The 57,671-nt window shown below is 55.0% G+C and carries 48 protein-coding genes (2 of these 48 only partly in view); 14 read left to right on the top strand and 34 right to left on the bottom strand.

The window, feature by feature from the left end; genetic code table 11:
- The 3 genes from hslR to pckA all read left to right on the top strand — a co-directional run.
- On the top strand, positions 1-66 hold the final stretch of the coding sequence (gene hslR / locus C7433_RS19225; protein ID WP_006121008.1) for a ribosome-associated heat shock protein Hsp15. 336 nt of this gene lie to the left of the window's left edge; the window shows 66 of its 402 coding nt (coding positions 337-402); the start codon falls outside the window, past its left edge; the stop codon is at positions 64-66.
- A 46-nt stretch (positions 67-112) separates the two neighbouring features.
- Positions 113-979: an Hsp33 family molecular chaperone HslO gene (gene hslO, locus C7433_RS19220; protein ID WP_006121009.1), complete on the top strand. Its 867-nt coding sequence runs from the start codon at positions 113-115 to the stop codon at positions 977-979.
- A 281-nt stretch (positions 980-1,260) separates the two neighbouring features.
- Positions 1,261-2,880, top strand: coding sequence for a phosphoenolpyruvate carboxykinase (ATP) (pckA, locus tag C7433_RS19215; RefSeq protein ID WP_054686900.1), 1,620 nt, complete (start codon positions 1,261-1,263; stop codon positions 2,878-2,880).
- 36 nt (positions 2,881-2,916) lie between these two features.
- On the opposite strand, the gene envZ is transcribed toward pckA, so the two are convergent.
- Positions 2,917-4,281, bottom strand: coding sequence for a two-component system sensor histidine kinase EnvZ (gene envZ / locus C7433_RS19210; protein ID WP_006121011.1), 1,365 nt, complete (start codon positions 4,279-4,281; stop codon positions 2,917-2,919).
- Positions 4,278-4,997: a two-component system response regulator OmpR gene (gene ompR, locus C7433_RS19205; RefSeq protein WP_001157751.1), complete on the bottom strand. Its 720-nt coding sequence runs from the start codon at positions 4,995-4,997 to the stop codon at positions 4,278-4,280. Before ompR ends, envZ begins: the two co-directional genes overlap by 4 nt.
- Before the next feature lie 533 nt (positions 4,998-5,530).
- On the opposite strand from ompR, the gene yjbE reads away from it, so the two are divergent.
- The 4 genes from yjbE (at position 5,531) to C7433_RS19185 (ending at position 10,738) form a co-directional block, all read left to right on the top strand.
- Complete coding sequence (gene yjbE, locus C7433_RS19200) at positions 5,531-5,779, top strand: exopolysaccharide production protein YjbE (protein ID WP_006121012.1); 249 nt, start codon at positions 5,531-5,533, stop codon at positions 5,777-5,779.
- Positions 5,780-5,927: 148 nt separating this feature from the next.
- The gene (gene greB / locus C7433_RS19195; protein WP_033741594.1) at positions 5,928-6,404 is read left to right on the top strand and encodes a transcription elongation factor GreB; all 477 of its coding nucleotides are present in this window, start codon (positions 5,928-5,930) and stop codon (positions 6,402-6,404) included.
- Between the two features lie 99 nt (positions 6,405-6,503).
- On the top strand, positions 6,504-8,828 hold the full coding sequence (locus C7433_RS19190) for a Tex family protein (protein WP_110268734.1): 2,325 nt from the start codon (positions 6,504-6,506) through the stop codon (positions 8,826-8,828).
- A gap of 224 nt (positions 8,829-9,052) precedes the next feature.
- Positions 9,053-10,738, top strand: coding sequence for a sugar phosphorylase (locus C7433_RS19185; RefSeq protein ID WP_110268733.1), 1,686 nt, complete (start codon positions 9,053-9,055; stop codon positions 10,736-10,738).
- On the opposite strand, the gene C7433_RS19180 is transcribed toward C7433_RS19185, so the two are convergent.
- Together C7433_RS19180 and bioH are read right to left on the bottom strand one after the other, a co-directional pair.
- Positions 10,739-11,008 (bottom strand): YdgH/BhsA/McbA-like domain containing protein, encoded by a 270-nt coding sequence (locus tag C7433_RS19180; protein WP_006121016.1) that lies wholly within the window; start codon positions 11,006-11,008, stop codon positions 10,739-10,741.
- Between the two features lie 169 nt (positions 11,009-11,177).
- Complete coding sequence (gene bioH / locus C7433_RS19175) at positions 11,178-11,954, bottom strand: pimeloyl-ACP methyl ester esterase BioH (RefSeq protein ID WP_110268732.1); 777 nt, start codon at positions 11,952-11,954, stop codon at positions 11,178-11,180.
- A 38-nt stretch (positions 11,955-11,992) separates the two neighbouring features.
- Here bioH and gntX point away from each other — a divergent pair, with 38 nt between their 5' ends.
- Both gntX and nfuA read left to right on the top strand, forming a co-directional pair.
- Positions 11,993-12,673 (top strand): DNA utilization protein GntX, encoded by a 681-nt coding sequence (gene gntX, locus C7433_RS19170; protein ID WP_110268731.1) that lies wholly within the window; start codon positions 11,993-11,995, stop codon positions 12,671-12,673.
- Positions 12,674-12,731: 58 nt separating this feature from the next.
- Positions 12,732-13,307, top strand: a complete 576-nt coding sequence (gene nfuA, locus C7433_RS19165) for a Fe-S biogenesis protein NfuA (RefSeq protein WP_033741605.1) — start codon at positions 12,732-12,734, stop codon at positions 13,305-13,307.
- Between the two features lie 37 nt (positions 13,308-13,344).
- On the opposite strand, the gene malQ is transcribed toward nfuA, so the two are convergent.
- The 5 genes from malQ to glpE form a co-directional block, all read right to left on the bottom strand.
- Positions 13,345-15,417: a 4-alpha-glucanotransferase gene (malQ, locus tag C7433_RS19160; RefSeq protein WP_110268730.1), complete on the bottom strand. Its 2,073-nt coding sequence runs from the start codon at positions 15,415-15,417 to the stop codon at positions 13,345-13,347.
- Positions 15,418-15,426: 9 nt separating this feature from the next.
- The gene (gene malP / locus C7433_RS19155; RefSeq protein WP_110268729.1) at positions 15,427-17,832 is read right to left on the bottom strand and encodes a maltodextrin phosphorylase; all 2,406 of its coding nucleotides are present in this window, start codon (positions 17,830-17,832) and stop codon (positions 15,427-15,429) included.
- A gap of 152 nt (positions 17,833-17,984) precedes the next feature.
- Positions 17,985-18,743 carry a DeoR/GlpR family transcriptional regulator gene (locus tag C7433_RS19150; RefSeq protein WP_006121023.1) on the bottom strand — a complete coding sequence of 253 codons (759 nt, stop codon included), beginning with the start codon at positions 18,741-18,743 and terminating at the stop codon, positions 17,985-17,987.
- 39 nt (positions 18,744-18,782) lie between these two features.
- Complete coding sequence (glpG, locus tag C7433_RS19145) at positions 18,783-19,601, bottom strand: rhomboid family intramembrane serine protease GlpG (RefSeq protein ID WP_039342694.1); 819 nt, start codon at positions 19,599-19,601, stop codon at positions 18,783-18,785.
- A gap of 29 nt (positions 19,602-19,630) precedes the next feature.
- Positions 19,631-19,957 (bottom strand): thiosulfate sulfurtransferase GlpE, encoded by a 327-nt coding sequence (gene glpE / locus C7433_RS19140; protein WP_006121025.1) that lies wholly within the window; start codon positions 19,955-19,957, stop codon positions 19,631-19,633.
- 231 nt (positions 19,958-20,188) lie between these two features.
- On the opposite strand from glpE, the gene glpD reads away from it, so the two are divergent.
- Positions 20,189-21,694: a glycerol-3-phosphate dehydrogenase gene (gene glpD, locus C7433_RS19135; protein WP_039342698.1), complete on the top strand. Its 1,506-nt coding sequence runs from the start codon at positions 20,189-20,191 to the stop codon at positions 21,692-21,694.
- Positions 21,695-23,354: 1,660 nt separating this feature from the next.
- Here glpD and glgP read toward each other — a convergent pair.
- The 6 genes from glgP to asd form a co-directional block, all read right to left on the bottom strand.
- A complete protein-coding gene (glgP, locus tag C7433_RS19125) occupies positions 23,355-25,802 on the bottom strand; it encodes a glycogen phosphorylase (protein WP_033738164.1) in 2,448 nt (815 codons plus the stop codon).
- Positions 25,803-25,820: 18 nt separating this feature from the next.
- Positions 25,821-27,254, bottom strand: a complete 1,434-nt coding sequence (glgA, locus tag C7433_RS19120) for a glycogen synthase GlgA (protein ID WP_033738165.1) — start codon at positions 27,252-27,254, stop codon at positions 25,821-25,823.
- 63 nt (positions 27,255-27,317) lie between these two features.
- Complete coding sequence (gene glgC / locus C7433_RS19115) at positions 27,318-28,610, bottom strand: glucose-1-phosphate adenylyltransferase (RefSeq protein WP_033738167.1); 1,293 nt, start codon at positions 28,608-28,610, stop codon at positions 27,318-27,320.
- Positions 28,611-28,623: 13 nt separating this feature from the next.
- Positions 28,624-30,603 (bottom strand): glycogen debranching protein GlgX, encoded by a 1,980-nt coding sequence (glgX, locus tag C7433_RS19110; protein WP_199227869.1) that lies wholly within the window; start codon positions 30,601-30,603, stop codon positions 28,624-28,626.
- Entirely contained in the window at positions 30,600-32,783 is a 2,184-nt protein-coding gene (glgB, locus tag C7433_RS19105) for a 1,4-alpha-glucan branching enzyme (RefSeq protein ID WP_033738170.1), read from the bottom strand. The genes glgX and glgB overlap by 4 nt, the downstream gene beginning before the upstream one ends.
- Before the next feature lie 897 nt (positions 32,784-33,680).
- On the bottom strand, positions 33,681-34,790 hold the full coding sequence (gene asd / locus C7433_RS19100; RefSeq protein WP_033738171.1) for an aspartate-semialdehyde dehydrogenase: 1,110 nt from the start codon (positions 34,788-34,790) through the stop codon (positions 33,681-33,683).
- Positions 34,791-35,009: 219 nt separating this feature from the next.
- Between asd and C7433_RS19095 the strand changes: the two genes are divergently transcribed.
- The gene (locus tag C7433_RS19095) at positions 35,010-35,603 is read left to right on the top strand and encodes a YhgN family NAAT transporter (protein ID WP_006121032.1); all 594 of its coding nucleotides are present in this window, start codon (positions 35,010-35,012) and stop codon (positions 35,601-35,603) included.
- Positions 35,604-35,645: 42 nt separating this feature from the next.
- On the opposite strand, the gene gntU is transcribed toward C7433_RS19095, so the two are convergent.
- The 4 genes from gntU to C7433_RS19075 all read right to left on the bottom strand — a co-directional run bounded on the left by gntU (position 35,646) and on the right by C7433_RS19075 (position 39,454).
- Positions 35,646-36,986 carry a gluconate transporter gene (gntU, locus tag C7433_RS19090; RefSeq protein WP_110268727.1) on the bottom strand — a complete coding sequence of 447 codons (1,341 nt, stop codon included), beginning with the start codon at positions 36,984-36,986 and terminating at the stop codon, positions 35,646-35,648.
- Positions 36,987-36,989: 3 nt separating this feature from the next.
- A complete protein-coding gene (gene gntK, locus C7433_RS19085) occupies positions 36,990-37,526 on the bottom strand; it encodes a gluconokinase (RefSeq protein WP_006121033.1) in 537 nt (178 codons plus the stop codon).
- A 136-nt stretch (positions 37,527-37,662) separates the two neighbouring features.
- Positions 37,663-38,658: a gluconate operon transcriptional repressor GntR gene (gene gntR, locus C7433_RS19080; RefSeq protein ID WP_110268726.1), complete on the bottom strand. Its 996-nt coding sequence runs from the start codon at positions 38,656-38,658 to the stop codon at positions 37,663-37,665.
- A gap of 100 nt (positions 38,659-38,758) precedes the next feature.
- Positions 38,759-39,454 carry a pirin family protein gene (locus C7433_RS19075; protein ID WP_033738177.1) on the bottom strand — a complete coding sequence of 232 codons (696 nt, stop codon included), beginning with the start codon at positions 39,452-39,454 and terminating at the stop codon, positions 38,759-38,761.
- Positions 39,455-39,813: 359 nt separating this feature from the next.
- Between C7433_RS19075 and C7433_RS19070 the strand changes: the two genes are divergently transcribed.
- Positions 39,814-40,308 (top strand): GNAT family N-acetyltransferase, encoded by a 495-nt coding sequence (locus C7433_RS19070; protein WP_033738179.1) that lies wholly within the window; start codon positions 39,814-39,816, stop codon positions 40,306-40,308.
- A 33-nt stretch (positions 40,309-40,341) separates the two neighbouring features.
- Here C7433_RS19070 and ggt read toward each other — a convergent pair whose 3' ends face one another.
- Positions 40,342-42,087 carry a gamma-glutamyltransferase gene (ggt, locus tag C7433_RS19065; RefSeq protein WP_369974390.1) on the bottom strand — a complete coding sequence of 582 codons (1,746 nt, stop codon included), beginning with the start codon at positions 42,085-42,087 and terminating at the stop codon, positions 40,342-40,344.
- A 207-nt stretch (positions 42,088-42,294) separates the two neighbouring features.
- Between ggt and C7433_RS19060 the strand changes: the two genes are divergently transcribed.
- Entirely contained in the window at positions 42,295-42,582 is a 288-nt protein-coding gene (locus C7433_RS19060; protein WP_033738183.1) for a DUF2756 domain-containing protein, read from the top strand.
- On the opposite strand, the gene ugpQ is transcribed toward C7433_RS19060, so the two are convergent.
- From ugpQ to C7433_RS19010, 10 genes are all read right to left on the bottom strand, one after another.
- Positions 42,579-43,322, bottom strand: coding sequence for a glycerophosphodiester phosphodiesterase (gene ugpQ, locus C7433_RS19055; protein ID WP_110268725.1), 744 nt, complete (start codon positions 43,320-43,322; stop codon positions 42,579-42,581). The two genes, C7433_RS19060 and ugpQ, sit on opposite strands and share 4 nt — an antisense overlap.
- Positions 43,319-44,392, bottom strand: coding sequence for a sn-glycerol-3-phosphate import ATP-binding protein UgpC (locus C7433_RS19050; RefSeq protein ID WP_033738186.1), 1,074 nt, complete (start codon positions 44,390-44,392; stop codon positions 43,319-43,321). Before C7433_RS19050 ends, ugpQ begins: the two co-directional genes overlap by 4 nt.
- Positions 44,393-44,394: 2 nt before the next feature.
- Positions 44,395-45,240 (bottom strand): sn-glycerol-3-phosphate ABC transporter permease UgpE, encoded by an 846-nt coding sequence (gene ugpE, locus C7433_RS19045; protein WP_006121040.1) that lies wholly within the window; start codon positions 45,238-45,240, stop codon positions 44,395-44,397.
- The gene (gene ugpA, locus C7433_RS19040; protein ID WP_006121041.1) at positions 45,237-46,124 is read right to left on the bottom strand and encodes a sn-glycerol-3-phosphate ABC transporter permease UgpA; all 888 of its coding nucleotides are present in this window, start codon (positions 46,122-46,124) and stop codon (positions 45,237-45,239) included. The genes ugpE and ugpA overlap by 4 nt, the downstream gene beginning before the upstream one ends.
- A gap of 55 nt (positions 46,125-46,179) precedes the next feature.
- Positions 46,180-47,496, bottom strand: a complete 1,317-nt coding sequence (gene ugpB, locus C7433_RS19035; RefSeq protein ID WP_033738192.1) for a sn-glycerol-3-phosphate ABC transporter substrate-binding protein UgpB — start codon at positions 47,494-47,496, stop codon at positions 46,180-46,182.
- Positions 47,497-47,780: 284 nt separating this feature from the next.
- Entirely contained in the window at positions 47,781-48,488 is a 708-nt protein-coding gene (gene livF, locus C7433_RS19030; RefSeq protein ID WP_058701434.1) for a high-affinity branched-chain amino acid ABC transporter ATP-binding protein LivF, read from the bottom strand.
- A gap of 1 nt (position 48,489) precedes the next feature.
- Positions 48,490-49,257, bottom strand: coding sequence for a high-affinity branched-chain amino acid ABC transporter ATP-binding protein LivG (livG, locus tag C7433_RS19025; RefSeq protein WP_006121046.1), 768 nt, complete (start codon positions 49,255-49,257; stop codon positions 48,490-48,492).
- Complete coding sequence (locus C7433_RS19020) at positions 49,254-50,525, bottom strand: high-affinity branched-chain amino acid ABC transporter permease LivM (RefSeq protein WP_110268724.1); 1,272 nt, start codon at positions 50,523-50,525, stop codon at positions 49,254-49,256. Before C7433_RS19020 ends, livG begins: the two co-directional genes overlap by 4 nt.
- Positions 50,522-51,448, bottom strand: coding sequence for a high-affinity branched-chain amino acid ABC transporter permease LivH (livH, locus tag C7433_RS19015; protein ID WP_033738195.1), 927 nt, complete (start codon positions 51,446-51,448; stop codon positions 50,522-50,524). The genes C7433_RS19020 and livH overlap by 4 nt, the downstream gene beginning before the upstream one ends.
- A 128-nt stretch (positions 51,449-51,576) precedes the next feature.
- Positions 51,577-52,701 (bottom strand): branched-chain amino acid ABC transporter substrate-binding protein, encoded by a 1,125-nt coding sequence (locus C7433_RS19010; protein ID WP_006121049.1) that lies wholly within the window; start codon positions 52,699-52,701, stop codon positions 51,577-51,579.
- A gap of 401 nt (positions 52,702-53,102) precedes the next feature.
- Between C7433_RS19010 and panM the strand changes: the two genes are divergently transcribed.
- A complete protein-coding gene (gene panM, locus C7433_RS19000; RefSeq protein ID WP_110268723.1) occupies positions 53,103-53,489 on the top strand; it encodes an aspartate 1-decarboxylase autocleavage activator PanM in 387 nt (128 codons plus the stop codon).
- A gap of 43 nt (positions 53,490-53,532) precedes the next feature.
- Here the strand turns inward: panM and rpoH are convergent, their stop codons facing one another.
- The 4 genes from rpoH to ftsY all read right to left on the bottom strand — a co-directional run.
- Positions 53,533-54,390, bottom strand: a complete 858-nt coding sequence (gene rpoH / locus C7433_RS18995; RefSeq protein WP_006121051.1) for an RNA polymerase sigma factor RpoH — start codon at positions 54,388-54,390, stop codon at positions 53,533-53,535.
- 230 nt (positions 54,391-54,620) lie between these two features.
- A complete protein-coding gene (gene ftsX / locus C7433_RS18990) occupies positions 54,621-55,604 on the bottom strand; it encodes a permease-like cell division protein FtsX (protein WP_110268722.1) in 984 nt (327 codons plus the stop codon).
- On the bottom strand, positions 55,594-56,262 hold the full coding sequence (ftsE, locus tag C7433_RS18985; protein WP_110268721.1) for a cell division ATP-binding protein FtsE: 669 nt from the start codon (positions 56,260-56,262) through the stop codon (positions 55,594-55,596). Before ftsE ends, ftsX begins: the two co-directional genes overlap by 11 nt.
- A 5-nt stretch (positions 56,263-56,267) precedes the next feature.
- Positions 56,268-57,671: the 3' portion of a signal recognition particle-docking protein FtsY gene (ftsY, locus tag C7433_RS18980; RefSeq protein ID WP_110268720.1), read on the bottom strand. It continues 306 nt past the right edge of the window; only the last 1,404 of its 1,710 coding nucleotides appear in the window; its start codon lies off the right edge, out of view — the gene reads right to left on this strand; its stop codon occupies positions 56,268-56,270.

Here is a 57,671-nt window from a genome sequence, read left to right as displayed (position 1 = left end):
GATCGCCGGCCTGACAAAAAAGAGCGCCGCGATTTGATGAAATTTAAGTTATCGGGTGATGAGTAAGACAGGCCTTGATGCCGCTCACCGCCCGCCCAAAGAGAGAAAAATTATGTCTGTAAACGATCAACTGCGCCGTTATCTGTTTGAAAATGCTGCTGTTCGCGGCGAACTGGTCAACGTTTCAAACACCTGGCGTGAAACCATTAAAAACCACGATTATCCACCCGCTGTGCAAACCCTGCTGGGTGAGTTACTGGTGGCAACCAGCCTGCTTACCGCGACGCTGAAATTTGATGGTGAGATCACCGTGCAGTTGCAGGGCGATGGTCCGCTGACGCTGGCCGTGATCAATGGGAATAATCAGCAGGAATTACGCGGTGTCGCGCGAATGAAAGGCGAGATCCCTGACGACAGCACGCTTAAGAGCATGGTGGGCAACGGCTATCTGGTGATTACGATTACGCCAGAAAAAGGTGAGCGCTATCAGGGCGTGGTCGGTCTGGAAGGTGACACGCTGAGCGAATGCCTGGAAGATTACTTCATGCGTTCAGAACAGCTGCCAACCCGACTGTTTATCCGCACCAGCGATGCAGGCGCCGCCGGGATTCTGTTACAGGTTCTGCCCGCGCAGGACACGGATAAAGAGGATTTCGACCATCTCGCTACGTTGACAGAGACGATTAAAACAGAAGAATTGATCGACCTGCCGGCAACTGATGTGCTCTGGCGACTGTACCATCAGGAAGAAGTGACCGTTTACGATCCCCAGCCGGTGATCTACAAATGTACCTGCTCGCGCGAACGTTGCGGCGAGGTCCTGAAAACGCTGCCGCAGGAAGAAGTCGATGAGATTATTGCCGAAGACGGCAAAATCGATATGCATTGCGACTATTGCGGATCGCATTATGTTTTCGATGCTGTCGATATTGCCGGTATCCGCAGCAACTCCGTGGAAAACAGCAACCGTCTTCACTGATCCGACCAGGGCGGTTCTGCCGCCCTCACCTCTGCTTTGCTATGCCCTTAATTTACTTGATAAATTATCTTTTTTTACTTTCTTAACATCTTAAAAACGTTCGAAACACGACCTTAACGCGCCCTGAGTCGCATTTTTAAAAGAACATACCTTCCCCCTCAGACTCAGTAGAGTACACTGCGCGCGATCTGTCTCCTCGCCTGACCGGGCGGCCTTTGACCGACACGATCCCAAACTCTTTTTGCCCGTACAGAACAGACACCGATTTAAGGAGCAGTAAAATGCGCGTTAACGGCCTGACCTCGAAAGCCCTTGCCGATCTGGGCATCACCGATACCACTGAGGTGGTTCACAACCCTGATTACGACACGTTATTTCAGGAAGAGATGCGCCCGGAGCTCGAAGGTTTTGAGCGTGGCACCCTGACGCAAAGCGGCGCAATCGCAGTCGATACCGGGGTGTTTACCGGGCGCTCGCCTAAGGATAAGTACATCGTCCGCGATGACACCACGCGCGATACGCTGTGGTGGAACGATCAAGGCACCGGAAAAAACGATAACCAGCCTCTGTCGCAGGAAACCTGGCAAGCGCTGAAAAAATGCGTGACGCAGCAGCTTTCAGGTAAGCGTCTGTTTATTGTAGACGCCTTCTGCGGTGCCAATCCTGACTCACGCCTGAGCGTACGCTTTATTACCGAAGTGGCCTGGCAGGCACACTTTGTGAAAAACATGTTTATCCAGCCCAGCGCTGCCGAACTGGATAACTTCACGCCGGATTTTGTGGTCATGAACGGCGCAAAATGCACCAATCCGGACTGGCAGGCGCAGGGACTGCATTCTGAGAACTTCGTGGCCTTTAACCTGACGGAAAGGATGCAGCTGATTGGCGGCACCTGGTATGGCGGGGAGATGAAAAAAGGGCTGTTCGCAATCATGAACTACCTGCTCCCACTGAAAGGCATTGCGTCAATGCACTGCTCGGCCAACGTGGGTAAAGCCGGTGACGTGGCGGTGTTCTTTGGTCTGTCCGGCACGGGTAAAACCACATTGTCTACCGATCCGGATCGCCAGCTTATTGGCGATGATGAACACGGCTGGGACGATGACGGCGTGTTTAACTTTGAAGGCGGCTGCTACGCCAAAACGATTAATCTTTCTGAGCAGGCCGAGCCCGAAATCTACCGCGCCATTCGCCGCAATGCGCTGCTGGAAAACGTGGTGGTGCGTGAAGACGGCAGTATCGATTTTGCGGATGACAGCAAAACCGAAAACACCCGCGTCTCCTATCCGATTCATCACATCGATAATATCGTGCAGCCGGTTTCCAAAGCAGGTCATGCGAAGAAGGTAATTTTCCTGACCGCCGATGCCTTTGGCGTACTGCCTCCGGTCTCCCGTTTAACGCCAGAGCAGACGCAGTACCATTTCCTGTCGGGATTCACCGCCAAGCTTGCCGGCACGGAACGCGGTGTGACCGCCCCCACGCCAACATTCTCAGCCTGCTTTGGTGCCGCCTTCCTGACACTGCACCCCACGCAGTATGCAGAAGTGCTGGTGAAACGCATGGAAGCGGCCGGTGCGCAGGCTTATCTGGTTAACACCGGCTGGAACGGCAGTGGAAAACGCATTTCGCTGAAAAATACCCGCGCCATTATCAACGCGATTCTGGCCGGTGAGCTGGATGATGCGCCAACGGAAACGCTGCCGGTATTCAACCTTCAGGTCCCTAAAACCCTGGGCGATCTGGATGAAGACACCCTGGATCCACGTCGTAGCTGGGAAAGTGAAGCGAAGTGGCACGCTGCGGCGGATGATTTGGCCCAGCGTTTTATCACTAATTTTGAGAAGTATACCGATAATGCGGCAGGTGCCGCGTTGGTTAAAGCCGGTCCACAGCGCTAATCGCCACGGCGCGGCCTGAACCGCCGCGCCGTTGTTTTAGCTCAGCGAAAGATTGCCGCTGTTTTGAACCGCTTCCGGGGTTTCTGCTAACGGCAGCCAGGCACGGATGCGTAATCCTCCCCGCTCACTGTCGCCAATTTCCAGCGAACCCTGATGTGCATCGATAATACGCTGCACGATAGCCAGTCCCAGACCGGTACCGCTGGTGCTACGCGCACTGTCACCGCGCACAAAGGGCTGGAACAGATGGGCCAGTTGATCGGGTTTAATACCCGGGCCATCGTCTTCAACCTGGAACCAGGCGCGATGCAGTTCCCGACCGCTGCTGACCTTGATCCAGCCATTTCCATAACGTGCTGCGTTCACCACCAGGTTAGCCAGCGCACGTTTAATGGAAAGGGGATTAATCTCCAGCATCAACTCTTCCGCCATCACCGCATTTTCGATTTCACGCTCATAACCGCTTTCTGCGGCCACCACTTCACCCAAAACGCTGTTCAGGTCGGCCAGTTCGGTCTGCATTTCCTGACCGGTGCGCAGGTAGTCAATGAACTGCTCGATGATGGCATTGCACTCTTCGATGTCTTTATTGATCGATTCGGCCAGATAGCCATCCTGCTCGTTCATCATCTCTGTGGCGAGGCGAATACGGGTCAACGGCGTACGTAAATCGTGGCTGACGCCCGCCATGAGCAACGTTCTGTCGTCAGCGAGCTGTTTAACCCCTGCCGCCATCTGGTTGAACGCGCGCGTGACCGAGCGCACTTCTGACGCGCCATACTCACGCAGTGGCGGCGGGATAATGCCTTTGCCGACCTGCAGTGCGGCGTGTTCCAGGTCCACCAGCGGGCGGTTTTGTATGCGGATAAATAGCCAGGCTCCGCCGATCGCCAGCAACATTATCGCCAGGGTATAGCGGAACAGCGGTGAGAAATCACCCTGGTGAATTTCAGTCAGCGGCACGCGCACCCAGATATCGGGCGACAGCCAGGTCTTTAACCAGACAACCGGGGAATTTTTATTAACCTCGACGCGCACATCGGTCGGGCCACCAAGCTGCTGCCCCATCTGATCGCTGAGGAACTTATAGTGCTGTGCCCAGCGCAGTCCGCTCTCCTCTGCCGCCGCATTGGTATAGAGCGAAATACCCAGTTCACGATAGATTTCGCGGCGAAACGCGGGTGGCACTTCCAGCTGCGTGCCATCTTCCAGTTGTAAACGGTCCGTCATCAGCATACGGACTTCATACGCCAGAACCTTATTAAACTGTTGCAGGCTGGGAAGAATGGCGAAGTTCAGCACCACCAGGTAGGTCGTTACCAGGCTGACAAACAGCAAGGTAACGATCAACAACAAGGTGCGGGCAAACGAACTTCGTGGCGAGAAGCGCAACCGCCTCATGCTTTACTGCCGTCCGGTACAAAGACGTAACCCAGGCCCCAAACGGTCTGGATGTAGCGTGGATGAGCCGGATCTTCTTCCACCATGCGACGCAGACGAGAAATCTGAACGTCAATGGAACGCTCCATGGCGCTGTACTCGCGACCGCGGGCCAGGTTCATCAGTTTATCGCGCGACAGCGGCTCACGTGGGTGACTCACCAGCGCCTTAAGCACGGCGAATTCGCCGCTGGTTAACGGCATAGGTTCATCTTCACGGAACATTTCCCGCGTGCCCAGGTTGAGCTTGAACTTACCAAACGCGATGACCGCTTCTTCCTGCGAAGGCGCACCGGGCAGCTCATTGGCCTGACGACGCAGCACGGCACGAATGCGCGCCAGCAGCTCACGCGGGTTGAATGGTTTAGGAATATAGTCGTCCGCACCGATTTCCAGCCCTACGATACGGTCCACTTCTTCACCCTTAGCCGTGACCATGATGATAGGCATGGGATTGCTCTGGCTACGCAGACGGCGGCAAATCGACAGCCCATCTTCGCCAGGCAGCATCAGATCCAGCACCATCAAATGGAAGGATTCGCGGGTTAACAGACGATCCATCTGCTCGGCGTTGGCGACACTGCGCACCTGAAAGCCTTGTTCGGTAAGGTAGCGTTCAAGCAGAGCGCGTAAACGCATATCGTCATCGACGACCAGGATCTTGTAGTTTTCTTGCATTTTTAACTCCCAAAGGCGCGATTGCCTGAGCCAATATTGTTAAAAAAACATGTGGCACAGCGACAGTGTTTAATGGTTTATATTCTAGTCAAAATTGTTACAAAGCATATTAAACAGCAGCTTATATTTAAATTCACGTTCTGCTGACGGAGAAGCCGTTCCGTTTCGTCCTCCGTGGGACAGAATACGGCAAATCTGAAATATTGGCTAAAATTCCGCTATTTACTGGTTTTAACACCGTACCAGTGATAATCGCGCTAACAAAAACAACGGGTTGCTAGAAAATTTGACTTAAATCGAATCTGTTATTGCCCGCTTCTCCGGCAAGCTGCGGTTTATGACTCTGATAACAGCATATTCTTCCGCAAAAAAACAGGATAATACGCGACCGTTCTCGGATTAGTATGAGATCCGCTTTTAATGAGTCCACTTGCAGCTAAAGTCCAATAAATCAATCAGTAAAGCTCACTTTGCGTACTGCCTGATATCACCCAGACTAAAGCAACGCCAATCTGTCGCTTTACGGGGAAAACATGAAAAAAACGATCTTACTGCTGAGCGTACTGGCCTTGTCCAGCATCAGCCAAAGTTATGCCGCCCCTGCAGCCGGTGAAGCCGCCGGTGCACAGGCCACCACAACCGCTCAGGGCAACTCCAATGCCATCGGTATTGGTGCCATTGGCGCGCTGTTGGGCGTAGCGCTGGCGACCGCAGGCGGTGGCGGCGGTGATGGTAACAGCAGCAGCACCTCAACCACGACGTCGACCAAAGCGGGTAAATAAGTCAGCCTCCTCGCCTCATTGTGCTTCCCTGAGCGTGAAGCGCAGTAAAAGGGTTTTTAGCCTGTTAAAAACCCTTTTCTCGCCCCCTTTTTCGCCACACCGGATTTGCTTTACACTGAAGCTCTTTTGATTTGACCGGCTGCAGTACATGAGAACGCGACTGATTACCCGTGAAGGTTTTAACACCTTAAAAGCTGAACTTGATTATCTGTGGCGGGAAGAGCGACCCGAGGTCACCAAAAAAGTGACCTGGGCTGCCAGCCTGGGCGATCGGAGTGAAAATGCCGATTACCAGTACAATAAGAAGCGTTTGCGCGAGATTGACCGCCGCGTCCGCTATCTCAGCAAAAGTCTTGAGCAACTGCGTATTGTGGATTATTCGCCCCAACAGGACGGCAAAGTATTTTTTGGTGCCTGGGTGGAAGTCGAGAATGACGACGGTGAAGTGAAACGCTTTCGTATCGTGGGTTACGATGAAATTTTTGGCCGTAAGGATTACATCTCGATTGACTCGCCGATGGCCCGCGCGCTGTTAAAAAAAGCGGTCGGTGATATGGCCATTGTCGAGACGCCAGCCGGGCCGGCCGCCTGGTATGTTAATGAAATTAGCTATATTGAAGCCTGATTCAGAATATCGCTGAAAGCAGGCCCATTCTCTGGCATTTTCGCCCATCAATCCGTATAACTATCGGCTATTTCTCAACCCAGAAAGCATAATAGTCCGATGATGAATGTTCTTAGCCAGCTAATTGCAAGTGAGCTCCAGGCGCGCCCCGAGCAAGTTGACGCCGCCGTCCGCCTGTTGGATGAAGGGAATACCGTGCCATTCATTGCACGTTATCGTAAAGAGGTGACGGGCGGTCTGGATGATACGCAACTCCGCCAGCTGGAAACCCGCCTCGGCTACCTGCGTGAACTCGCTGAACGCAGGCAGGCCATCCTGAAATCCATTGAGGAACAAGGAAAACTCACCGACGACCTGGCTCAGGCCATCAATAGAACGCTCAGCAAAACAGAACTCGAAGATCTTTACCTGCCCTACAAACCCAAACGCCGCACCCGTGGGCAAATCGCCATCGAAGCCGGTCTGGAGCCGTTGGCCGAGACATTGTGGCAGGATCCCTCGCACGATCCGGAGCAACTGGCTGCCGGTTATGTGAATGCCGATAACGGTGTCGCCGATGTGCGCGCAGCCCTTGATGGCGCGCGCTATATTCTGATGGAGCGCTTTGCTGAAGATGCCGCGCTGCTGGCTAAAGTACGCCACTATTTGTGGAAGAATGCCCATCTGGTATCGAAAGTGGTGGAAGGTAAAGAGGAAGAGGGCGCGAAATTCCGCGACTATTTCGACCACCATGAGCCGCTGCATACCGTACCGTCTCACCGTGCACTGGCGATGCTGCGCGGACGTAACGAAGGCGTGCTGCAGCTGTCACTGAATGCCGATCCGCAATTTGATGAGCCACCGCGCGAAAGTCATGGCGAAACCCTGATTGCCGAACACCTGAACCTGAGACTGAATAACGCGCCCGCCGACAGCTGGCGCAAGGCTGTGGTCAGCTGGACCTGGCGCATCAAGGTGATGCTGCATCTGGAAACCGAGCTGATGGGCACGGTTCGCGAGCGGGCCGAAGATGAGGCCATCAACGTCTTTGCACGCAACCTGCACGATCTGTTGATGGCGGCACCTGCGGGCATGCGTGCCACTATGGGCCTGGATCCAGGCCTGCGTACCGGCGTGAAAGTTGCCGTCGTTGACGCCACCGGCAAGCTGGTCGCCACCGATACCGTTTATCCCCATACTGGCCAGGCCGCGAAAGCGGCGGCGGCCGTGGCGGCGCTGTGCGTGAAGCACCAGGTCGAACTGGTGGCGATCGGAAACGGTACCGGCTCACGTGAAACCGAACGTTTCTTCCTTGATCTGCAAAAGCAGTTCCCGCAGGTCACGGCGCAAAAAGTGATCGTCAGCGAAGCGGGCGCATCGGTCTACTCCGCGTCAGAGTTAGCGGCGCAGGAGTTCCCGGATCTGGATGTCTCCCTGCGCGGGGCGGTTTCTATTGCCCGCCGCTTACAGGATCCGCTTGCCGAGCTGGTGAAAATCGACCCGAAATCCATCGGTGTAGGCCAGTATCAGCATGACGTCAGCCAGAGTCAGCTGGCGAAAAAGCTGGATGCGGTCGTGGAAGACTGCGTGAATGCCGTCGGCGTTGATCTGAACACCGCTTCCGTACCGCTGCTGACGCGCGTAGCAGGTCTGACGCGCATGATGGCGCAAAATATCGTCGGCTGGCGTGACGAAAACGGGCGTTTTCAGAATCGTCAGCAGTTACTCAAGGTGAGCCGCCTGGGGCCGAAAGCCTTTGAGCAATGCGCAGGCTTCCTGCGTATCAATCACGGCGATAACCCGCTGGATGCGTCTACGGTTCACCCCGAAGCCTATCCGGTCGTCGAGCGCATTCTGGCGGCCACGGAACAGGCCCTGACCGATTTGATGGGCAATCCGGCCAGCCTGCGGAATCTGAACGCTGTGGACTTTACCGATGCGCGTTTCGGCTTGCCGACCGTGACTGACATCATGAAAGAGCTGGAAAAACCTGGCCGCGATCCCCGTCCTGAGTTTAAAACCGCGCAGTTCGCGGAAGGCGTGGAAACCCTGAACGACCTGATGCCGGGCATGGTGCTGGAAGGTGCGGTCACTAACGTCACTAACTTCGGTGCTTTCGTGGATATTGGCGTTCATCAGGACGGGCTGGTCCATATCTCTTCCCTGTCCGATAAGTTTGTGGACGATCCGCATCAGGTCGTGAAGGCGGGCGACATCGTCAAAGTCAAAGTCATGGAAGTGGATCTGCAGCGTAAACGTATCGCGCTTACTATGCGTCTTGACGAGCAGCCGGGTGAAGGCCATGCCCGCAGTGGTAAGAGCAGCACGGCACGTGAGGAAAGACGTCCCGCAGCGAACAAAGGCCGGGCGCGTCCCGCCAGTCAGCCAGCAGGTAACAGCGCCATGGGTGATGCCCTGGCTGCGGCCTTCGGTAAGAAGCGCTAGTTAACGGCGGTTACGTCGCCTCTTTCCCGGTGCGGAAGGAGGCGACGCTTCACGCTCTCTTCCCCTTTACGCTGTTCTTAGCCCTCCGCCAGGCTTTGCCTGCCAGCAAGCCATTGCGCCCTTTCGCTGGCTGCGCGTGCGATTAAGTTGAAAATCCTCACCCTGACGCTACGCTAAAAAGACGCCCGTGATAATAACGACACCCGCTGTGGCAGCCCCTTAAAATGGAAAAAATCACTGCTTTACTCGATGCGATTTATGCCGATGCCTTTCCACAGGCTTTACGTGAACGCCTGCTCGCCCTGATTGCAGACGCTCGCGATACCACAAAATTGCCACGTAAAGCGCACTGGGACGAACAGGATGTCGTACTGATTACCTATGCCGATCAGTTTCGCGAACCGAATACGCCTACGCTCCGCACTTTCTCACGCTTTTATCAGCAGCATTTGCAGTCGACCTTTCCACTGGTGCACCTTCTGCCGTTCTATCCTTATTCGTCCGACGACGGTTTTTCCGTCATCGATTACCATCAGGTCAATCCGTTATGTGGCGACTGGCATGACATTGCCCTGCTGCATCAGGAAACACGACTGATGTTCGATTTTGTCTGTAACCATATGTCGGCGCACAGCGCATGGTTTAAGCATTATCTTGCACAGGATCCGGGCTGGGATGATTTTTTTATAAGCCTGCCGCCCACTACCGATCTGAGTGCGGTAACGCGGCCACGGACGTCGCCCTTGCTCACCCCGTTCACGCTGGCAAACGGTGACATTCGTTTTGTCTGGACCACCTTCAGCGCCGATCAAATTGACCTGAACTTTGCCAGCCCTGACGTGCTGCTGCGCATGGTTGAGGTCCTGCTCGACTACCTGAAACGTGGAGCCGATTACGTACGGCTGGATGCAGTGGGCTATATGTGGAAAACACCCGGCACCACGTGCATTCACCTCGAAAAAACGCATCTGCTGGTCAAACTGTTTCGTGCCATCGCCGACGAGGTTGCACCGGGCACCGTGATCATCACTGAAACCAATGTGCCGCATAAAGACAACATCAGCTATTTCGGCAAGGGTTATGATGAAGCCCAGATGGTGTATCAGTTCTCGCTGCCGCCGCTGGTGCTGCACGCCATCCACACCGGCTCGGCGCGTGCGTTACGCCAATGGGCCAGTACCCTTACGACAGGCAATGGCAATACCACTTTTTTCAATTTCCTGGCATCGCACGATGGTATTGGCCTGAATCCGGCACGCGGTATTTTATCTGAAGTGGAAATTACCGCCCTGGTGCGCGATCTGGCGCTGGAAGGTGCGCTGATCTCGTACAAAAATAATCCTGATGGCACAACCAGCCCCTATGAAATCAACGTGACCTATTTCGACGCGCTCAACCGTGAAGGCGATGACGATGAAACGCGGCTCAAACGCTTTATGTTAGCGCACGCTATCTTACTGGCGTTTCCGGGCGTACCCGCCATTTATATCCAGAGCATACTGGGTGCACGTAACGATTATGAGGGCGTACGCGAAGCCGGCCATAACCGGGCGATCAACCGGCAAAAATATGCGATGCCGGAGATTGAAGACGCGCTGGCGAACAGGAACGGTTTACGCCATCAGGTTTATACGCATTTGAGTAAACTGATTCAGCAGCGTCGCCGTCTGGCCGCTTTCCATCCCGATAATCCGATGCAGCTCTTTCAGAGTGATAATGCGCTGTTAATAATGAAGCGTGATGAGCCCGTCCGCGGCGATGCGTTACTGTGTGTATTTAATCTCAGTGGCAGACAGGTTACAGCGCTGTTACCCGAAGCGCGCCTTTTTCAGGATGTGATCAGAGGTGAGAAGGTGGATGGCACCCAGCCCGTGGTGCTGGATGCCTGGCAATTCATGTGGCTACGCTAATTACTTGTACACTTCCGCAGTTGCACTGAACTTACCGTGCTCACGGCCCGCGATCACCAGGAAGTACTTGCCGCCCTTCTCATCCGCTGCTTTTGACAGCTTCTTCTTGGCATCCATTGGCGAGGTGGTTTCTGCCGTGGTGTTTACGGTACCAATTTTGGTCAGATTCATCTTCTGCACTTCTTCTTTGGTGACTTCTTTCGCCGCCAGTGCAGAAAATGACACTGCGCCCATCATCACTGATGCAACTACCCATTTCATAACCTTCATTTGTCTACCCTCATTCATGATCCATTGTTGAGATGTAAGCAGCCGCAAATCGCTTAAGGCTATATCGAACGGCATAGTCATTTCCCTGACTAATCGCATAGAAGTGCAGCGGCCTTGCTCACTCATCAAGTATTGCCGCTACACAGAAATTTGCCAGTTACGGTCTGGGTTAACTGTCTAATCCGCTGATAAATGAAATAATATGCTGGCAGAAGGCGTCAGGATGAGAAATAAACGGCGCATGTGCGGCTTTGTCTGTCACAACAGAAGGCGATGCCGGTAACTGTTGGTCAAGCTGTTGCGCAATGCGACGTGGTACCAGACCATCCAGCGCGCCATAGATGCGCAAAAAAGGCAGCGAAAGCGTGGCAAGCCTGTCACGTAAATCGCATTCGCTCAGAATCTGCAGGCCACCATTCAGCACCGCTACGTCGGGCATCGGCTGTGACAGCACAATGTCTTTCAGCTGGCGTGCATCGGCGCGGGCGCTTTCCGAGCCCATGGTTTGCAGAGCCAGAAAACGCTCAACGGTTCGCTGAAAGTCCTGACTCAACTGCTGCTGAAAGTTATGTAAGGTTAAAGGGGCAATCCCAGGCCAGTCATCGCGGGCGGTAAAGCAAGGTGACGAGGCGACGGTAATCAGGGCACGTAATCGTTCGGGGACGCTCAACGCCAGCTGCGTGGCAACCAGCCCGCCCAGAGACCAGCCCAGTACAGTGGCGCGCGAGGGCAGATGCGGCTCAAGCACCTGTGCCATCGCTTCCAGCGACATTGCCGGAAATCCCTGGCTGCGGCCATAACCGGGTAAATCCACTAAGTGCAGACGGAAATGCGCGCTGAGTCGCGGCACGATGTTTTGCCACACTTCCGCATTCAGTCCCCAACCGTGCAGCAGCACAAGATCGTTATCTCCTTCGCCGCAGGTATGCCAGTAAAGTGAGCTCATCCGTTATGCTTCCATCATTCATTAATAAGGAGGCCACTATGCTACCAATGCCCGCCCTGTGTTGGCTATGCCAGTTGCCGCTACGTCTTGCCCGGCACGGCATTTGCTGTGTCTGTCTGCGCCAGTTGCCCCGCCTGCCCCCGTTATGCCCGGTATGCGGTCTGCCTGCCGCTTCTGGCAATCTGACCTGCGGGCGCTGCCTGCGTCACCCGCCGCCCTGGCAGACGTTAGTCTGCGTCAGCGCCTGGCAGCCCCCGCTCAGCACATGGGTAAACCAGTTAAAATTCTCCGGGACGACCGCACTAAGGGTGATGCTGGCGCGTTTGCTTTTGTTAAGCTGGTTGAATGCGTACCGTAGCAAACGGACGAGCCGTCCCGATCTGCTGATGTGTGTTCCGCTGCATTCACGACGCTGCTGGTGGCGCGGCTACAATCAAACGGCCCTGCTGGCCGCACCCCTGGCTCACTGGCTGGGCTGTGCATTCAGTCCGGCGTTATACCGACGGCGCGCAGGTGCCGTTCAGCATCACTTAAGCGCCCGCCAGCGTCGTCGCAACTTGCGAGGAGCGTTTCATCTTGAAGCCGATGTCACCGGACGCCATATCGCCCTGATCGATGATGTGGTCACCACCGGCAGTACGGTCAAAGAAATCAGCCGGCTGCTCCGGGCGAAAGGCGCAGCCAGCGTGCACATCTGGTGCCTGTGCCGTACCTTGTAGAGCCCGAATGATGGGCGTATTATAACCAACTAAATTAGTCAACTATTGAGCAACTGACATGATCCGAATTACTGATTCTGCCCAAGAGCATTTTTCAAAACTGCTGTCTAAACAAGAAGATGGCACCCAGATTCGCGTATTCGTGATTAACCCGGGTACGCCAACGGCCGAATGCGGCGTGTCATACTGCCCACCCGATGCGGTTGAAGCCACGGATACTGAACTTAAGTTTGAAAAACTGTCCGCGTATGTTGATGAACTGAGCGCGCCCTATCTGGAAGACGCTGAAATTGACTTCGTCACCGATAATCTGGGCTCGCAGCTGACGCTGAAGGCGCCTAACGCTAAGATGCGCAAGGTTTCTGACGATGCGCCACTGGTTGAGCGCGTTGAGTACCTGTTACAGGCGCAGATTAACCCACAGCTGGCCGGACACGGCGGACGCGTTTCGCTGATGGAAATCACCGACGACGGTTTTGCTATCCTGCAGTTTGGTGGCGGCTGTAACGGCTGTTCGATGATCGACGTTACCCTGAAGGATGGCATTGAGAAAGAGTTGCTGGCAGCCTTCCCGCAGTTGAAAGGCGTGCGCGATATTACTGAGCACCAGCGTGGCGAGCACTCGTTCTACTGATGTTCACGCGCGACAGCACCGCTGTCGCGCGTTCCCGTTATCCCGCCTTTCGCCGTTTAGTCACGGTTTTCAGTAGCTTATTGACGTCATCATCGGCAAAGATGCTTTCCAGTGGCTGCACCAGCTTGCGGCGCCAATTGGGATATTGATCGACGGTGCCCGGCACGTTAACCGGCGTGGTCATGCCCAGCCAGTCCTCAGGCTGCAACCCAAGCAGTGCACTGTTAGTATCCGCCAGAAAGCGGTGCACAGACTGATTCAGACCGGGCGTCATCGCGAGCGACGCCGCCTGTTTTGCGCTCCGTGCCGGCACAGCGCCCGCTTTATGTAGTGCATCGAGCAGCGCCTGCTTTTGCCTCAGTCGCTGCTGCTGCAGGTTGAGGACAGTTTTTTTATCGGGATAAAGCCCAAGCTCCTCGCCAAGCTGCAAATCGCCGCCACTCCAGAACCCTGTCAATGTAGGCAGATCGTGCGTGCTGGCGCTGGCGATTGACTGCCGTGGATAGGCCCGGGGCGCGCGATACTGGCCCTGCCTGCCCTGTTCAAACCACAACACTTTCCACGAAAAGACGCCACTGTCGCGCAGCAGACTGACAATCTCTTCAGGCACGGTACCTAAATCCTCGCCGATCACCATACAGCCCTGTCGGTGGCTTTCCAGCGCCAGAATACCTAACAGATCGTGAACCGGATAAGCCACATATGCCCCTTTATCCGCCGTTTCACCCGCCGGTACCCACCAGAGGCGCAGAAGCGCCATTACGTGGTCGATACGTAGCGCGCCGCAGTCACGCATATTCGCACGCAGGATGTCGATAAAGGGCTGATAACCTCTGGCCTGCAGAACATGGGGATCCATCGGCGGCAGCCCCCAGTTTTGGCCCAGCGGACCAAGCCGATCGGGCGGCGCGCCGATGGACGCTTTCAGCCGGTAGAGCTCTGGATCGTGCCAGGTTTCAGCGCTGCCTTCTGCTACGCCGACGGCCAGATCGCGGTACAGGCCGACACTCATACCCAGCGCCTGACTGCGCGCCCAGCACTGCGAAAACTGCTGCTGCGCCAGCCACTGCAACCACTGCCAGAAAGCAATCTCCTCGCCGTGCTGTTCGCACCAGTTCTGCACCTCCGCGGAGCGGCAGTCACGCCAGCTTTCGGACCAGGCAGGCCAGCCTGTCAGTGCGGAGCCTTCACGCTGCATGTCTGCCTGCAGACCGTCATAAACGGCCTGATAGCGCAAACTGTCGCCCCCTTGCTGGATAAATTCGGCAAAGCCTTGTTTCTGCTCATCTTCCGCACGCCGGGCCTGGAACTGAGTCCAGCTATGGCGCAACGCCGTCAGCTTCAGCGCCATCACTGCATCGTAATCCACCCACTCACTTTCCCGGGCCTTGCTGAGTGCTTTTTGGGTTTTCGCGCTTTTCCACCACTTTTGCGCCGCGCGGCTCTGCTGGAAATCCTCTACCTGTGCCACATCGATATAGATAATATTTAACCAGCGACGGGACGACGGACTGTAAGGGCTGGCAAAAGCGGGGCTGGCCGGATAGAGCGCGTGCAGGGGATTCAGGCCGACAAAATCACCACCGCGCGCGGCAAGCTGCTCCAGCAAATATTCCAGATCGCCAAAATCACCAATGCCCCAGTTTGTTGCTGAACGCACGGTATAAAGCTGAACCAGCGCGCCCCAGCGTTTCTCTCCGGCACGCAAGGCCGGGGGCAGATAACAGCGGCGCGGCGCGACGATCACTCTCGTCTGCCACGTCCGCTTGCCCTTGCTCAGGGTAAGCTGGTGATAACCCTGTCCCAGAGGAGAAGGCAGCGTAAAGGGCGCACCACCTTCGAGTGTTCCGCTAAAAGTTTTGCCTTTCTCTGTCTGCAACTGCCAGCTTATGCGACCGTCAATCTGTGGCGCCAGCACGCGTTGGCGATTACCGCTGAAGACCACAACAGGCGGCAGCGGTGATTTGCTGGCTTTCTGCGGGTTTTCCATCACGGCGAGCAAGGCACGCTTTGTCTCATCGCTGATCGCTTCCGGTTCACCGTTCGCATTGAAGTACGTCAGCGCTATTCCTGCCGCCAGTGCGGCTTTATCAAGTGAAGAGGATGTCATCGCAATTCCTTAGCGTTGCGCCTGCCAGATGCGCTGTTGGTAGTCCCGAATTGAACGATCCGAACTAAAAAACCCGGCTCGTGCCGTATTGAGAATGGCGGCGCGCGTCCAGGCTTCCTGATCGCGCCATAACGCCTCAACGCGTTTTTGCGCATCGACGTAAGCCTGATAATCCGCCAGCACCAGCCAGGGATCGCCATTTTTTGTCAGACTCTCCAACATTAGGTCGAATGCATGCTTATCGCCATTACTGAACTTCCCTTTTTTCAGAGACGTCAGTAATTCATCCAGCTCTTTGTTATGCTTGCGGATCTTTTGCGGCTTGTAACCTGCCGCTTTAAGCGCCTTAACCTCATCCACGGTATGGCCGAAAATAAAGATGTTTTCTTCGCCGACCTGTTCGGCGATTTCTACATTCGCCCCATCCAGCGTGCCAATAGTGAGTGCGCCATTTAATGCCAGCTTCATGTTGCCTGTGCCTGAGGCTTCGTAGCCCGCTGTGGAGATCTGCTCCGACAGATCGGCAGCAGGGATCAGGTATTCGGCTGCCGTAATGCGGTAATCCGGCATAAAGACGACTTTGAGTTTGTCGCCAACAAGCGGGTCGTTATTCACCACGTCTGCCACCTTGTTGATGGCATAGATAATGTTTTTTGCCAGGTAATAACCCGGTGCGGCTTTGGCACCAAAGAGAAACACGCGGGGAATCATGCTGGCATCATCGGGATTATCGCGAACGCGTTTATAGCAGTGCAAAATATGCAACAGGCCTAAATGCTGACGCTTATACTCATGCAGCCGCTTGATCTGCACATCAAAGATCGCTTCTGGATTAACAAGGATGCCGGTGCGCTGCGCAATGTAGGTAGCCAGACGCGCTTTGTTATGGCGCTTAACCGCACGGAAGCGCTCACGGAAGGCAGGATCATCCGCACAGGGCTCCAGCCTCTGCAAGGCCGTCAGATTACTGACCCATTCGCATTGAAGCGTATCGTCAATCAGGCTCGACAGGGCGGGATTACACTGCTTAATCCAGCGGCGCGGCGTGATGCCGTTCGTGACATTGTGGAATTTTTGCGGCCAAAGCTGATGGTACTCGGGGAAAAGATCGGTCACGACCAGGCCGGAATGCAGGGCCGCCACGCCATTCACTGCAAAACCGCTCACCACGCACAGGTTTGCCATGCGCACCTGACCATCGGCCACCACTGCCAGCTTCTTCCATATCGCTTTATCACCTGGCCAGCGCTGTTTAACCTGCTGTTTCAGGCGGCGATTGATCTCTTTGATAATGACCATATGACGCGGCAGCACACTGCGCATCAGCTTTTCATCCCAGCGTTCCAGCGCTTCAGGCATTAAGGTGTGATTGGTATAGGCAAACACGCGGCTGGTGATATGCCACGCCTCATCCCAACTCAGCTGATGCGCATCCAGCAATACACGCAGCATTTCCGGTATAGCGATAGTGGGATGCGTATCGTTTAGCTGGATCACTTCATGATCTGGCAGGGCATGGATACTGCGCCCTGCCTGATGATGACGTCGCAAAATATCCGCCACTGCGCAGGCACACTGAAAATATTGCTGCATCAGGCGCAGGCGTTTTCCCTGTGGGTGATTATCGTTGGAATAAAGCACTTTGGTCAGGCTGGCGGCATCAATCCCCTGCTGTTCAGCCTGTAAAAACTTACCATCGTTAAACAGCGTCAGGTCAAAAGGATGTTCGCTGGTGGCTTTCCACAGCCGTAACGGCAGCGTCACCCCGTTACGGTATCCCGTAATCGGCAGATCCCAGGCTTCCCCGCGAAGATAAAGGGCAGGTACCCATTCCAGGCGACCTTCATCGCGCTTGATCACTTTTCCACCCAGCCCGACACGCACATCCAGCGCTGCGTTATGGCGAAACCAGGGATAGGTGTCGCGCTCCCAGTCATCCGGTTCTTCAACCTGTTTGCCCTCTGCGAAGCGCTGGCGGAACAGGCCATATTGATAATTCAGCCCATGTCCGGTTGCAGGCTGGCCTGCCGTCGCCATGGCGTCCATGTAACAGGCCGCCAGCCTTCCCAGGCCGCCGTTACCTAAGGCTGGATCGACCTCTTCTTCCAGCAGTTCGCTCAGCTCAACCTGATGTTCAGCCAGCAGGGCTTTTACCTCATCAAACCAGCCCAGATTAAGCAGGTTATTGCCCGTAAGACGTCCCAGCAGAAATTCCATCGACAGATAGTTCACATGACGTTGTGGCGAGAGGGATCGGGCGGTGGGCTGCACACTGATCACATCATTCATTGCGGCACTGAGTGCCTGCCACCACTGATGCGGCGTCATTTGCCTGGCGGAGGTGTAGCCAAGATGTTGCCATTGGCGGGTTAATGCAGCCTGAAAGCGGGATTTATTGAATTTCTGCTGTGGCATATCACTCCCTTTGTATCCATATGGGTAAGGTAAACATGGCATGCGCATGGGCCGGCAACATGGCCAGCGACCGTTTTAATTAAATACGTGAGTGCGGGAAAAAGCGACAGACTGAGGTAAAAAACGCCAGTTTACTCACTGGCGGGCAGGAATTAGCAAAGTTCGAGGTGAACGTCGTGCTGTTCAATCACCTTCATGACGCTGGCGGGCGGCATTTTATCGGTATAAAGATAATCAAGCTGGCTCATATTGCCCAGGTTGACCATGGCATTACGTCCAAATTTCGAGTGATCCACAACCAGCATGACACAGCGTGAGTTCTCGATGATGGCGCGCTTGGTGCGCACCTCGTGGTAGTCGAACTCCAGCAGTGATCCGTCCATATCAATGCCGCTAATCCCGAGGATGCCGTAATCAAGGCGAAACTGTGAAATAAAGTCCAGCGTCGCTTCGCCCATGACCGCGCCGTCACGGGTACGTACTTCGCCACCCGCAATAATGACTCTGAAGTCCGGTTTGCCCATCAACAGCATGGCTACGTTCAGGTTGTTCGTCACCACGCGCAGATCGCTGTGGCCCAGCAGCGCATGCGCCACCGCTTCCGGCGTGGTGCCGATATCAATAAACAGCGTTGCGCCGTCGGGAATCTGGCTGGCAACGCGCTGGGCAATGCGCGCTTTTTCGGCCGACCACATCATTTTACGGTCCTGCCAGGCGGTGTTCTCCGAGCTGGAGGGCAAAGCCGCCCCACCGTGGTGCCGTTGAATTTTATTTTGATCGGCAAGGTCGTTTAAATCACGACGAATCGTTTGTGGGCTGACTTCAAAATGGTCGACCAGCTCCTCAGTACTGACATATCCCTGACGCCGAACCAGATCAATAATGGCGTCATGACGTTGCGTCTGCTTCACATTCCTCTCCTGTTTCGGGCTTATTCTTCTTCGTTGTGACTAGCGTTTTTTCTTGCGCGTATCAACAAATGCCATCGCCAGGCCAACCAGTAGCCCACCCACGTGCGCGGCATTGGCGATGGCCAGACCAAAGGCCCCAAACCAGCCGACCACCAGCCAGACGAGGGCAAATCCGATTAACCCGCGCTCCAGACAGATACCACTCTCAGGATCGCGTTCGCCACGCAGCCAGCAATATCCCATTAATGCATAGACCACGCCGGACAGACCACCAAACCAGATGCCGCTGAACTTTGCCTGCAGCCAGCCACTGAGCAGGGCGGAGATCAGTAAAATGACAAAAAGTTTGCCGCTGCCTAACCGTTTTTCTACCGCTCCGCCGAGATACCACCACCACATCAGGTTAAACAAGATATGCAGCAGCGAAAAATGCAGCAACGCATGACTAAACCAGCGCCAGACCTCAAAGTGCTGATCGGCATCGGGCCAGGCTAACCAGTACATTACGGTGCGATCGCCCAGCACCTGCATCAGAATAAAGACGGCGATACAGGCCAGCACCACGACGGTCGTCAATGGTCCGGCCCGCTCACGTATGTTTGCCCAAATGTTGCTGCGCTCATAGCGCAGGCCGCTGTCGGTTTTACCACTTTGCCAGCTCGCTGCCTGGTAGCGCGGATGGTTGGGATCGCGCACGAACGCCTGAAGTTCGTTTTCGACCATTGACAGCTGACTTTCATCATCCAGCACAATGACATAGTGACTTTCATGCTCAATACGCAATTTCACGCCACGCGTCGCCATGTAGTCAACAAAAGCCTGCGCCATGCGCGGCTGATTAAATTGGGTAATGCGCATTACTCACTCTCCGTGTTACGCCCGCTTATTTATTCAGCGCCGCTGGCAACCTGTTGAGGAAAGGCGGCGCGCCAGGCGTCAAATCCGCCATCTATACTGTAAGCCGTGGCAAATCCCTGACCATGCAGATAGTCCGCCGCGCCCTTACTGCTGTTGCCGTGATAGCACATCACCAGTACAGGCAGGCTCATGTCAGTGGTGCTGATGAAATCATTGAGGTTGCTGTTCGACAAATGCAAGGCGCCGCGAGCATGGCCGAGTGCAAAACTTTGCGCATCGCGAATATCCACCAGCACTGCGCCCTGCTCAAGATGCGCCTGCGCCTGGTGAACATCGATACATTGGTAGGTTTCCATGGTGTCTCTCATCATGTTTCATCATCAAAATGACAGCTAGTGTAACCCGATAATCCTCGGCAATAACCTGACAATAATTGTGGCTACTCACCTTTCCGCACACATAATGTTATCCATATCACGCAAAATTGTTTTTAAGCGGTTAAATACTGGCATCAATGTTGGTTTGCGATTATGATTATGCTCGAAAACGAACATAAGTGAACTATTCCGAACATCGGAGGAGACAACGTGGAAACCAAAGACCTGATCGTTATCGGCGGCGGCATCAACGGTGCTGGCATCGCAGCAGACGCTGCAGGACGCGGACTGTCGGTGTTAATGCTAGAGGCGCGGGACCTGGCTTGCGCGACCTCTTCCGCCAGTTCAAAACTGATTCATGGTGGCCTGCGCTACCTTGAACATTATGAGTTTCGTCTGGTAAGTGAAGCGCTGGCTGAGCGCGAAGTGCTGCTAAAAATGGCACCGCATATCGCGTTCCCGATGCGTTTCCGCCTGCCGCACCGTCCGCATCTGCGCCCGGCCTGGATGATTCGCACCGGTCTGTTCATGTATGACCACCTGGGCAAACGCACCAGCCTGCCGGGCAGTAAAAGCCTGACCTTTGGGCCGGATTCGGCGCTGAAGCCTGAAATTAAACGTGGTTTCGAGTATTCCGACTGCTGGGTCGATGATGCCCGTATGGTCGTCCTCAATGCGCAGGAAGTGGTTAAACATGGCGGTGAAGTGCGCACCCGTACCCGCGTTACCCGCGCGTGGCGTGAAAATGGCCTGTGGATGGTCGAAGCAGAAGACATTGACAGCGGCAAAACCTTGACCTGGCAGGCTAAAGGTCTGGTCAACGCAGCCGGCCCCTGGGTTAAGCAATTCTTTGACGACGGGCTGGCGCTGAAGTCGCCTTACGGTATCCGCCTGATTAAAGGCAGCCATATCGTGGTGCCACGCGTTCACAACGAAAAGCAGGCTTATATCCTGCAAAACGAAGATAACCGCATTGTGTTTGTCATTCCGTGGATGGACGAGTTTTCCATCATCGGCACAACCGACGTGGAATACAAAGGCGATCCGAAAAATGTCGCTATTGACGACAACGAAATCGACTACATCCTGAAAGTGTACAACGGCCACTTTAAAAAGCAGTTAACGCCAGACGATATCGTCTGGACCTATTCCGGCGTGCGCCCGCTGTGTGATGATGAATCGGATTCGCCGCAGGCCATCACCCGTGACTACACGCTGGACGTCCGTGATGAAAACGGTAAAACGCCATTACTGTCGGTCTTTGGCGGTAAATTAACGACCTATCGCAAGCTGGCTGAGCATGCGATGGAGAAACTGGCGAAGTATTATCCCAAGGCTGGCCCGGCCTGGACGAAGAACTGCGTATTGCCCGGCGGTAATATCTCTGGCACCAGTGATGACTACGCTGCCAGCCTGCGCCGCCGTTATCCGTTTATTACTGAAAACATGGCGCGCCACTATTCCCGCACTTACGGCAGCAACACGGAACTGCTGCTCAACGATGCAACGTCGCTGGAAGATCTGGGTGAGAACTTTGGCCACGAGTTTTATGAGGCCGAACTGCGTTACCTTGTTCAGCATGAATGGGTGCGTGAAGTCGACGACGCTATCTGGCGCCGTACCAAGCAAGGTATGTGGCTCAACGAAGCCCAGCAGGCACGTATCGCTGAGTGGCTGGCGGAGAAGGCCAAGCCGACGCTGTCGCTGGCCTCGTAACAGCGCGTCAGCGCTGAGCGTGCGGCACAACAGGTTACGGCCTGTTGTGCCGTTTTTTTTTGCCTGCGCGGCTGGGCGGTGGTGGGAAAGCGGCTGATAAAACGCTGAGAGGGTTTCGCTCGCCAGACGGCCTGGAGTTTCAGCCAGGCCGGTGCGGGCGACCGACAAGGGGCCGCCAGCCTCCGCGGCCCCTTGACCCCGGGCTCCCGTCCTGCCCACCCGCCGCTGCGCGGTGCCTTCGCTCCTTCAGGATTTCTACGGACCGCCAGGACGCGCCATCCATGGCGCGGCCCGGCTCTCGCCGACGTCCTGTCGGCTCATCCGGAAATCCCTCATCCGCTCAGCGGGTGGGAAGGCCGCCCCAAACCCCCGCTTCACTGTCTCTGTGTTAAAGCCACTTCCGGTGTCGCTGTAGGTGACCGGAAAGTCCTACAGTCTGCTGGTTTTGAATCAATGCCTGTTTATAAAAACTTTTTTGAATCCCACTGTACACATTCACTACAGACAACACCCGCTTTTAAAAGAAACCAGGACTGGCAGGCGGGGGTTTTTCTGCCGGCATCCGCCGCGCTGAGGAGGGAACGGAGGCCAGGACGGCGCGGCAGGGATACCGCGCAGAGGACGGCTGCGCCAGGGACGGCGCATCCGGACGGCCCGTGAGGCCGGAGTGAGAGACGAAGGAACAGCGACGGCTGCCGGCCGCCGGGATTGTTAAGGGGCTGGCGCAAGCCCCTTAACCCGGCCGCCTGCACGGACTGGCTGAAACTGCCATCGCCTGGCGGGCGGAAAATTCCCCGATGCAGGACCGTAATCTTCCCGCCCCGCGGCCAAACAGACCAATCCTCAGACAACACCACACCACATCAGTAACACGATCCCACAGGCAGGGGTTTCCTGCCGGCATCCGGCGCGCTGAGGAGGGAACGGAGGCCAGGACGGCGCGGCAGGATGCCGCGCAGAGGACGGCTGCGCCAGGGACGGCGCATCCGGACGGTCCGTCAGGCCGGAATGAGTGACGAAGGCACAGCGACGGCTGCCGGCCGCCGGGATTGTTAAGGGGCTGGCGCAAGCCCCTTAACCCGGCCGCCTGCACGGACTGGCTGAAACTGCCATCGCCTAGCGGGCGGAAAATTCCCCGATGCAGGACCGTAATCTTCCCGCCCCGCGGCCAAACAGACCAATCCTCAGACAACACCACACCACATCAGTAACACGATCCCACAGGCAGGGGTTTCCTGCCGGCATCCGGCGCGCTGAGGAGGGAACGGAGGCCAGGACGGAGCGGCAGGGATGCCGCGCAGAGGACGGCTGCGCCAGGGACGGCGCATCCGGACGGTCCGTCAGGCCGCAGTGAGTGACGAAGGCACAGCGACGGCTGACGGCCGCCGGGATTGTTAAGGGGCTGGCGCAAGCCCCTTAACCCGGCCGCCTGCACGGACTGGCTGAAACTGCCATCGCCTGGCGGGCGGAAAACTCCCGGTGTACGACCGTAATCTCCCCCGGCCCGCGGGCAAAATATTCCCGACACACAACCGTAATCTCCCCCGCCCCGCGGGCAAAATATTCCCGGCGCACAACCGTAAACCCTCACCCCACGAACAACGCCCCAATAAAAAAGGGGCTGTCACCAGCCCCCCTCAATCTCAACTTTACCGCCAGACTACAACCTCACCGGCGAAATGTTCCAGATCTCATCCGCATACTCCTGAATCGTGCGGTCAGACGAGAAATAGCCCATGCCGGCGATGTTCATGGCGGCGCGGCGCTGCCATTCGTCTGGCTGACGATACAGTTCATCAACCTTATCCTGCGTATCCACATAGCTGCGGTAATCCGCCAGCAACTGGTAGTGATCGCCAAAGTTCACCAGCAAATCGAACAGGTTACGGTAGCGGCCCGGATCCTGCGGGCTAAAGACGCCCGAGGCGAGCTGGGTCAGCACCTGGTGCAGTTCGGCATCTTCTTCATAGTACTTACGCGGGTTGTAGCCTGCCTGACGCAAGGCTTCAACCTGCGGAGTGGTGTTACCAAAAATAAAGAAGTTTTCTTTGCCCACATGCTCCAGCATTTCGACGTTGGCACCGTCCAGCGTGCCAATGGTCAGCGCACCGTTGAGGGCAAATTTCATGTTACTGGTGCCCGAGGCTTCGGTACCTGCCGTCGAGATTTGCTCAGAGAGATCGGCCGCCGGAATAATAATCTGCGCCAGACTCACGCTGTAGTTAGGGATAAAGACGACCTTCAGCTTATTTTTAACCTGAGGATCATTGTTAATCACCTTCGCCACATCGTTAATCAAATGGATAATGTGCTTGGCAACGTAGTACGCCGAAGCCGCTTTACCCGCAAAAATATTCACGCGCGGCACCCACTCGGCATCGGGATCGGCCTTGATGCGGTTGTAACGGGTAATCACGTGCAGGACGTTAAGTAACTGGCGCTTATACTCATGAATACGCTTGATCTGAACGTCGAACAACGCGTTAGGATCGATCACCACATCGAGGTTTTTCGCCACCCAGACGGCGAGCCGTTTTTTGTTTTCCAGCTTGGCATCCGCCACTTTCTCAATAAAGGCCGGGTAATCGATACAGGCTTTCAGCTCGCTGAGCTGGCTTAAATCTGTCCGCCAGTTACGGCCAATCTGCTCATCCAGTAATTCAGACAGAGGTGGGTTTGCCAGCGCCAGCCAGCGGCGCGGCGTAACGCCATTGGTTTTGTTGCAGAAACGGCCGGGGAACAGGCGGGAGAAATCGGCAAACAGGGACTGAACCATCAGGTTCGAGTGCAGCTCTGAAACGCCATTGACCTTGTGACTGACGACCACGGCCAGCCAGGCCATGCGCACCCGGCGCCCGTCGTTCTCATCAATGATAGAAATGCGCGACAGCAGATCCCAGTCGTCAGGATAATATTCCTGAATCGTTTTAAGGAAAAAGTCGTTGATTTCAAAAATGATGCTGAGGTGGCGCGGCAGGATCTTGCCAATCATATCTACCGGCCAGGTTTCCAGCGCTTCGCTCATCAAGGTGTGGTTGGTATACGAAAACACCTGGCAGCACACATCGAACGCATCATCCCAGGTAAATTTATGCTCATCAATCAACAACCGCATCAGCTCGGGAATCGCCAGCACCGGATGGGTGTCATTGAGGTGAATGGCAATTTTGTCCGCCAGGTTGCCCCAGGTCCGGTGCATCGTCCAGTGACGATTCAGAATGTCCTGCACGGTAGCCGACACGAGGAAATATTCCTGGCGCAAACGCAGTTCCCGACCGGAATAGGTTGAGTCGTCGGGGTAAAGCACGCGGGACACGTTTTCTGAGTGGTTCTTGTCTTCCACAGCCGCAAAATAGTCACCCTGATTGAATTTACCCAGGTTGATTTCGTTACTGGCCTGCGCGCCCCACAAACGTAACGTGTTAGTAGAATCCGTATCGTAGCCCGGGATGATTTGATCGTAGGCCATAGCCAGAATCTCTTCGGTTTCCAGCCAGCGAACCTTGGCCCCTTCGTGCTGAACACGGCCACCGAAGCGAACTTTATAACGGGTGTTGAAACGCTGGAACTCCCACGGGTTGCCGTATTCAAGCCAGTAATCCGGTGACTCTTTCTGCTCGCCATCCACAATATTCTGTTTGAACATGCCGTAATCGTAGCGAATGCCGTAGCCGCGGCCCGGCATACCGAGCGTTGCCAGCGAGTCCAGGAAGCAGGCCGCGAGGCGACCCAGGCCACCGTTACCCAGACCGGGATCGTTCTCTTCTTCCATCAACTCGGCCAGATCGAGGCCCATTTCGTCGAGCGCCAGATTGAGATCGTCGTAGATCCCCATCGCCAGCAGAGCATTACCCAACGTGCGCCCCATCAGAAATTCCATCGACAGGTAATAAACCTGCCGCACATCCTGAGAAAGTTGCGCGCGGTTAGAACGCAGCCAGCGCTCAACCATACGATCGCGCACGGCCAGCAGTGCGGCGTTCAGCCATTCGTGTTTATTCGCAATGGAAGGGTCTTTACCAATGGTGAACATCAGTTTGTATGCAATTGAGTGCTTTAAAGCATCAACCGTCAACGTAGGTGAAGCGTAAGTGAATGGTGTATTCATTTTCAGTTTCCCAATCCGTTACAACAAACGTTGATAAAGATCGCGGTAGGCTTGAGCGGCGACCTGCCAGCTAAAATCCATCCCCATCGCCTGACGCTGCACATAACGCCACAGTGAAGGGCGAGACCACAACACAAACGCGCGACGAATGGCCCTTAATAAAGACCAGGCATTACTGTCTTCAAAACTGAATCCACTGGCAATACCATCCGCAAGGTTTTCCAGCGAACTGTCGTTTACCGTATCGGCCAGGCCGCCCGTGCGACGCACTAATGGCAGGGTGCCATATTTCAGTCCGTAGAGCTGTGTCAGACCACAAGGCTCGAAGCGGCTTGGCACCATGATGACATCCGCGCCGCCAACAATGCGATGCGAAAACGCTTCGTGGTAGCCAATCTGTACGCCAACACTGCCAGGATGTTCCGCCGCAGCGGCCAGAAAACCCTGTTGCAGTTCGGCATCACCCTGCCCTAACAGCACCAGTTGTCCGCCCTGAGCCAGCAAACCGGGCAGCGCTTCCAGTACCAGATCCAGCCCTTTCTGCCGGGTCAGGCGGCTGATCACGGCAAAGACGGGGGCTTTGTCGTCCACCTTCAGTCCCATCGCCACCTGCAGCTGACGCTTGTTTTCCGCTTTGGCTTCCAGCGTATCGCGGTTATAGCGTGAGCTCAGCAGCAGATCATGGGAGGGATCCCAGATTGCCGGATCGACACCATTTAACACACCGCTTAAACGCCCTTCGCGCATCCGTTGGGCCAGCAGGGTTTCCATGCCGTAACCGTATTCGGGCGTGGTGATTTCATGCGCATAGGTTGGGCTTACGGCCGTCACATGATCTGCGTAAAACAGGCCCGCTTTCAGATACGAGATCTGTCCAAAAAACTCCAGGCCGTACATATTAAAAAAGGATTGTGGCAGTTGAATCTGATCCAGATGATGCGCGGAAAACAGTCCCTGATAGGCCAGGTTATGCACGGTGAAAACGGATTTTGCAGGCCGTCCACGCGCTTCAAGATAGGCACAGGTCAGCCCTGCATGCCAGTCGTGTGCGTGGACGATATCGGGCCGCCAGTAGCTGTCCAGACCGCAGCCTAACTCACAGCCCATCCACCCCAGTAAAGCAAAGCGTAAATAGTTGTCGACGTAGGCAAACTGCGATTCATCATGATAAGGACTACCCGGACGATCATAGAGATCAGGGGCATCAATAAGGTAAATGCCTACCCCATCAAACTGCCCAAACAGTAAGCGAACGGGCCCGGCAAACGTCTGCAACTCCGCCACCAACTGCGTATCCGGTATTCCTTTACGTAATGCAGGAAACGCGGGAAGTAACACTCGCGTATCTGTTCCACCCGCAATTTGTGCCTGAGGTAATGCCCCGACTACATCAGCCAGCCCGCCCGTTTTCAACAGCGGGAAAAGTTCTGAACAGACATGTAAAACCTGCATCCTCGACCTCATTAAGTTACCAGGCACGATCCTCGTGCCGATGGGTTGTGTGCCGCTTGTCGTTTATTGTCCCGCACTACTGAGTTTGGCCAGCATGGCGCGGGTCACCAGTACAATGCCTTCTTCTGAACGGAAAAAGCGGCGGCTGTCTTCATCAGGGTTTTCACCAATCACCATCCCTTCTGGCAACACACAGGCGCGGTCAATGACGCAGCGGCGCAGACGACAGGATCGGCCAACCACCACATCAGGCAGCAGTACCGTTGAATCAATGTTGCAAAATGAGTTCACCCGCACGCGGGAAAACATAACCGAATTCACGACCACCGAGCCCGAAATAATGCAGCCGCCAGAGACCAGGGAATTCATTGTCATACCATGGCTACCGGAACGGTCCTGGACAAACTTCGCCGGGGGTAAGGGTTCCATATGGGTACGAATCGGCCAGCTGCTGTCGTACATATCCAGTTCCGGTGTGACCGAGGCCAAATCGAGGTTCGCACGCCAGTAAGCCTCCAGCGTACCGACATCCCGCCAGTAAGGCGGAGCCTCGTGATCGTTTTGCACACAAGAGATCGCAAATGAATGGGCGTAGCCCTCGCCACTTTCTACGACCTTCGGCAAAATATCTTTGCCGAAATCGTGGCTTGAACCGGCCTGATGCAGATCGTCCTCCAGCAAACCATAGAGATACTCGGCGTCGAAAACGTAAATCCCCATGCTGGCGAGCGATTTTGTGTCATCGCCCGGCATGGTTGGCGGCTTCGGCGGCTTCTCCACGAAATCGATTACTTTATTGTTTTCGTCAACCGCCATCACACCAAACGCGGTCGCCTCTGCGACGGGCACCGGCAGACACGCGATCGTGCAGCGGGCATCGTTCAGCACGTGATCCAGCAGCATTCTGGAGTAATCCATTTTGTAGATGTGATCGCCTGCCAGGATAACCACATACTGCGCGTTGTAACGCCGGATAACGTCGAGGTTCTGGGTCACCGCATCCGCTGTGCCGCGATACCAGTGCTCGGTGGAAAACCGCTGCTGAGCCGGAAGCAGATCAACAAATTCATTCATCTCTTCGTTGAAGATAGACCAACCACGCTGAATATGTTGGGTTAACGTATGAGATTGATACTGCGTAATGACGCCGATACGGCGAATGCCGGAGTTAACACAGTTGGAGAGCGCAAAATCAATAATGCGGAATTTGCCGCCAAAATGAACGGCGGGCTTGGCGCGTTTGGCGGTCAGATCCACCAGGCGCGTCCCGCGTCCTCCAGCGAGTACAAGGGCGATGGTTTGTGTAGGGAGCTGGCGCGCCAGCATAAGATGTTCTGCTCTTTCTAATTTAACCATGTCTGACTCCTTATCATTGCTTTTGGAACACACACACAGCGTGTGCGGGACCATGCCAGACAGTTAATCGGATGGGGTTACATTCCCCGGTAAAAGGAGGAAGGACGTGCCATTCTCCGTCTGGTAAGGCGATATCACATTGCGTATCTGTCGCATTTATTGTTATTAACCAGCAACCAGAGAGCAGAATTTGCAACCTGCGCATGCCCTGCTTCCAGCCGCCTTCATCCACAGGTTTACCCTGGTCATCCAGCCACTCGACATTGCCGTCCTCGTTCTGCCACCAGCTATCCGCAGTGAGTGCCGGAATGCGCTTACGCAGGTGAATCAGCGATGCGGTAAAGTCGACAAGGCCTTTTTCTTCATCGTCCCACTTGAGCCAGGTCAGTGGGTTGTCCTGGCAGTAGGCATTATTGTTGCCGTGCTGGGTTTGACCACGCTCGTCCCCGGCCAGCAGCATCGGTGTGCCCTGAGCAAGCAACAACGTCGTCAGCAGCGCTTCCGTGCTGCGCCTGCGGCGCTGGGCCACATCCGCACTGACCACCAATCCTTCTGTACCATGGTTATGGCTGTAATTGTTACCGTGTCCGTCACGGTTTTGTTCGCCGTTGGCTTCATTATGTTTTTGACTGAAGCTCACCAGATCGCGCAGCGTGAAACCATCATGCGCGGTGATCATATTCAGGCTGGCATGGGGCTTGCGGCCATTGTGCTGAAAAAGGTCGCTTGAGGCGGCAAACCGGCGGACAAAATCCCCCATCGTCACATCCCCATGCAGCCACGTCCGGCGGGCCGTATCACGAAACTGATCGTTCCATTCAGCAAACTGTGCGGGGAAATTCCCTACCTGATAACCATTGGGGCCAATATCCCAGGGCTCGGCAATCAGTTTGACCGTTGACAGGATCGGGCAGGCGCGCATGGCCTCGAACAGCGCGGCGTCGCGATGGTAGTCAGGCTCACGCCCCAGAACCGGTGCCAGATCAAAGCGAAAGCCATCCACGTGGCAGACGCGCACCCAGTAGCGCAACGCCTCCAGTATCCAGTTCATGACCTGAGGATGGCTCAGATTGAGTGTGTTACCGCAGCCAGTCCAGTTGTGATAACCGCCCTGGTCGTCGAGCCAGTAATAGCTGGCATTGTCGATGCCGCGAAAGGATATTGTCGGCCCGGTCTCATCCAGTTCTGCCGTATGGTTAAACACCACGTCCAGGAGCACTTCAATGCCCGCAGCATGCAGGCGCTTCACCGTCTGCTGAAACTCCTGCAGCGGAGACAGCCCATCCTGGCCGGAAGCATAACGAGGATCGACCGCCCAGAGGGCAAAAGGGTTATAGCCCCAGTAGTTGGTTAAGCCCAGACGCAACAGGCGCGGCTCGCTGGCAAAGTGGGCCACAGGCAGTAACTCGATAGCCGTAATGCCCAGTTGGAGCAGGTAATCGATCATCACAGGATGCGCCAGTGCGGCATAAGTGCCACGCAGTGCCTCAGGAATACCGGGATGCAGTTGGGTCAAACCGCGAACATGGGCTTCATAAATCACGCTGCTGCCCCATGGCGTGCGCGGAGCCTGATCTCCCTGCCAGTCGAAATCCTCCATCACCACGACAGATTTGGGTGCCAGCGCCGCGTTATCGCGTGTGTCGGGTTCCGTGTAGCCACAGTGGAAACGCGGATCGTCGGGGATGTCGCCCAGCACCGCTTTGGCACAGGGATCGACCAGCAGCCTGGCGGGATTGAAAACATGCCCCGCCTGCGGTGCCCAGGGGCCATAAACCCGGTAACCATAGCGCTGTCCGGGCTGGACGCCCGGGAGATAACCGTGCCAGATATCGCCGCTACGCGCAGGGAGTTCAACGCGCTGCTCAAGGCCGTTCTCGTCGAAGAGGCAGAGTTCAACGCGCTCAGCATGATGGGAAAACAGCGTAAAGTTTACGCCCTTCCCGTCATAGCTGGCACCCAGCGGGTGGGGATGTCCGGCACGCACAATCATTCTCCCTCCCGCACCAACCATACCGTCGCCAGCGGCGGTAAGTTCAGGCTCAGTGACTGGGGACGACCGTGGCTTTCCTGCTGATCGGTATGGACACGATGATTACGTACGTCGCTGCCGTGATAGTCATGCTGATCGGTATTGATGACTTCGCGCCAGCTGCCCGCCTGATTGACGCCAAAGCGATAGCCCGGCCGCGGTACAGGCGTAAAGTTGCTGACGACAATGATTTCATTGCCTTCACGATCGCGACGCACAAAGGCAAAAACTGAATGTTCGGCGTCATCCACCACCAGCCACTCGAATCCGGCCGGATCGAAATCAAGCTGATGAAGCGGGGTGTAATATTGGTAGGTATGGTTCAAATCGCGCACCAGACGCTGCACACCGTGGTGCCAGTTGTCTTCCCCTTCCAGCAAATGCCAGTCCAGGCTGACATCATGGTTCCACTCTTTGCCCTGTGCGAATTCGTTGCCCATAAACAGCAGTTTTTTACCCGGGAACGCCCACATCCAGCCGTAGTAGGCGCGGAGGTTGGCAAATTTTTGCCAGGCGTCGCCGGGCATGCGATCCAGGATAGAGCGTTTACCGTGCACCACCTCGTCGTGGGACAACGGCAGGACAAAGTTTTCGCTGTAGTTGTACATGATGCCGAAGCTCATCAGGTTGTGATGGTAACGGCGATGAACGGGATCGAGCTTCATGTAGTCGAGCGTGTCATGCATCCAGCCCAGATTCCATTTGTACCAGAATCCCAGGCCGCCGCTTTCAGGAGGACGTGAAACGCCGGGATAATCGGTAGACTCTTCGGCCATCGTCACCGTACCGGGCGCAACATGCCCCAGCGTGCGGTTGGTGTAGCGCAGGAAGTTAATCGCTTCGAGATTTTCCCGACCGCCATATTGATTGGGGATCCATTCGCCCTCGGCGCGGCTGTAATCGCGATAGATCATTGAAGCAACGGCATCCACGCGCAGACCATCAATACCAAAACGTTCCAGCCAGTAAAGCGCATTGCCTGACAGGTAGTTACTGACTTCGCGGCGACCAAAGTTGTAAATCAGTGTGTTCCAGTCCTGATGGTAGCCTTCACGCGGATCGCTGTGTTCGTACAGTTCTGTGCCATCGTATTTCGCCAGGCCAAAGTCATCGCTGGGGAAATGGCCTGGCACCCAGTCCAGCAGAACGTTGAGTCCCGCTGCATGGGCCGTCTCGATAAAGTGACGGAAATCATCCCGGGTGCCAAAACGGCGCGTGGGCGCATACATGCCCAGCGGCTGATAGCCCCAACTGCCGTCAAAAGGATGCTCATTGATGGGCAGCAATTCGATATGGGTAAACCCCATCTCTTTCACGTAAGGCACCAGCTGTTCAGCCAGCTCTTTGTAGCTGAGCCAGAAGTTGTTGTCGGTATGGCGACGCCACGATCCCAGGTGAACTTCGTAAATCGAAACAGGCTTGTCGAAGCCATTGGCCGCTTTACGGGCCTCTGACATCTCGACTTTTTCTGGCAGGCCACAAATCATCGAGGCCGTTTGTGGCCGCATTTGCGCCTCAAAGGCATAGGGATCGGCTTTGATTCGCAACTGACCCTGCGCATCGATGATTTCAAATTTATAGAGCTGCCCGTTAATGGCCCCAGGAACAAACAGCTCCCAGACCCCCATTTCCTGGCGCAAACGCATCGGATGGCGACGGCCATCCCAAAAGTTGAAATCACCGACAACGGAGACACGACGCGCATTAGGAGCCCAGACGCAGAAACGCGTGCCGATGACGCCATCAATCACATCACCGTGCGCGCCCAGGGTTTCATAAGGCCGAAGGTGAGTTCCTTCCGCCAGCAGCCACAAATCCATCTCCTGCAACAGAGGACCAAAGCGGTAAGCATCATCGATGAGGTTTTGCTGACCATGCCAGTTCACAGCCAGTTGATAGCGAAAGGGATTTTTACGACGAGGAATAACGCCGCTGAAAAACCCGCGCGCGTCATCGCATTTCAGTTGAGCAAGCTTACGTCCTGTGGAGGTTTCGATAACCCAGACTTCAAGGGCCTCGGGGAGCAACGCCCGCACTTCAAGACCGTTTTCCGTTTTATGCATCCCCAGCAGCGAAAAGGGGTCGGAATAGTTACCCGCAAAAAGGGCATTGATCGCCTGGCGATCGGGTAGCTCTGACATGACTTTCTTCCTGTGATAGTTGGCAGGCTAAAAGACCACGATGCACGCGCTATCGCATATCTCTTGCGCTGCTCTTCATTGAGCCATGAGTACAGCGGCGTGGGCGCCAGCAAAAAACGCTTGTCACCACGCGCCTCCTTAAATCACAACCAGTAAGCATTAAGCCTGTCTGCTTGATGCTAATCCCGCAGTATCACCAGACGACTATCCGGCACTCCGAGACATTAGATAATTTTGACTTTTCCCTGCCGTCCGGTTCCTGATGCAATCCTGCGTCATTCGGACGATTTACCTGTATACCGTCGACTTCAACCGCGGAGCCGGTATGTGAGCGCCCTTGCACAATGATGAAAAACAGTAAAATATATTAATACATAACGGATTTATGTCTCATAATCTTCACTCAAATGCAGTATCTTTTTTTGGCGCGATCATCATGCCTGCGTGCCGTATGGACGAAAGGCGGTCAACGGCCTGCCGGACTCGCCACCTGTCTTACGCGCCGTGAGCCGTGAGCCACGGCGACATTTCCCTGGCCGCTTTAACATGACATAAAACGGACAACTGCCGAGTGTGCGTTAACAGTGTGACAGGATGCTGCTCACACGCCGGAACCATGCGCCTTTTGAAAAAAAACGCGGCCAGCTTGCACCGAAAAAAGTCTGTCTTTACCAGCCACAACAACCAGTTAGTGAATACATTAAAACAGCCCGTCTGTTACACGCCCTTGTTAAATCATAGCTTGGCGGCGAGCGTTGACAGAGCAGATCAGCAAAAATTTATTTCTGGACAGGCAAAAAGGGGAAGCGGATCACTTAGTGATCGTAACGGTAGAACAGTTTGCAGGGATTTGTAGAAAAAAGACCGGAAAAACCCGGTCTTTTTCGTCTTTCAGATTTAGTCGATCAACAGACGTAACATGCGGCGCAACGGCTCAGCCGCACCCCACAGTAGCTGATCGCCCACGGTAAAGGCCGAGAGGTATTCTGGCCCCATATTCAGTTTGCGCAGACGGCCGACCGGCGTGTTCAGCGTCCCCGTTACCGCCGCAGGCGTCAGTTCACGCATAGTGATTTCACGATCGTTAGGCACGACTTTTACCCATTCATTATGGGACGCCAGCAGTTGCTCAATCTCGGCCAGCGGCAGATCTTTTTTAAGTTTCAGCGTGAAAGCCTGACTGTGACAGCGCAGCGCACCGACACGGACGCAAAGTCCATCGACAGGAATGACGCGCGGGGTCGCCAGAATCTTGTTAGTCTCAGCCTGTCCTTTCCACTCTTCGCGGCTTTGGCCATTATCAAGCTGCTTGTCGATCCACGGAATCAGGCTGCCCGCTAACGGCACGCCGAAATTATCCGTCGGCAACGTGCCAGAGCGCGTGAAATCCGTCACGCTACGTTCGATATCCAGAATGGCAGAGGCAGGATTTTGCAACGAGGTCGCCACGTGATCGTGCAGCATGCCCATCTGTGTGAGCAGCTCGCGCATGTGACGGGCACCGCCCCCGGACGCAGCCTGATACGTAGCCACGGAGACCCATTCAACCAAATCATGTGCGAACAGGCCGCCCAGTGACATCAACATCAGACTCACCGTACAGTTGCCGCCAACAAAAGTTTTGATGCCGCTGTCGATGCCCTGACGAATAACCTGATGGTTAACCGGATCCAGGATAATAATGGCATCGTCTTTCATGCGCAGCGTGGACGCCGCATCAATCCAGTAGCCATTCCAGCCACTGGCACGCAATTTCGGATACACCTCAGAGGTATAGTCGCCGCCTTGGCAAGTAATGATGATATCCAGCGCCTTCAACGCGTCAATATCAAAGGCGTCCTGCAATGTTCCCTGCTGTTTGCCCGCAAACGTCGGGGCCGCTTCACCATGTTGTGAAGTGGAGAAGAAGACCGGATTGATTACATCAAAATCACGTTCTTCACTCATGCGGGACATCAGCACTGAACCCACCATACCGCGCCAACCCACTAAACCTACATTCTTCATGTCATATCCGTTTCAGGGTGATAAACACCTGACTTTCTCATCGAAGGGAAAAGTGTCGTGGTACTTTCACGCCACTCTGCGTAATAATCAACGTTGCCTGTGATGATTAACTCTACAAAATGCAGATTTTCTGGCAAGTGAATTAATGTAATCGGGCCAACTTTTTCAGCAGCCCTGCTAATAACCCGGCTTTATCTATAACGAGAAGATGTTAAACGAATGACTGAAATGATCTCAGCAACAATATTATTGTTGTTAATAATGGATCCGTTGGGCAATTTGCCGATTTTTATGTCGGTTTTAAAGCATCTGGAACCCAAACGTCGGCGCGTCGTGCTTATTCGCGAAATGCTGATTGCCCTTATCATCATGTTATTGTTTTTATTCACGGGCGAACGCATTCTGGCCTTCCTTAATCTGCGTACCGAAACCGTCTCCATTTCCGGTGGCGTTATCCTGTTTTTAATCGCTATTAAGATGATTTTCCCCTCGCCGGAAAGCAGCAGTACCGGGTTACCGGCGGGCGAAGAACCCTTTCTGGTGCCGCTGGCCATCCCCCTGGTGGCGGGGCCTTCACTGCTGGCGACACTGATGCTGTTATCCCACCAGTATCCGAACCAGATGTCGCATCTGGTTGGAGCCTTACTCATCGCCTGGGGCGTAACGGTGATGATCCTGCTGTTATCGGGCCTGTTTCTGCGTCTGCTGGGGGACAAAGGCGTTAACGCACTGGAGCGCCTGATGGGATTGATCCTGATTATGCTGGCGACGCAGATGTTTTTAGACGGGATTCGTGTGTATCTGAAGCTATAGCTGTCGGCGTTAACCCGGGCAGCGTTGCCCGGGTTAAATCGCTCAGGTGAGCAGGGTAAAAGCGATCATCCCGACCACCGCGCCCACGGTACCTAAAATGGTTTCCATCAGCGTCCATGTCTTGAGCGTTTCACCTTCGGTCGCGCCGGTGAAGCGGCCAAACAACCAGAAGCCCGCATCATTAACATGGCTGATAATAATGGAACCGCCGCCGATACAGATGGACAAGGCTGCCAGCTGTGCGCCGGAGTAATGCAACGGTTCTATCACCGGCATGATCAAGCCCACCGTCGTCAGGCAGGCCACCGTCGCCGACCCCTGAATCACCCGGACCGCACCGGACAGAATAAAACAGGCCAGGGCAACCGGCAGCCCGGCACCGGTTAAGGCATTGCCCAGTACCGGCCCTACGCCAGAATCGACCAGCACCTGTTTAAAGACGCCGCCCGCTCCTATTACCAGCAAAATAATCCCCGCAGGCTGCAGCGCACTGCCACAAATCTGCATCACTTTTTCTTTATCCATGCCCTGACGGTACGCCAGGCCATAGATAGCGACCAGACAGGCCAGCAGAATCGCGATGAAGGGATGCCCGATGAATTCCAGCCACTCGTAAAGTGTAGAACCCTCAGCGGTAAAGCGTGCACCAATGGTTTTCAGTCCCACCAGCACAAGTGGAAACAGGATAAGCGCCAGGCTAAAGCCAAAAGAGGGCAGCTTGCCGGCATCAACGTCGGGCTGATGATCTTCCGGTGGTGCGCTGAACGTTACGCGCTTCGCGATAAAATTGCCAAACAACGGCCCGGCAATCAGCATGCCCGGCAGAGCGGCAGACAGCCCAAGCAAAATCATCCAGCCGAAATCCGCATGCATTTGCGAAGCTAACAGCATGGGCGCAGGGCCCGGCAGCAAAAAGGCCGCCGCCGCCGCCACACCGGCAAACAAGGGAATAACCAGCCTGACCAGGTTATCCCCTGTCCGCCTGGCGACAGCGAATGCGATGCTAATCAGCAGCACTACGGCCACCTCAAAGAACAGCGGCAACGCGCAGATTAAGCCGGCAATGCCCATGGCAAAATGCGCCCGGCTCTCGCCAAAGGTTTTCAGCATGCGAATCGCAATCTGATCCACCGCCCCGGTTTCATGCAGGATCTTGCCAAACATGGCACCCAGCGCCACGACGATGGCTAAGAAACCGAGCGTGCCGCCCATGCCTTTCTGCATCGTTTCCGCGATTTTATCCAGCGGCATGCCCGACAACAGACCCGCGCCTACAGAAACCAACATCAGGGCAAGAAAAGCATGCATCCGGGCTTTCATCACCAGAAAAAGCAGCAGCAGGACAGAGCCTGCTGCAGTCAAAATAAGTGTTGCGGTATTCATGGTCTAGCCTTGATTGATTGCATCCTTAATGGTTGCAACCGTTGCCGCTACAACCTCGTCCAGGGAGTGCGTGATATCGACAGCCAGCACATCCGTTTCATCCGCACCCGGCTCTTCCAGCGTCGCAAATTGTGTTACCAGCATTTGCGGCTTAAAGAAGTGCCCTTTGCGCGCTTTCAGACGCGATTCGATGGTGTCGAAATCCCCTTTCAGGTAGACAAAACGCAGGTTGTCGTTGCCCTGTCGAAGCATATCGCGGTAATGCTTTTTCAACGCTGAGCAGACGATGATGGAGATCGCCTGCGTACGTTGCATAGCGAACGCCGCGTCGTTCAATGCCTGTAACCATGGCAAACGGTCGTTATCGTCCAGCGGATGGCCTTCTGCCATCTTTAAGATATTGGCGCGGGGATGAAGAAAATCGCCATCGAGAAAAGCGGTGTTCAACTGGTGGGAGACCCGGTTTGCCACAACGGATTTGCCGCTGCCTGAAACACCCATCAAAATAAAAACGTGATGTGGCGTGGATTGCGTCGTCATTTTCTACTCCGGCAAGTCAATGTGCCATGTTACCGATAACAATGATGCTTATCATTCTCCTGGTGACATTACACTCTGGCAACCTTTTTACTGACTGAAGCCTTAAAGTGTGAGCTGACTCATAAATTTGCGCGAATCAGATACTGCCGCCTTCCACAATAGCAAATCCCATATCCAGCGGCTGGCTGACCCGGTTTTCGCCGGCAATGCGCGCCAGCAACAACGCGGCCGATTCACGACCTATTTGGTCACGCGGCGTCAGAACCGTCGCCAGCGCAGGCGTCACCACCTGACTGATATCATGACCGTGAAAACCGGCAATAGCCATTTGGGAAGGCACCTGAAGTCCCTGGCGCTGGCACTCAAACATCGCGCCCACCGCCAAATCGTCGTTGGTACAGAACAGGCTGTCCGTCTGAGGATAGCGTCGCTGCGCTTCGCGGAGCAATTCGCCACCGGCACTGAAAGAGGAGGCTTCTTCCATCATGACACTGCGCGGCGTTAATCCGGCTTCGCGCATGGCACTTTCATAACCCCGCTGCTTTTGCAGCGTGCGTTCATCCAGGCGCGCCCCCAGATAAACGGTATGACGGTGCCCTTTTTTCAGAATCGCCAGCGTCATTTGCCGGGCGGCTTCGACGTTGTCAAAGCCTACCGCCATATCCAGACAGGGCGTAACGCTGTCCATCATTTCAATCACCGGAATACCGGCCACCTCCAGCATGCGTAACGTCCCTGCTGTATGTGTGCGTTCGGTCAGAATCACGCCATCGATGTTCCAGCCAAGCAGCGACCGCAGCTGGCGCTCCTCTTTTTCCGGGTTATAACCAAAGTGTGCCACCAGCGTCTGGTAACCGGCTTCATCCGTCACCGCTTCGATTCCCCGCAGAACATCGGCGAACACCTGATTGGTCAGCGAGGGCAGCAACACGCCGATAGCGCGGCTGGTCGCGTTAGACAGCATATCGGGGGCGCGATTGGGGATGTAACCCAACTCATCCAGCGCAACGGCGATCTTCTCCCCCAGCGCAACCGACACCTGCTCAGGATTGCGCAGATAACGACTGACAGTCATTTTGGTGATACCGATACGATCGGCAACGTCCTGTAAAACCGGTCTTTTCTTCTTCATCGTAAGCGCCTGGATCTCGCTGAAAGCACATGACGACGAGTCTACCACTTTTTTAAAGGCAGATTGCTAATGGGGCGAGACAGGCTCGCCCCCTTCAGGCTCAGACCGGCGGCAGGTCGAACAACAACACTTCGGCCGCGCTGTCGGCTTCAAGCGTCAGGCCAGTTTCGTCCCAAACGGCAAAGGCATCACTGTTTGACGCGGATTGCCCGTTCACCTTCACGTCGCCTTTGACAACCTGAATCCAGATACGGCGTCCCGGCTCAATGGTCACGCTGTCGCTTTCGCCTGCCGCAAATACCCAGCGCGATAGCGTCATGTCCTGCCAGACTTTGAGCGAACCGTCACGGGCATCCGGGGTGAGGATAAACTGGCGACCCTGCACATCCGGAAAGCGACGCTGATCGTAACGCGGCTCAATCCCCGTGCGCTCTGGAATGATCCAGATTTGGTAAAGATGCAGCGGTTCTGTTTTGCTGGCGTTGTATTCTGAATGACGTACGCCGGTACCTGCACTCATGATCTGGAACTCACCCGCGGGAATCTGTTCCTTGTTGCCCATGCTGTCCTGGTGTTCCACGGTACCCGACAGGACATAGGTCAAAATTTCCATGTCTTTATGCGGATGCGTACCAAATCCCTGGCCGGGATCGATCACATCTTCATTAATCACCCGCAGGGCTGAGAAGCCCATAAAATTTGCATCGTAATAGTTGGCAAACGAGAAGGTGTGCCAGCTGTCCAGCCAGCCATGATTAGCGTGGCCACGTTCTTCAGCTTTACGTAAATAGATCATGTTCAAATCTCCTCACTGTTTTTTATAGTTTGGTATCAGGTGAGAAAGATTGATAGCTGAAAAACTTCACCTCTCTGTTCAAAAATTATGAACCTCTGGCAAAGGGTTGTTGAACGGAACTGAAGGAAAGCAGGACGGGCGCGCAAAAAAAAAGCCAGCACCCGGCTGGCTAAATAATACTGGAAGCAATGTGAGCAATGTCGTGCTTTCTGACGTCTCGACAACATCCAGAAGGCATGACAATAATAATCATTATCATTCTCGTCTGTAAAGCGCTTTTGTGTATTATTTCTGTTGACGCCTGACGTAAATCCCCTGATGTTTAAAGGGCTTACCACGTGCTCATAAGGATAACCGCCATGCCTTCAGTGATGATTCGCCATGCTGTCCCGGCTGATGCCCCCGCGTTAACTCGTCTTTACAGCCAGCCTGAAACCCAGGCCGCAACCCTGCACCTGCCCTATCCCTCGCCCTCACTATGGGAGCAAAAACTGGCCAGTCCACGCGCCGGTGTGCATATGTTGGTAGCCTGTATTGATGAGCAGGTGGTCGGGCAACTCACGCTTGAAGGCGTTACGACAGCACGGCGGCGACACTGCGCCAGCATAGGGATGGGCGTTGATCCGGCGTTTCATCGACGCGGGGTGGGCAAAGCTTTGATGGCGGCAATGGTCGATCTTTGCGACAACTGGCTTCAGGTGACGCGCATTGAACTGACGGTCTTTGCTGATAATCACAAAGCAATCGCGCTGTACCAGCAGTTCGGTTTCCGAATTGAAGGCACCGCGCAGCGCTATGCGATACGCGAGGGGAACATGACAGATGCGCATTTTATGGCGCGTATCAGAGCATAACGAAACGGGCAGCCAGAAGGCTGCCCACCGATATCAATAACCGGCACTCAGATCGCCCACCGTGCGGGGATCAGACGCACCGTACAGCGTACCGTCAGGACCAATCATAATACTTTGTGTACTGCCCATGGCCGGTTGCACTTTAACGTGTTGCCCTTTCGCTTCGAGTAAGCGCAACGTATCCGGGCTGAAGCCCTTCTCAACCCGTAACTGATCGGGCAGCCACTGGTGATGGAAACGCGGCGCATTGGTCGCCTCTGCCACGTTCATGCCGTAATCAATGCTGTTCACGACCATTTGTAATACCGTGGTGATAATGCGACTGCCGCCCGGGCTACCGGTAACCAGCCAGGTTTTTCCGTCCTTCGCAACGATAGTCGGTGACATTGAGGATAACGGACGTTTGCCAGCCTGCACCGCGTTGGCTTCCCCGCCCACCAGCCCATATACATTCGGCGTGCCCGGTTTGGCCGAGAAATCATCCATCTGGTTGTTCATCAGAATGCCGCTGTTACCCGCTACGATGCCACTGCCGAAGTTAGTGTTTAAGGTGTAGGTTACCGCAACCGCATTGCCGCTTTTGTCCACCACAGAGAAGTGAGTGGTTTGATTACTTTCGTAAGGGGCCAGTTTACCGGGCTTAATATCACTGGATGGCCGTGCCTTCGCCAGATCGATTTGCTGTGCCAGCGATTTGGCATAGGCTTTGCTGGTCAGCGCCTGCCACGGGACTTTGACGAAGTCTGGATCGCCCAGATACTCGGAACGATCGGCATAGGCATACTTCTCTGCTTCAGCCATGACCTGCATGGCGTCGGCGCTGCCAAAACCCATTTTTCCCAGATCGAAATTTTCCAGGATATTCAGGATCTGCACGATATGAATACCGCCCGATGAGGGTGGTGGCATCGAGAAGACCTCATAGCCCCGGTAAGTGCCGCTGATCGGCTTACGCTCTACCGCATGATAGGCCGCGAGATCGGCTTTCGTTATCAGGCCGCCATGCTGCGCCATCTCGGCCGCAATCTGATCGGCAATCTTGCCTTTATAAAACGCATCCGGGCCTTGTTGTGCGATCAACTGCAGGCTGTGAGCCAGATTCTTTTGTACCAGACGTTCGCCTTTCAGCCAGGGCGTGCCATCCGGTTTGAAGAAAATAGCTTTACTGTTGGGATGGGCGAGCAGGACTTCCTTGCCATAGGTGTTAAGATCGTCCGCCAGCGCATCATTCACGATAAACCCGTCGCGCGCCAGTTTGATGGCAGGTGCCAGAAGTTTATTCAGCGGCAGCGTACCGTATTTGTTCACCGCCAGCGCAAAGCCAGCCACGGTGCCAGGCGTGCCTGAAGCCAGCGGTGACGTTAGAGAAAGCTTACTGTCGGCGTTGCCTTGCTTGTCCAGGAACATATCGCGCGTGGCCGCCGCCGGGGCCATTTCACGAAAATCGATCGCCGTGGTCTGTCCTGATGCCGTTCGCAACAGCATAAATCCACCGCCGCCCAGGTTGCCCGCCTGCGGATGCGTCACTGCCAGCGCGAAGCCAACCGCCACAGCGGCATCGACCGCGTTACCGCCCTGACGCAGGATATCCACGCCCACATTGGTGGCCAGCGCATCGACTGACGCTACCATGCCGTTATGGGCTTTGACCGGATGAAACGTATCACTGTCCACGCCATAGGAGACGGGCGGCGCCTGAACCGGGGCGGCATTTGCCCCCGTAACAACAGTAAAACTCATTAGTAATGACCAGCTCAGCTGGCGTAACCTGGCTTGCATCATCATTCCGTTCCCACCTTCACGGTTATTTACATTTCTTTATCCTTTATGTAACTGACTACAAACAAAGCCGAATATCAAGGATTAACACAAATTCAGTGCACTCCTGGAGCAGTAATCTGAACCAGCGCATAAACTTACGCTAACGACCACATGACCTGCTTCAGGCATGCACACACAGCACCGGTCGTTTACTGGAGGATTAAAATGAAAAAGTGGCTTATGGTTTTCGCCGCCCTGCTGCCGTTAACCGGCATGGCGAACATGCTGAACAGCACGAATGATCCCAACAAGCCTGGCTATAATCCCAGCCAGCAACGCATGCAGACCCAGATGCTTAACCAGTCGCAGCAACAGCAGACGAAGTTACAGCAGGACCAACAGCGTCAGAATCAGGACGTACAGCGGAAGTTGCAGGAGCAGCGGGATAGTGCCCAGCAGCGCGTGATCAAATCGCAGCCGGGCCAGCAGCAGAACCAACAGAATATGAACTAGTGAAAATCGGGGCCAATGCTGTCGATGCTGTCGGTACAGATGGCATCGACGCCCCATTTCAGTAATGTCTTTGCCCGTTCCGGGCTGTTCACGGTATACACCAAAATACGCAGATCGGCCTCTTTCAGCTCAGCGACTCTGGCCTCAGTGAGGACCTTGTGATTCAGGTGAATTGAAGTGCAGTCCAGCGCCCGCGTCTTCTCCCGCCATGCGTTATCCCAGTGATGAGATAACAGGCCGCGCGGCAGTTGTGGTTCGGCCTGCATGGCCGCTTCCAGTGCCACAAAGGAGAACGAGGAGAGCAGAGGAAGAGGTTGCCCCTGCCACAGCGTGGCAGCGGCCTGCGCAATGGCGCGTCCGGTTTCGGCGTCGGTCCCTGTGGTCGGTTTAATTTCGATATTGGCCATCAAACCATGCTGACGGCAGCGTGCCGCGACCTCATCCAGTCGGGCCAGCTTTTCGCCCTGAAAGGCCGCGCTGAACCAACCGCCCGCATCAAGCTGCGACAGCTTGTCCCACGGGAGCTCGCCCGCAATGCCCCAGCCGTCGCTGGTGCGATCTAACGTATCGTCATGCAGCAGAAAAATGTGCGCATCTGCCGAGAGTTTGGCATCAAACTCAATCATCAGATGTCCGTATTTTGCGCCAACATCAATCGCAGCAAGGGTATTTTCAGGTGCCAGCTTGCCACCACCACGATGGGCGACAATGCGCGGATAGGGCCATTGCTTTTCACTCATTCCAGACGCTTCCCGTGACTTGAATCGAAGAAATGTAACGCCTCAACAGGCAGATGCAGCCACAGGGTGCTGCCTGCTTCCGGGCGCTCGCTATGGGGTAAGCGTACCACTAAACGTGCCTCACCGATGCGACCGTGTGCCAGATTGTCGGCACCCAGCATCTCAAGCGTCTCAACACGGAAGGGAATGCCGCCCTGCTGCTGGCTACTGAGTTGAACATGTTCGGGCCGGATACCGAGCACCACGGGGCGATTGGCCCATTTGGCTTTGCCCTCGCCCACCGGAATAGCGTGGGACGCATCAACCACAAAGCGCGCGCCATCTTCGCTGAAATTGCCCTGTATCAGACTCATCGCGGGGGAACCCATAAAGGAGGCCACAAACAGGCTGGCCGGGCGCTCGTAAACGTCGACCGGCGTGCCAATCTGTTCCAGCACGCCTTTGTTCATCACCATCACACGCTGGGCCAGCGTCATCGCTTCAACCTGATCGTGCGTCACATATAAGCTGGTCGTTTGCAGACGGCGATGCAGTTGCTGAAGCTCAAGGCGCATTTGTACGCGCAGGCGCGCATCCAGGTTAGAGAGCGGCTCGTCGAACAAAAACACGGCGGGTTCACGCACGATGGCACGCCCCATGGCCACGCGCTGGCGCTGTCCACCGGATAACTCACGTGGACGGCGCGTTAACAGATGATCCAGCTCCAGGCTCCGTGCCGCATCCAGCACGCGTTGGCGAATATGCTCTTTACTCATCCCACGAATTCTGAGGCCGTAAGCCATATTTTCTTCGACGGACATATGGGGATAAAGTGCGTAGTTCTGGAACACCATGGCAATGCCGCGATCCTTGGGCTCCTCATGCGTGACGCGTTTATCGGCGATATAAATATCGCCGGACGTGACGCGCTCCAGTCCGGCCACCATGCGCAACAGCGTGGATTTGCCACAACCCGAAGGGCCTACCATCACCATAAACTCGCCGTCATTGATCGTGACGTTGAGCGGCTGGATGATTTGATTTTTACCGTCGTAAGATTTGGTCACCGCCTGAAGGGTTACGCCTGCCATCACTATTTCTCACTCTCAACCAGACCACGCACGAAGGCGCGCTGCATAACAAACACCACCACCACGGGTGGAATCAGGGTTAATAACATTGCGGCCATGACTTCGTTCCACTGCGTTGGCGAACCGCTGGTAGAGATCATGCTTTTGATCCCCGCCACGGCCGTGCCCAGGCTGGCGTTATCAATGATTAATAATGGCCAGAGGTACTGGTTCCAGCCGTAGATAAACGTGATAACGAACAGCGCCGCCAGATTGGTTTTTGACAAGGGCAGCACGATGTCCCAGAAAAAACGCATCGCGCTGGCACCGTCAATGCGCGCGGCTTCAATAAGCTCATCCGGCAACGACATAAAGAACTGCCGGAACAGGAAAGTGGCCGTCGCGGAGGCCATCAAGGGCAGTGTCAGGCCGCTGTAGCTGTCCAGCATGTTGAGATCGGCAATCACCTGCACCGTTGGGAAAATGCGCACTTCGACCGGCAGCATCAGGGTGATAAAGATCATCCAGAAGAACAGTGAGCGCAGGGGGAAGCGAAACCACACCAGGGCAAAAGCGGACAGAATCGACACCAGAATCTTACCGACGGTGATACCCAGCGCCATGATAACGCTGTTCATCAGCATCAGGCTAAAGGCCGGACCGTTGCCGTTCACGCCCTGCGTCCAGATATGCGAAATGTTTTCCCACAGGTGAGTACCGGGAATCAGCGTCATCGGGACGTTATAGACGGCGTCGTTATCCAGCGTGGCGGCCACAAAAGCCACATAGAGTGGAAACAGGATGGTCAGGATACCCAGCACCAGGACGACATGGCTGAAAATGTCCAGCCCGCGACGATTTTCAATCATTGATATTGCACCTTACGCTCGACGAAGCGGAACTGAATGACGGTCAGCGCGATAACCAACAGCATCAACACCACGGACTGCGCAGCAGATGAGGAGAGATCCAGACCGGTAAAGCCTTCACGATAAATCTTATAGATGAGCGTCGTCGTCGCCTGGACCGGGCCACCGCCTGTCGCGGCATCAATGACCGGGAACGTATCGAAGAAGGCATAAATCAGGTTGACCACCAGCAGGAAAAAACTCACCGGGGTAATCAACGGAAGCGAAATAGAGAAGAACCGACGCACCGGCCCTGCCCCATCAATGGCGGCGGCTTCGACCAGCGACTTTGGTATCGACTGTAACGCGGCAAAAAAGAACAGGAAGTTGTAGCTCATCTGCTGCCACACGGAGGCCAGCACCACCAGGAACATAGCCTGGCCGCTGTTCTGTGCGAAGTTCCAGTTATAGCCCATGTGGTTAAGCAGGTAGCTCAGCAACCCCAGGCCGGGACTGAACAGAAACATCCACAATACGGCCGCGATCACCGGTGCCACCGCATAAGGCAACAGCAGCAACATCTGATAGAGCTTGCGCAGGCGCACGACGTAGTCCACCAGCGCCGCCAGGAGCAATGAGGACACCATGCCAAAAAAGGCGACCATGCTGCTGAACTTGATGGTGGTCCAGAAGGTGTCCAGATAAAGCCCGTCGGAAAAGAGCCGTTCAAAGTTCGCCAGACCCACAAAGGTGCTGGAGATGCCGAAAGGATCCAGGTTTTGCAGTGAATACCACAACGCTTCACCCGCTGGCCAGACAAAGAAAATAGCGGTGATCAGGAGTTGCGGCAGCACCAGCAAATAGGGTAACAGGCGATTACGAAACACCGGGCGAGATGGAGACATAACGTTCTCTGACTTGGGTGAAAAAAGGCCAGCCGGAGCTGGCCTGCAGAACGGATTATTTATTCTGTTGCTCGAAACGACGCAGCAGCTCATTACCCCGCTTCACGGCGTTATCTAACGCAGCCTGCGGTGTCTGCTTGCCGGTCCAGACGCTTTCTAACTCTTCATCCAGGATGGTACGAATCTGCGGCATATTCCCCAGACGCATGCCTTTGGTGTAAGGCAACGGCGGCTTGTTCATCATCTGGCGAATCGCAATATCCGCACCTGGGTTTTTCTCGTAGAAGCCTTCTTTCTTCGTCAGCTCATACGCGGCGGTAGTAATAGGCAGGTAGCCCGTTTTCTGGTGCCATTCCGCGGCAATTTTTGGCTCGGTAAGGAACTTCATAAATTCCGCCGCGCCTTTGTAGGTATTGGCATCTTTGCCTTTCATCACCCACAGGCTGGCACCGCCGATAATCGCGTTCTGCGGGGCATTCGGAATATCCGCATCGTAAGGCATCATGCCGACGCCGTAATGGAATTTGGCGTAATGGCGGATATCGGCCAGTGAACCTGACGAGGCCGTGGTCATGCCACAGTCACCGTTATAGAACTTCGCGGTGGATTCATCTTTACGACCAAAATAGGTGAAATCACCTTTCTTGTTCATGTCTTCCAGCAACTGGATATGACGAACCTGCGCCGGTTTATTGAATTCCAGTACCGCATCGGTGCCGTCGAATCCGTTATTTTTTGTGGCCACCGGCAAACCGTTCCAGGCGCTGAAGTTCTCAATCTGAATCCACCCCTGCCAGCCGCTGGCATAGCCACAGCTCATGCCTGATTTACGCAGTGCATCGGCATCTTTTGCCAGTTCCTGCCAGGTTTTGGGTGGCTGATCCGGGTTTAAACCGGCTTTTTTAAACGCATCTTTGTTGTAGTACAGCACAGGCGTGGAGCTGTTGAACGGTTGCGAGATCAGCTGGCCTTTTGAATTGCTGTAGTAAGCCGCGACCGCAGGAACAAACTGCTTCTCGTCCATTGAAATGCCCGCGTCTTTAAAGACCTGATAAACAGGCACAATGGCTTTAGAGGCCATCATGGTGGCGGTGCCCACTTCGTAAACCTGCAACAGCGCGGGCGCTTTTCCGGTGCGGACCGCGGCGATACCTGCCGCCAGACTTTGTTCGTAGTTCCCTTTGTACACAGGGACGATTTTGTAGTCAGGGTGTTCCTGGTTAAAACGTTGTGCCAGTGAGTCAACTTCTTTGCCTAACTCGCCTTCCATTGAGTGCCAGAAAGGGATCTCAGTGACGGCCAGTGCATTACCACTGATCGCCAGACCGAGCAGGGCGCTCATCAGGCTACGACGAAAAGTAACAACGGACATAGGATTTTCCTGTTCAGGTAGGTACGCGCGCTATCACGCATTTTTTGCTCGCGAAGTAACATGACATGTGGAAATGACGGAAAAATAACAGTCAGATGACGGAAAAATGACGACAGAATGTCAGGATATGACAGTGATAAGCGCGTTTAATGGACCGGAAAGCACCGGGCTGAACCGCGCTGCTGAAGCAGGGATAAGTATGTGCCGTAAGGGAAGGAAAATTCGCCGGGTGACAGCCCGGCACAGAGCCTGCAGTCACCCGGCATAGATGATGGCGGGGAAACCTAGGCGCCCAGATAGGCGCTGCGCACGGCTTCATTCGACAGCAGTGCCGCACCGCTGTCCTCCAGCACGACATGACCATTTTCCAGTACGTAGCCCCGATCGGCCAGCTTCAGCGCCTGGTTCGCGTTCTGTTCAACCAGGAAAATCGTCATACCTTCGCTGCGCAGTTGCTCAATCGTGTCAAAAATCTGCTGGATAATAATCGGCGCCAGACCCAGAGAAGGCTCATCGAGTAACAACAGGCGCGGCTGGCTCATTAACGCGCGGCCGATGGCGAGCATTTGCTGTTCACCGCCCGACATGGTGCCCGCACGCTGCACCTTACGCTCTGCCAGACGTGGGAACAGAGTGTAAACGCGATCGATGCGCGCCAGATACTCCGGGCGACTGGCAAAAAAACCGCCCATGGCCAGGTTCTCTTCCACCGTCATGCGTGAGAACACGCGGCGACCTTCGGGCACGATGGCAATCGCCTCACGCATAATGCGCGCCGTTTGCCAGTCGGTAATGGTTTTGCCGTCAAACGTGATCGTACCGCTGGTGGCGCGCGGCTCGCCGCATAATGTGCCCAGCAAAGTGGTTTTGCCTGCACCGTTTGCGCCGATCAGGGTGACGATTTCGCCCTGATCGATATGCAAACTGACATTATGCAGCGCCTGAATTTTGCCATAGTGCGCACTGACGTTATCAATGGTTAACATGGCCATATTACGCCTCTCCTAAATAGGCACGGATCACATCCGGATTATTACGAATCTCTTCCGGCGTGCCGTTCGCCAGTGGCGTGCCCTGATTCACCACATAAATACGGTCAGAAATGCCCATTACCAGCTTCATATCGTGCTCAATCAACAAAACGGATACCTTATGCTCGCCTCGTAACTCGGCGATCAGCGCATCCAGCTCATGCGTCTCTTTCGGGTTAAGTCCGGCTGCCGGTTCATCCAGCATTAAAATCTCCGGCCGCGTCACCATGCAGCGGGCGATCTCCAGTCGGCGCTGCTGACCGTAAGCCAGGTTACCGGCCTGGCGATTCGCCATATCGAGTAAGCCAACCCGCTCAAGCCAGGTGGCAGCGCGATCCAGCGCCTCGCCTTCACTGCGGCGAAAAGCCGGGGTTTTCAGTAGCCCCGCAAACACGCCACTTTTCAGGTGCTGGTGCTGGGCGACTAACAGGTTTTCAATCACCGTCATTTCGCGGAATAAACGGACGTGCTGGAAGGTACGCACGATCCCCATACGGGCGATCTTCTGTCCGGGCAGGCCAGTCAGGTTCTTGTCGCGTAAGGTGATACTGCCGCCCGTTGGCTTATAAAAGCCGGTCAGGCAGTTAAACACGGTGGTTTTACCCGCACCGTTTGGACCAATAAGCGACACAATTTCCTGGGGGCGCAATTCCAGTTTAACGTTGTTCACGGCTAACAGACCGCCGAAGCGCATCATCAGGCCTTCAACGGCTAATAAAGGCTGACTCATGCCTGTTCTCCTTGTTTACCCTGACGCAGTTTCAGGTGCGGTCGTTTCATCGGCAGTAAGCCTTGCGGACGCCAAATCATCATCAGCACCATCAGCGCCCCCAATACCAGCATGCTGTATTCGTTGAGGTCGCGCATCAGCTCACGCGAAACCACCAGCAAAATGGCGGCCAGAATAACGGCAAACTGCGAGCCCATTCCGCCCAACACCACGATAGCCAGAACAAAAGCGGACTCGACAAAGGTAAAGGACTCCGGACTGACAAAGCCCTGGCGAGCGGCAAACAGCGTTCCCGCGAAGCCAGCAAAGACGGCGCTGATAGTAAACGCGGTCAGCTTAATGCGGGTCGGGCTCAAGCCCAGCGAACGACAGGCGATCTCATCTTCACGTAACGCTTCCCATGCCCGACCCAGCGGCATGCGCAGCAGGCGGTTGATCACAAACAGCGTCAGCACCACCAGCAACAATGCCACCAGATAGAGGAATATCACCCGGTCGTTAGGATCGTACTTCATGCCAAAGACATCGTGAAACGTGCCCCATCCCCCCTCGCTGACGCGACGGCCAAACTCCAGGCCAAAAAAGGTGGGCTTAGGAAGCTGAGCAATTCCATTTGGACCGCCGGTGATTGCCGTGTTATTGAGCAGCAGAATACGGACGATTTCGCCGAAGCCGAGCGTGACAATAGCCAGATAGTCACCGCGCAAGCGCAGCACCGGGAAGCCGAGCATCAGGCCAAATGCGCCCGCAACCAGGCCCGCCAGCGGCAGGCTTTGCCAGAAACCAAAACCATAGTAATGATTAAGCAGCGCGAAGGTATACGCGCCAATGGCATAGAAACCACCGTAGCCCAGCACCAGCAGACCCGACAGCCCTACGACCACGTTCAGTCCCAGACCCAGCATGATGTAGATCAGTGTCAGGGTGGCAATATCGACGCTGCCGCGTGTAACCAGGAACGGCCAGATAACCGCCGCGGCGATCATCAAGCCCATAATGGCTTTTTGCTTTGGCGTTGAGCCGTCGAAGCCCGGCAACACCAGGCCACCACCGCTACGTATCAGCTTGCCCTGAAACAGCGGACGTAGCAGTTGAAACAAAAACACAACGGCACAACCGATGAATATCCAGTTCCAGCGCACGCTGCCGGCATTCACTATCTGTAGCTGCGTACCATTCAGATCGAGGCGCATTCCCATAAAGAAGGCCGCCAGCACCAGCAGCATGACCGCTGAAACAATCGCATTGACCAGACCAAGGCGTTTCATACTTTCTCCACCTCCGGGCGGCCCAGAATACCGGTAGGCATGACCAGCAGCACCACAATCAGTAAGGCAAACGACACCACATCTTTGTATTCGGTGGAGAGATAAGCCGAGGTCAGCGCTTCGGCAATGCCCAGCACCAGCCCGCCAATCATCGCGCCGGGAATACTGCCGATGCCGCCCAGGACCGCCGCAGTAAAGGCTTTCATCCCCGCCATAAAGCCGATAAACGGGTTAATCGAGCCATAAAACTGTCCCAACAGCACGCCCGCAACCGCCGCCATCGCCGCACCAATCACAAAGGTCAGCGAGATCACCCGGTCAGTATTAATGCCCAGCAGGCTGGCCATTTTGAGGTCTTCCGCACAGGCGCGGCAGGCGCGTCCCATGCGGGAATAACGGATAAACAGGGTCAGGGCCAGCATTGCCAGGAACGTGACCACCCAAATCACGATCTGCATCGTCGACAGCGTGGCGGCAAAGCCGTTGCTTTCGCCCAGCGTCCACTGGCCGGTGATTAAGCTCGGCAGGGCAAGGTCACGTGAACCCTGCGTCAGGCTGACGTAGTTTTGCAGAAAGATGGACATTCCGATGGCGGAGATCAACGCAATCAGACGCTTGGATGCCCGTACGGGACGATAAGCCACCCGTTCGATGCTCCAGCCATAGGCACTGGAGATGATAACGGCCATAACAAAACCGGCGGCAATCATGAGCCAGCCGGTATCAATACCCATCATCATCAGGGCTGCAATAACCATAAAAGAGACATAGCTGCCGATCATATAGACTTCGCCATGGGCGAAGTTGATCATGCCGATAATGCCGTAAACCATGGTGTAACCGATGGCGATCAGCGCGTAGGTGCTCCCCAGAGTCACCCCGTTGAACATCTGCTGAATAAAATAGAGAAACTGCTCGGACATAGTGAGGACCTGCTCAGAAACCAGAAAACCCCTCTCCTGCTGCCAGAAGAGGGTTAGTCAGGCGATGGCGCGTCAGTCACGCCTTCTCCTGCTTCCCCGCTGTCGTACGACGGGGAAGAATCAGTGCCTTATTTAACTGCGGTAGACGAACCGTCTTTGTGCCATTTGAAGACGCCAAACTCGAAGCCTTTCAAATCGCCTTTCTGATCCCAGCTCAGGTCGCCCATCACTGTCGGAACCGGTGCGCCGGTTTTCAGGTTCTTCGCAATCGCATCCGGCTCATCGCTCTTACTGCGCTCCATGCCGGTCACCAGAGACTGGATAGCCGCATAGGTTGTCCAGACAAACGGGCCGGTAGGATCTTTACGGTTAGACGCGCTATTCGCTTTGATGGCGTCCACGATGGCCTTGTTCTGAGGCAGCTGGTCGTAACGTTTTGGCAGGGTTACGTAGAGCCCTTCTGAGGCGTCGCCCGCAATGTTAGACAGCGAGGCGTTGCCCACACCTTCTGGCCCCATAAAGCCTGCTTTCAGTCCTGCCGCTTTTGCCTGACGCAGAATCTGGCCCAGCTCCGGGTAATAACCACCGTAATAAACAAAGTCGACGTTTTCTTTCTTCAGTCGCGCAATCAGCGTTGAGAAATCTTTATCGCCCGCGGTGATCCCTTCAAACATCACCACGTTGCCGCCTTTCGCTTTCAGGGTTTTCTGTACCGATTCTGCCAGACCCTGGCCGTATTGCTGCTTGTCGTGCACCACAGCAATGCGTTTTGGCTTGATGACATCCAGAATGTAGTTCGCCGCGGTTGGACCCTGATCAGAATCCAGACCGGTCGTACGCATCACGTCGGCATAGCCGCGTGCAGTCAGTTCTGGCGCGGTGGCCGCAGGCGTAATCATCAGCACGCCTTCATCGTTATAGATATCTGATGCAGGCTGCGTAGAGGAGGAGCACAGGTGACCGATAACATATTTGATACCGTCATTGATGACCTTGTTAGCCACCGCAACCGCCTGTTTCGGGTCACAGGCATCGTCATATTCGACACCGACCAGTTTGTCGCCGTTTACGCCACCTTTGGCATTGATGTCTTTAATCGCCTGTGCGGCGCCGGTAAATTCCATATCACCATATTGCGCGACCGGGCCAGTAGCGGCACCTACGATAGCGATCTTAATGTCTTTCGCCATTGCCGCATGGCTCATCGCCAATGCAATGCATCCTGCCAGTAACGCGCGACCTGTCATTTTCATGCGAACTACCCCATCAGTTATGTCGTGTTTGTTGTGAGTGGTTTTATTTTGGCCAGATAAAGGGGAAAACTGATTTAACAATAAGGAGTTAGCACGCTTTTCTGGCTTTTATTAATAATAAGGCTTTATATTTCAGTCTATTAAACAGGAAGTTTATTCTGTAAAGCAACTGACATATTCATGATTCGCGGCCAAAAGCAGCATAATCAACTGGATGCAATGCGCGGCTTTTGTTCACCAGGCCAGCGCGTTATGCTGGCTTTAAATGCTGACTACCTGTTTATAACTATTATCCTGGCACTCTGTCGCTGTTTTGACCTGTTTTATTGCGTAAAATGTGCCGGGGTTCTGATTACGGGAATTGACTACACTTTCGGCTTTTACACGGACAGGTGTTTGTTATGAAGCTTACTATTTTGCGGTTGACCTCTCTAACGCAGCAGGATCGGATCGATCTGGGGAAAATCTGGCCTGAGAGGGATTTGGCCACGCTGGAAAACGCGTTAAATGAAAATCACCGCCTTTATGTCGCGCGCTTCAACGACCGTTTGCTGGCGGCGTTACAGTTAGAAATAGCCGGTATCCACTGTAAAGTGCATCATCTGACCGTCAGAGATGTCACGCGACGTCGCGGTGTCGGGCAATATTTGCTGGAAGACACGATGAAGCAGAACCCATCGCTGGAGGACTGGTGGATTGCTGATGACGGTAGCGAAGATCAACGCGTTCGGGCGGCGTTTATGCAGGCCTGTGGATTTCGTGCGCAGGTTGATGACTGGGTAAAATAAATCGCGGGCAATAAAAAGGGCGACCTGAGGTCGCCCTGTCTCGTCAGGCTTCGATAGCCATTCGGAGTTTTTTCATCGCGTTCTTCTCAAGCTGTCGGACGCGCTCAGCAGAAACACCGTATTGATCGGCCAGTTCCTGCAGGGTGGTTTTGTTGTCTTCGTCCAGCCAGCGGGCACGGATGATATGCTGGCTGCGCTCGTCCAGCCCTTCCATTGCATAAGTCAGCTTATCGGCTGCGTGCGATTCCCAGTTGTCCTCTTCGATGCCGTCCGCAAAGTCAGAGGTTTTATCCTGGAGATACAGCACCGGCGCCATGGATTTTCCTTCGCCGCTTTCATCGTCAGCGGACATATCGAAGGTCATATCCTGAGCCGCCATGCGCGATTCCATTTCTCGCACATCTTTGCTGCTCACGCCCAGCTCACGCGCCACCATCTCGACTTCATCCTGGTTAAACCAGCCCAGACGCTGCTTGGTTTTACGCAGGTTAAAGAACAGCTTGCGCTGTGCCTTAGTGGTCGCCACTTTCACGATGCGCCAGTTACGCAGCACATATTCGTGAATTTCTGCTTTGATCCAGTGAACGGCAAAGGACACCAGACGAACACCCACTTCAGGATTGAAGCGACGAACGGCTTTCATCAAGCCAATGTTACCTTCCTGGATCAGGTCAGCCTGAGGCAGGCCATAGCCAGAATAGTTACGAGCGATATGAACAACAAAGCGTAGGTGAGACAGGATCAGCGTCTTTGCCGCATCCAGATCGCCCTGGTAATGCAGCCGTTCAGCCAACGCTTTTTCCTCTTCTGCCGACAGCATCGGCCAGGTGTTGGCAGCCCGAACGTAAGATTCCAGGTTGCCCAGAGGAGCAATAGCTAAAGTTTGCATTTCTTTGGTCATTCAAACCCTCACAAAATCAGTGGAATTGCCGCATCTTTCCATAAGCGCACGTCACATTATGTCAACGTCGCAGGAAAACCAAAAGCAATCTGTGCTACTTAGAAAACAAAGTTATCCACAAGTTCAATTATAGCAGTGAATATTTTACACACAGATGACAGCAGGGCAACATCCTCTGCGCCCACTGTCGGCAGCAGAGGATGATTATAACAAAAAAATGTTGCAGCGCTTTACTGGGGCGTAAATCGACGTAAATGTTGTACGGTTGCCAGCCAGGCGGCAATCCAGCCGATAATGGCGGCGATGAGCAACAGCAGTAACGCCTCATCCCAGGAAAACCCTTCCAGAGAGAAGGTGGTGCCAAATACCGACGCCACCTGAGCCACAACAGACTGCAGGCGCAGCACCAGCACTTCAGACAGGATCAGGGAAAGTACCGCGCCACTAAACCCCAGTAACGCGCCACCATACAGGAACGGCCGCAGGATAAATCCATCTGTTGCCCCGATCAGCTTCTGAACGTTGATCGTATCGCGGCGGGCAAAAATACTCAGCCTGACGCTGTTACCAATCACGAGGAAGACCGCCACGATCATCAGGATACCGATCATCGACGCAATTTGACCGACCAGGCCGGTCAGCGCCGCCAGACGGGCAAACCAGCTGTCATCCATCCGTACCTCATCGACGCCCTGCACTTTCGCCACTCTGTCGCGTAACGTTTGCATGGTGTCCGAATTCTGGAAGTTGAGCTTTGGCGTAATGATAACGACAGCAGGCAGCGGATTCTGTTCCAGCATGTCCATCGCGCCGCCGAAGCCTGACCAGTTGCGGAATTCATTCAGGGCTTCTTCACGCGTCAGATAGTTAACGTGATCCACGCCCTCAACCTGTTTCAGTTGCGCGGTCACATTCTCAGCAGCCGTATCATCCAGCGTTTTTGAGAGATACACCGTCAGTTGCGGCGCGGGATACCACTGCGAAGCCGCCTGACTGGCGTTTTTCCACACCATATAGCAGACGCTGGGCAGCGTCAGGGAAATCGCAATCACCATCACTGTCAGCAACGTCGCCAGCGGCTGACGCCACATATCTGACAGCGTACCGCGTAGCGCGTAGCGCCACTGTTCCTGCCAGCCACCGCGTAACGCTTTGCTCTTTGACGGTTGCTTCGCCTTCGGGGCTGCCGCGCGTTTGTTGCGTTTATTGACCATCGTGGCCTCCGTGCAGGCGTCCTTTATTCAGCGTCATTACCCGATAATTGCGGCAACCAATAAGGGCAACATCATGCGTCGCCATCAAAACGGTCACACCTACGCGGTTAAACTCTTCAAACAGGCGCAGGATGTCTTCTGACAGCGCCTCATCCAGGTTACCCGTTGGTTCGTCAGCCAGCAGAACGGCGGGCTTATTCACGACGGCACGGGCAATACCGACACGTTGCTGTTCACCGCCGGAGAGCTGAATAGGAAAACTTTTCGCTTTGTCGAGCAGGCCCACTTTATCGAGCGCCGCCGAAACACGACGACGGATATCCTCGCCGCTGGCACCGGAGATGATCAACGGGATGGCCACATTGTCATAAACGCTACGATCCATCAGCAGATGGTGATCCTGAAAGATCATCCCGATCTGACGACGCAGGAACGGCACTTCGCTGTTACGTAGGCGCGAAATATCGTGTCCGCTAAACCAGATTTGCCCGGCGCTGGGGCGCTCAATGCCACAAATCAGCTTCAGCAACGTACTCTTACCTGCCCCGGAGTGGCCGGTCAAAAACGCCATTTCGCCAGGACGCAGATTAAAATCTACGCCCTGCAGCGCCTGACGTCCGCCGAGATATGCCTTACTGACCTCTTCAAAGCGAATCATCCTAATTAGTCCTCTCGGGCAAACAGTGCCTCAATAAAATCCTCGGCCTTGAAGGGCCGTAAATCGTCGATGCCTTCTCCGACACCGATATAACGGATAGGGATGCCAAACTGATCGGCGACCGAGAAAATCACGCCACCTTTGGCTGTCCCATCCAGTTTAGTCAGTGTAATGCCGCTCAGCCCTACCGCTTCATGGAACAGTTTGGCCTGGCTGATGGCATTTTGCCCGGTACTGGCATCCAGGGTCAGCATGACTTCATGTGGCGCCTGCTCATCCAGCTTCTTCATCACACGGGTAATTTTCTTCAGCTCTTCCATCAGGTGCGATTTATTTTGCAAGCGCCCTGCGGTATCCGCGATCAACACGTCAACGCCACGTGATTTGGCCGCCTGGATGGCATCGAAAATCACCGAGGCAGAATCCGCGCCGGTATGCTGCGCGACAACGGGAATGTTGTTGCGCTGGCCCCAGACCTGAAGCTGTTCAACAGCGGCCGCACGGAACGTATCGCCCGCCGCCAGCATCACAGATTTACCTTCTGCCTGATACTGACGTGCCAGCTTGCCGATGGTGGTGGTTTTACCCACGCCGTTCACGCCGACCATTAAGATGACAAACGGGGTTTTACCTTCGACATTCAGCGGTTCATCGACTTTCGCCAGGATCGCCGCCATTTCGCTTTTCAGCAGGCCATAAAGCGCTTCCGCATCGCGCAGTTGCTTACGGTCAGCATGCTGCGTCAGGCTGGTAATAATGCGCCGCGTCGTTTCCACGCCCACGTCGGCAATCAGCAGTTGTTCTTCCAGTTCTTCGAACAGGTCATCGTCGATTTTCTTGCCACGGAACAGGCTGATAAAACCCGAGCCCAGGTTCTGGCGGGTCTTCACCAGGCTGCGCTTCAGGCGGGCAAAGAATCCCTCTTTGGTGGGGCGCTCCTGTTCCTGCTCGTGCGCTACCAGCGGTGCGGCGGCTAACGGAATATCGCTGACCGTGTCGTCTGGCGCTGTCGCCCTGGCATCGTGCCCGACAGTTTCAACGTTAACGACGTCCGCGTCTCCCAGCGCCAGCGCAGCCAGTTCTTCGTCACTCAACGGCGCATCGTCCGCCTGTTCAGTTTCAGCGATGGCAGCGTCGTGCGGCGCGATATCTGTCACGTCGGCATCCGCCAGCGCCAGCGCGGCCAGCTCATCGTCACTCAACGGCGCATCGCCCGCCTGTTCAGTTTCAGCGGTGGCAGCGTCGTGCGGCGCGATATCTGTCACGTCGGCATCCGCCAGCGCCAGCGCGGCCAGTTCATCGTCGCTCAGCGGGGCATCGTCCGCCACAGGTGCCTGTTCAGGCGCGGATGAGGCAAGCTCAACCTCCGCTGACGGCAGCGCAGTCAGTTCCTCATCGTTGACGTCATC

Origin of the sequence: Pantoea sp. PNA 03-3, assembly GCF_003201175.1 — a bacterium.
In the GTDB taxonomy this organism is placed as follows: Bacteria; Pseudomonadota; Gammaproteobacteria; order Enterobacterales; family Enterobacteriaceae; genus Pantoea; species Pantoea stewartii.
The sequence above is the reverse complement of the archived record's forward strand: the minus strand, read 5'-3'. Positions and strand labels throughout refer to the sequence as shown.

Bases quoted from the DNA above. Each gene is read 5' to 3' on its own strand.
- ugpE (WP_006121040.1), bottom strand. From the start codon at position 45,240: ATGATTGAAAATCGTCGCGGGCTGGACATTTTCAGCCATGTCGTCCTG.
- glgB (WP_033738170.1), bottom strand. From the start codon at position 32,783: ATGTCAGAGCTACCCGATCGCCAGGCGATCAATGCCCTTTTTGCGGGT.
- C7433_RS19180 (WP_006121016.1), bottom strand. From the start codon at position 11,008: ATGAAGGTTATGAAATGGGTAGTTGCATCAGTGATGATGGGCGCAGTG.
- glgP (WP_033738164.1), bottom strand. From the start codon at position 25,802: ATGAATACACCATTCACTTACGCTTCACCTACGTTGACGGTTGATGCT.
- hslO (WP_006121009.1), top strand. From the start codon at position 113: ATGTCTGTAAACGATCAACTGCGCCGTTATCTGTTTGAAAATGCTGCT.
- glgX (WP_199227869.1), bottom strand. From the start codon at position 30,603: ATGATTGTGCGTGCCGGACATCCCCACCCGCTGGGTGCCAGCTATGAC.
- livG (WP_006121046.1), bottom strand. From the start codon at position 49,257: ATGAGTCAGCCTTTATTAGCCGTTGAAGGCCTGATGATGCGCTTCGGC.
- glgC (WP_033738167.1), bottom strand. From the start codon at position 28,610: ATGGTTAAATTAGAAAGAGCAGAACATCTTATGCTGGCGCGCCAGCTC.
- gntU (WP_110268727.1), bottom strand. From the start codon at position 36,986: ATGAATACCGCAACACTTATTTTGACTGCAGCAGGCTCTGTCCTGCTG.
- glpE (WP_006121025.1), bottom strand. From the start codon at position 19,957: ATGGAAACCTACCAATGTATCGATGTTCACCAGGCGCAGGCGCATCTT.
- ftsE (WP_110268721.1), bottom strand. From the start codon at position 56,262: ATGATTCGCTTTGAAGAGGTCAGTAAGGCATATCTCGGCGGACGTCAG.
- ugpQ (WP_110268725.1), bottom strand. From the start codon at position 43,322: ATGAGTGAAAAGCAATGGCCCTATCCGCGCATTGTCGCCCATCGTGGT.
- yjbE (WP_006121012.1), top strand. From the start codon at position 5,531: ATGAAAAAAACGATCTTACTGCTGAGCGTACTGGCCTTGTCCAGCATC.
- nfuA (WP_033741605.1), top strand. From the start codon at position 12,732: ATGATCCGAATTACTGATTCTGCCCAAGAGCATTTTTCAAAACTGCTG.
- greB (WP_033741594.1), top strand. From the start codon at position 5,928: ATGAGAACGCGACTGATTACCCGTGAAGGTTTTAACACCTTAAAAGCT.
- malQ (WP_110268730.1), bottom strand. From the start codon at position 15,417: ATGACATCCTCTTCACTTGATAAAGCCGCACTGGCGGCAGGAATAGCG.
- rpoH (WP_006121051.1), bottom strand. From the start codon at position 54,390: ATGACCAAAGAAATGCAAACTTTAGCTATTGCTCCTCTGGGCAACCTG.
- livF (WP_058701434.1), bottom strand. From the start codon at position 48,488: ATGGCCATGTTAACCATTGATAACGTCAGTGCGCACTATGGCAAAATT.
- C7433_RS19185 (WP_110268733.1), top strand. From the start codon at position 9,053: ATGGAAAAAATCACTGCTTTACTCGATGCGATTTATGCCGATGCCTTT.
- ugpA (WP_006121041.1), bottom strand. From the start codon at position 46,124: ATGTCTCCATCTCGCCCGGTGTTTCGTAATCGCCTGTTACCCTATTTG.
- ugpB (WP_033738192.1), bottom strand. From the start codon at position 47,496: ATGTCCGTTGTTACTTTTCGTCGTAGCCTGATGAGCGCCCTGCTCGGT.
- ggt (WP_369974390.1), bottom strand. From the start codon at position 42,087: ATGCAAGCCAGGTTACGCCAGCTGAGCTGGTCATTACTAATGAGTTTT.
- glgA (WP_033738165.1), bottom strand. From the start codon at position 27,254: ATGCAGGTTTTACATGTCTGTTCAGAACTTTTCCCGCTGTTGAAAACG.
- C7433_RS19070 (WP_033738179.1), top strand. From the start codon at position 39,814: ATGCCTTCAGTGATGATTCGCCATGCTGTCCCGGCTGATGCCCCCGCG.
- C7433_RS19075 (WP_033738177.1), bottom strand. From the start codon at position 39,454: ATGATCTATTTACGTAAAGCTGAAGAACGTGGCCACGCTAATCATGGC.
- livH (WP_033738195.1), bottom strand. From the start codon at position 51,448: ATGTCCGAGCAGTTTCTCTATTTTATTCAGCAGATGTTCAACGGGGTG.
- ompR (WP_001157751.1), bottom strand. From the start codon at position 4,997: ATGCAAGAAAACTACAAGATCCTGGTCGTCGATGACGATATGCGTTTA.
- gntR (WP_110268726.1), bottom strand. From the start codon at position 38,658: ATGAAGAAGAAAAGACCGGTTTTACAGGACGTTGCCGATCGTATCGGT.
- asd (WP_033738171.1), bottom strand. From the start codon at position 34,790: ATGAAGAATGTAGGTTTAGTGGGTTGGCGCGGTATGGTGGGTTCAGTG.
- bioH (WP_110268732.1), bottom strand. From the start codon at position 11,954: ATGAGCTCACTTTACTGGCATACCTGCGGCGAAGGAGATAACGATCTT.
- ftsX (WP_110268722.1), bottom strand. From the start codon at position 55,604: ATGGTCAATAAACGCAACAAACGCGCGGCAGCCCCGAAGGCGAAGCAA.
- panM (WP_110268723.1), top strand. From the start codon at position 53,103: ATGAAGCTTACTATTTTGCGGTTGACCTCTCTAACGCAGCAGGATCGG.
- glpG (WP_039342694.1), bottom strand. From the start codon at position 19,601: ATGCGCATTACCCAATTTAATCAGCCGCGCATGGCGCAGGCTTTTGTT.
- gntX (WP_110268731.1), top strand. From the start codon at position 11,993: ATGCTACCAATGCCCGCCCTGTGTTGGCTATGCCAGTTGCCGCTACGT.
- malP (WP_110268729.1), bottom strand. From the start codon at position 17,832: ATGCCACAGCAGAAATTCAATAAATCCCGCTTTCAGGCTGCATTAACC.
- C7433_RS19050 (WP_033738186.1), bottom strand. From the start codon at position 44,392: ATGGCAGGCGTAACCCTTCAGGCGGTGACCAAATCTTACGACGGTAAA.
- pckA (WP_054686900.1), top strand. From the start codon at position 1,261: ATGCGCGTTAACGGCCTGACCTCGAAAGCCCTTGCCGATCTGGGCATC.
- C7433_RS19010 (WP_006121049.1), bottom strand. From the start codon at position 52,701: ATGAAAATGACAGGTCGCGCGTTACTGGCAGGATGCATTGCATTGGCG.
- C7433_RS19060 (WP_033738183.1), top strand. From the start codon at position 42,295: ATGAAAAAGTGGCTTATGGTTTTCGCCGCCCTGCTGCCGTTAACCGGC.
- envZ (WP_006121011.1), bottom strand. From the start codon at position 4,281: ATGAGGCGGTTGCGCTTCTCGCCACGAAGTTCGTTTGCCCGCACCTTG.
- C7433_RS19190 (WP_110268734.1), top strand. From the start codon at position 6,504: ATGATGAATGTTCTTAGCCAGCTAATTGCAAGTGAGCTCCAGGCGCGC.
- C7433_RS19020 (WP_110268724.1), bottom strand. From the start codon at position 50,525: ATGAAACGCCTTGGTCTGGTCAATGCGATTGTTTCAGCGGTCATGCTG.
- gntK (WP_006121033.1), bottom strand. From the start codon at position 37,526: ATGACGACGCAATCCACGCCACATCACGTTTTTATTTTGATGGGTGTT.
- C7433_RS19095 (WP_006121032.1), top strand. From the start codon at position 35,010: ATGACTGAAATGATCTCAGCAACAATATTATTGTTGTTAATAATGGAT.